The organism is Streptomyces sp. NRRL F-2580, from assembly GCF_000720115.1.
Lineage (GTDB): Bacteria > Actinomycetota > Actinomycetes > Streptomycetales > Streptomycetaceae > Streptomyces.
In genome coordinates this window covers 56597-113352 of sequence record NZ_JOIR01000037.1, presented here as the reverse complement: position 1 = coordinate 113352, position 56756 = coordinate 56597, and the positions used below count along the sequence as shown (strand labels likewise).

Annotated in this window: 51 protein-coding genes (2 of these 51 running past the window's edge); 25 read left to right on the top strand and 26 right to left on the bottom strand. The window is 73.4% G+C overall.

Translation table 11 applies throughout. The annotated features are described in order from the left end of the window. The 4 genes from IF88_RS0131805 to IF88_RS0131790 form a co-directional block, all read left to right on the top strand. A protein-coding gene (locus IF88_RS0131805) for an exo-beta-N-acetylmuramidase NamZ domain-containing protein (RefSeq protein ID WP_030720288.1) crosses the window boundary here: on the top strand, nt 1-381 show its final stretch. Its footprint begins 939 nt before the window's first position; the window shows 381 of its 1320 coding nt (coding positions 940-1320); the start codon falls outside the window, past its left edge; the stop codon is at nt 379-381. 83 nt (nt 382-464) lie between these two features. Further along, nucleotides 465-1946, top strand: coding sequence for a serine-threonine protein kinase (locus IF88_RS0131800; RefSeq protein ID WP_199808166.1), 1482 nt, complete (start codon nt 465-467; stop codon nt 1944-1946). A 95-nt stretch (nt 1947-2041) separates the two neighbouring features. Continuing rightward, nucleotides 2042-2623, top strand: coding sequence for a hypothetical protein (locus tag IF88_RS0131795; protein WP_030720283.1), 582 nt, complete (start codon nt 2042-2044; stop codon nt 2621-2623). Then, the gene (locus IF88_RS0131790) at nt 2620-3372 is read left to right on the top strand and encodes a 3-keto-5-aminohexanoate cleavage protein (protein WP_324617218.1); all 753 of its coding nucleotides are present in this window, start codon (nt 2620-2622) and stop codon (nt 3370-3372) included. The genes IF88_RS0131795 and IF88_RS0131790 overlap by 4 nt, the downstream gene beginning before the upstream one ends. Here the strand turns inward: IF88_RS0131790 and soxR are convergent. After that, nucleotides 3353-3796 (bottom strand): redox-sensitive transcriptional activator SoxR, encoded by a 444-nt coding sequence (gene soxR, locus IF88_RS0131785; protein WP_030720278.1) that lies wholly within the window; start codon nt 3794-3796, stop codon nt 3353-3355. The two genes, IF88_RS0131790 and soxR, sit on opposite strands and share 20 nt — an antisense overlap. A 180-nt stretch (nt 3797-3976) precedes the next feature. Here soxR and IF88_RS0131780 point away from each other — a divergent pair, with 180 nt between their 5' ends. Beyond that, complete coding sequence (locus tag IF88_RS0131780; RefSeq protein WP_030720275.1) at nt 3977-4438, top strand: MaoC family dehydratase; 462 nt, start codon at nt 3977-3979, stop codon at nt 4436-4438. Between the two features lie 50 nt (nt 4439-4488). Here IF88_RS0131780 and IF88_RS0131775 read toward each other — a convergent pair whose 3' ends face one another. From IF88_RS0131775 to IF88_RS0131765, 3 genes are all read right to left on the bottom strand, one after another. After that, a complete protein-coding gene (locus IF88_RS0131775; RefSeq protein WP_030720272.1) occupies nt 4489-5124 on the bottom strand; it encodes a TetR/AcrR family transcriptional regulator in 636 nt (211 codons plus the stop codon). A 77-nt stretch (nt 5125-5201) separates the two neighbouring features. After that, nucleotides 5202-5489, bottom strand: coding sequence for a YiaA/YiaB family inner membrane protein (locus IF88_RS0131770; RefSeq protein WP_030720269.1), 288 nt, complete (start codon nt 5487-5489; stop codon nt 5202-5204). A gap of 83 nt (nt 5490-5572) precedes the next feature. Next, on the bottom strand, nt 5573-6724 hold the full coding sequence (locus tag IF88_RS0131765) for an acyl-CoA dehydrogenase family protein (protein WP_030720267.1): 1152 nt from the start codon (nt 6722-6724) through the stop codon (nt 5573-5575). A gap of 79 nt (nt 6725-6803) precedes the next feature. Between IF88_RS0131765 and IF88_RS0131760 the strand changes: the two genes are divergently transcribed. Further along, the gene (locus tag IF88_RS0131760) at nt 6804-7445 is read left to right on the top strand and encodes a TetR/AcrR family transcriptional regulator (RefSeq protein WP_199808165.1); all 642 of its coding nucleotides are present in this window, start codon (nt 6804-6806) and stop codon (nt 7443-7445) included. A 33-nt stretch (nt 7446-7478) separates the two neighbouring features. On the opposite strand, the gene IF88_RS0131755 is transcribed toward IF88_RS0131760, so the two are convergent. The 8 genes from IF88_RS0131755 to IF88_RS0131720 all read right to left on the bottom strand — a co-directional run bounded on the left by IF88_RS0131755 (nt 7479) and on the right by IF88_RS0131720 (nt 19631). Beyond that, nucleotides 7479-8558 carry a Zn-dependent alcohol dehydrogenase gene (locus IF88_RS0131755; RefSeq protein ID WP_030720261.1) on the bottom strand — a complete coding sequence of 360 codons (1080 nt, stop codon included), beginning with the start codon at nt 8556-8558 and terminating at the stop codon, nt 7479-7481. A 79-nt stretch (nt 8559-8637) separates the two neighbouring features. Further along, nucleotides 8638-10050 carry an aldehyde dehydrogenase family protein gene (locus tag IF88_RS0131750; protein ID WP_030720258.1) on the bottom strand — a complete coding sequence of 471 codons (1413 nt, stop codon included), beginning with the start codon at nt 10048-10050 and terminating at the stop codon, nt 8638-8640. Between the two features lie 102 nt (nt 10051-10152). Then, nucleotides 10153-11664, bottom strand: coding sequence for a CitMHS family transporter (locus tag IF88_RS0131745; protein ID WP_030720254.1), 1512 nt, complete (start codon nt 11662-11664; stop codon nt 10153-10155). 73 nt (nt 11665-11737) lie between these two features. After that, nucleotides 11738-13969 carry a molybdopterin oxidoreductase family protein gene (locus IF88_RS0131740; protein WP_030720253.1) on the bottom strand — a complete coding sequence of 744 codons (2232 nt, stop codon included), beginning with the start codon at nt 13967-13969 and terminating at the stop codon, nt 11738-11740. Between the two features lie 222 nt (nt 13970-14191). Further along, on the bottom strand, nt 14192-14812 hold the full coding sequence (locus tag IF88_RS0131735; protein WP_030720251.1) for a TetR/AcrR family transcriptional regulator: 621 nt from the start codon (nt 14810-14812) through the stop codon (nt 14192-14194). Between the two features lie 35 nt (nt 14813-14847). After that, a complete protein-coding gene (locus IF88_RS0131730) occupies nt 14848-16149 on the bottom strand; it encodes a hypothetical protein (RefSeq protein ID WP_030720250.1) in 1302 nt (433 codons plus the stop codon). A gap of 169 nt (nt 16150-16318) precedes the next feature. Next, nucleotides 16319-17134: a hypothetical protein gene (locus IF88_RS0131725; RefSeq protein ID WP_030720248.1), complete on the bottom strand. Its 816-nt coding sequence runs from the start codon at nt 17132-17134 to the stop codon at nt 16319-16321. Nucleotides 17135-17276: 142 nt separating this feature from the next. Next, nucleotides 17277-19631, bottom strand: coding sequence for a right-handed parallel beta-helix repeat-containing protein (locus IF88_RS0131720; protein WP_078893269.1), 2355 nt, complete (start codon nt 19629-19631; stop codon nt 17277-17279). Nucleotides 19632-19860: 229 nt separating this feature from the next. Between IF88_RS0131720 and hmgA the strand changes: the two genes are divergently transcribed. Next, nucleotides 19861-21189 (top strand): homogentisate 1,2-dioxygenase, encoded by a 1329-nt coding sequence (gene hmgA / locus IF88_RS0131715; RefSeq protein ID WP_030720244.1) that lies wholly within the window; start codon nt 19861-19863, stop codon nt 21187-21189. A gap of 74 nt (nt 21190-21263) precedes the next feature. Then, on the top strand, nt 21264-22013 hold the full coding sequence (locus IF88_RS0131710; RefSeq protein WP_030720241.1) for a GntR family transcriptional regulator: 750 nt from the start codon (nt 21264-21266) through the stop codon (nt 22011-22013). On the opposite strand, the gene IF88_RS41160 is transcribed toward IF88_RS0131710, so the two are convergent. Then, nucleotides 21988-22197 carry a hypothetical protein gene (locus IF88_RS41160; protein ID WP_037807742.1) on the bottom strand — a complete coding sequence of 70 codons (210 nt, stop codon included), beginning with the start codon at nt 22195-22197 and terminating at the stop codon, nt 21988-21990. The genes IF88_RS0131710 and IF88_RS41160 overlap by 26 nt on opposite strands. A 165-nt stretch (nt 22198-22362) precedes the next feature. On the opposite strand from IF88_RS41160, the gene IF88_RS0131700 reads away from it, so the two are divergent. After that, nucleotides 22363-23487, top strand: a complete 1125-nt coding sequence (locus tag IF88_RS0131700; protein ID WP_158754698.1) for a type ISP restriction/modification enzyme — start codon at nt 22363-22365, stop codon at nt 23485-23487. Nucleotides 23488-23866: 379 nt separating this feature from the next. On the opposite strand, the gene IF88_RS0131695 is transcribed toward IF88_RS0131700, so the two are convergent. Further along, nucleotides 23867-24592, bottom strand: a complete 726-nt coding sequence (locus IF88_RS0131695; protein WP_030720235.1) for a TetR/AcrR family transcriptional regulator — start codon at nt 24590-24592, stop codon at nt 23867-23869. Nucleotides 24593-24670: 78 nt separating this feature from the next. On the opposite strand from IF88_RS0131695, the gene IF88_RS0131690 reads away from it, so the two are divergent. Genes IF88_RS0131690 through IF88_RS0131680 form a run of 3 tightly spaced genes read left to right on the top strand, consistent with a single transcriptional unit; the run spans nt 24671 to nt 27716 of the window. Next, on the top strand, nt 24671-25633 hold the full coding sequence (locus IF88_RS0131690) for a daunorubicin resistance protein DrrA family ABC transporter ATP-binding protein (RefSeq protein ID WP_030720232.1): 963 nt from the start codon (nt 24671-24673) through the stop codon (nt 25631-25633). Further along, nucleotides 25630-26427 (top strand): ABC transporter permease, encoded by a 798-nt coding sequence (locus tag IF88_RS0131685; RefSeq protein ID WP_030720229.1) that lies wholly within the window; start codon nt 25630-25632, stop codon nt 26425-26427. Before IF88_RS0131690 ends, IF88_RS0131685 begins: the two co-directional genes overlap by 4 nt. 56 nt (nt 26428-26483) lie before the next feature. Continuing rightward, nucleotides 26484-27716 (top strand): CaiB/BaiF CoA transferase family protein, encoded by a 1233-nt coding sequence (locus IF88_RS0131680; RefSeq protein WP_051837899.1) that lies wholly within the window; start codon nt 26484-26486, stop codon nt 27714-27716. Between the two features lie 49 nt (nt 27717-27765). Here IF88_RS0131680 and IF88_RS0131675 read toward each other — a convergent pair whose 3' ends face one another. Further along, nucleotides 27766-28035 (bottom strand): hypothetical protein, encoded by a 270-nt coding sequence (locus IF88_RS0131675; RefSeq protein ID WP_030720225.1) that lies wholly within the window; start codon nt 28033-28035, stop codon nt 27766-27768. A 280-nt stretch (nt 28036-28315) separates the two neighbouring features. On the opposite strand from IF88_RS0131675, the gene IF88_RS0131670 reads away from it, so the two are divergent. Then, nucleotides 28316-30034 carry a serine/threonine-protein kinase gene (locus IF88_RS0131670; RefSeq protein ID WP_051837897.1) on the top strand — a complete coding sequence of 573 codons (1719 nt, stop codon included), beginning with the start codon at nt 28316-28318 and terminating at the stop codon, nt 30032-30034. Here IF88_RS0131670 and IF88_RS0131665 read toward each other — a convergent pair. After that, nucleotides 30004-30804, bottom strand: coding sequence for an SGNH/GDSL hydrolase family protein (locus tag IF88_RS0131665; protein ID WP_030720221.1), 801 nt, complete (start codon nt 30802-30804; stop codon nt 30004-30006). The genes IF88_RS0131670 and IF88_RS0131665 overlap by 31 nt on opposite strands. A 206-nt stretch (nt 30805-31010) precedes the next feature. Between IF88_RS0131665 and IF88_RS0131660 the strand changes: the two genes are divergently transcribed. Beyond that, entirely contained in the window at nt 31011-32108 is a 1098-nt protein-coding gene (locus tag IF88_RS0131660; protein WP_030720219.1) for a DUF5925 domain-containing protein, read from the top strand. Between the two features lie 82 nt (nt 32109-32190). Here IF88_RS0131660 and IF88_RS0131655 read toward each other — a convergent pair whose 3' ends face one another. Then, entirely contained in the window at nt 32191-32580 is a 390-nt protein-coding gene (locus tag IF88_RS0131655; RefSeq protein ID WP_030720217.1) for a GntR family transcriptional regulator, read from the bottom strand. 147 nt (nt 32581-32727) lie between these two features. Between IF88_RS0131655 and IF88_RS0131650 the strand changes: the two genes are divergently transcribed. Next, complete coding sequence (locus IF88_RS0131650) at nt 32728-33210, top strand: DUF402 domain-containing protein (protein WP_030720213.1); 483 nt, start codon at nt 32728-32730, stop codon at nt 33208-33210. Nucleotides 33211-33283: 73 nt separating this feature from the next. On the opposite strand, the gene IF88_RS0131645 is transcribed toward IF88_RS0131650, so the two are convergent. Beyond that, a complete protein-coding gene (locus tag IF88_RS0131645; RefSeq protein ID WP_030720210.1) occupies nt 33284-33649 on the bottom strand; it encodes a hypothetical protein in 366 nt (121 codons plus the stop codon). Between the two features lie 258 nt (nt 33650-33907). On the opposite strand from IF88_RS0131645, the gene IF88_RS0131640 reads away from it, so the two are divergent. Further along, nucleotides 33908-34975 (top strand): lytic polysaccharide monooxygenase auxiliary activity family 9 protein, encoded by a 1068-nt coding sequence (locus IF88_RS0131640; protein ID WP_030720207.1) that lies wholly within the window; start codon nt 33908-33910, stop codon nt 34973-34975. A gap of 45 nt (nt 34976-35020) precedes the next feature. Here IF88_RS0131640 and IF88_RS0131635 read toward each other — a convergent pair whose 3' ends face one another. The 3 genes from IF88_RS0131635 to IF88_RS0131625 all read right to left on the bottom strand — a co-directional run bounded on the left by IF88_RS0131635 (nt 35021) and on the right by IF88_RS0131625 (nt 40772). After that, nucleotides 35021-35881, bottom strand: a complete 861-nt coding sequence (locus tag IF88_RS0131635; protein WP_030720204.1) for an esterase/lipase family protein — start codon at nt 35879-35881, stop codon at nt 35021-35023. A gap of 158 nt (nt 35882-36039) precedes the next feature. Beyond that, nucleotides 36040-37038, bottom strand: coding sequence for a DNA polymerase Y family protein (locus IF88_RS0131630; protein WP_030720201.1), 999 nt, complete (start codon nt 37036-37038; stop codon nt 36040-36042). Next, nucleotides 37035-40772 carry a DNA polymerase III subunit alpha gene (locus IF88_RS0131625; RefSeq protein ID WP_420711017.1) on the bottom strand — a complete coding sequence of 1246 codons (3738 nt, stop codon included), beginning with the start codon at nt 40770-40772 and terminating at the stop codon, nt 37035-37037. Before IF88_RS0131625 ends, IF88_RS0131630 begins: the two co-directional genes overlap by 4 nt. A gap of 114 nt (nt 40773-40886) precedes the next feature. On the opposite strand from IF88_RS0131625, the gene IF88_RS0131620 reads away from it, so the two are divergent. The 3 genes from IF88_RS0131620 (at nt 40887) to IF88_RS0131610 (ending at nt 44040) form a co-directional block, all read left to right on the top strand. Then, nucleotides 40887-41957 (top strand): membrane protein, encoded by a 1071-nt coding sequence (locus IF88_RS0131620; RefSeq protein ID WP_037807738.1) that lies wholly within the window; start codon nt 40887-40889, stop codon nt 41955-41957. A 673-nt stretch (nt 41958-42630) separates the two neighbouring features. Next, complete coding sequence (locus IF88_RS47435) at nt 42631-42900, top strand: hypothetical protein (protein WP_030720192.1); 270 nt, start codon at nt 42631-42633, stop codon at nt 42898-42900. Between the two features lie 237 nt (nt 42901-43137). Beyond that, complete coding sequence (locus IF88_RS0131610) at nt 43138-44040, top strand: alpha/beta fold hydrolase (protein ID WP_030720189.1); 903 nt, start codon at nt 43138-43140, stop codon at nt 44038-44040. Here the strand turns inward: IF88_RS0131610 and IF88_RS0131605 are convergent. After that, a complete protein-coding gene (locus IF88_RS0131605; RefSeq protein ID WP_051837895.1) occupies nt 44037-44624 on the bottom strand; it encodes an NADPH-dependent FMN reductase in 588 nt (195 codons plus the stop codon). The genes IF88_RS0131610 and IF88_RS0131605 overlap by 4 nt on opposite strands. A 326-nt stretch (nt 44625-44950) precedes the next feature. On the opposite strand from IF88_RS0131605, the gene fxsA reads away from it, so the two are divergent. The 6 genes from fxsA to IF88_RS0131575 all read left to right on the top strand — a co-directional run bounded on the left by fxsA (nt 44951) and on the right by IF88_RS0131575 (nt 54612). Continuing rightward, entirely contained in the window at nt 44951-45115 is a 165-nt protein-coding gene (gene fxsA / locus IF88_RS42920; RefSeq protein WP_063754863.1) for an FxSxx-COOH cyclophane-containing RiPP peptide, read from the top strand. Nucleotides 45116-45144: 29 nt separating this feature from the next. Beyond that, complete coding sequence (gene fxsBH / locus IF88_RS0131595) at nt 45145-47397, top strand: radical SAM/SPASM protein FxsBH, inactivated beta-hydroxylase extension form (RefSeq protein ID WP_030720184.1); 2253 nt, start codon at nt 45145-45147, stop codon at nt 47395-47397. Continuing rightward, entirely contained in the window at nt 47394-48194 is an 801-nt protein-coding gene (locus tag IF88_RS0131590; protein ID WP_037807736.1) for an AAC(3) family N-acetyltransferase, read from the top strand. Before fxsBH ends, IF88_RS0131590 begins: the two co-directional genes overlap by 4 nt. Before the next feature lie 77 nt (nt 48195-48271). After that, nucleotides 48272-49654: a TIR-like protein FxsC gene (locus tag IF88_RS0131585; RefSeq protein WP_234323765.1), complete on the top strand. Its 1383-nt coding sequence runs from the start codon at nt 48272-48274 to the stop codon at nt 49652-49654. Beyond that, on the top strand, nt 49638-53630 hold the full coding sequence (fxsT, locus tag IF88_RS0131580) for an FxSxx-COOH system tetratricopeptide repeat protein (RefSeq protein ID WP_030720175.1): 3993 nt from the start codon (nt 49638-49640) through the stop codon (nt 53628-53630). Before IF88_RS0131585 ends, fxsT begins: the two co-directional genes overlap by 17 nt. A gap of 85 nt (nt 53631-53715) precedes the next feature. Beyond that, on the top strand, nt 53716-54612 hold the full coding sequence (locus tag IF88_RS0131575) for a DUF4231 domain-containing protein (protein ID WP_030720172.1): 897 nt from the start codon (nt 53716-53718) through the stop codon (nt 54610-54612). A 33-nt stretch (nt 54613-54645) separates the two neighbouring features. Here IF88_RS0131575 and IF88_RS0131570 read toward each other — a convergent pair whose 3' ends face one another. From IF88_RS0131570 to IF88_RS48480, 4 genes are all read right to left on the bottom strand, one after another. Further along, a complete protein-coding gene (locus IF88_RS0131570) occupies nt 54646-55125 on the bottom strand; it encodes a hypothetical protein (RefSeq protein ID WP_030720169.1) in 480 nt (159 codons plus the stop codon). Nucleotides 55126-55219: 94 nt separating this feature from the next. After that, nucleotides 55220-56107, bottom strand: a complete 888-nt coding sequence (locus IF88_RS0131565) for a S1 family peptidase (protein WP_030720165.1) — start codon at nt 56105-56107, stop codon at nt 55220-55222. A gap of 135 nt (nt 56108-56242) precedes the next feature. Continuing rightward, nucleotides 56243-56632: a DUF1684 domain-containing protein gene (locus IF88_RS48485; protein ID WP_234323767.1), complete on the bottom strand. Its 390-nt coding sequence runs from the start codon at nt 56630-56632 to the stop codon at nt 56243-56245. After that, nucleotides 56544-56756, bottom strand: the final stretch of a protein-coding gene (locus IF88_RS48480; RefSeq protein ID WP_234323764.1) for a hypothetical protein. 297 nt of this gene lie beyond the right edge of the window; only the last 213 of its 510 coding nucleotides appear in the window; the start codon falls outside the window, past its right edge; its stop codon occupies nt 56544-56546. The genes IF88_RS48485 and IF88_RS48480 overlap by 89 nt, the downstream gene beginning before the upstream one ends.

Below are 56756 nucleotides of genomic sequence, written 5' to 3'. Positions count from 1 at the left end.
GTGGGCGCGGAGGGGATCGACCGGCGGTGGGCGGAGGCGGCGAACGCGCTGGATCTGCCCGGGGTGTGGTTCCGGGAGGCGTACTTCACGCCGACCTTCTCCAAGCACGTGGGGAAGGTGTGCGGCGGGGTCCGGCTGATCGTCCACGACCGGGAGGCCTTCGACCCGGTACGGGCGGGGATCGGGCTGCTGGTCACCGCGCGGCGGGCGTGGGGCGGCTTCGGCTGGCGGACGGACCACTGGATCGACCGGCTGACCGGCTCGGACCGGGTGCGGACGATGGTGGACGCGGGGGCCGGGGTGGAGGAGGTCGTGGGCGACTGGGCGGCGGGGCTGGCGCGGTTCGCGGCGACGCGCGGGGAGTACCTCCTCTACGAGTGAGCCGACCGCGCCGGGGGGCTGGCCGGGCGGGCGCGTCAGCAGGATGCTGACAGCACCGGAGGCACGGCGTGGAGGGGGACGTCATGACGGACATCGGCGGCGGGTTCGGCATCGGGTTCGGGACCGGGACCGGGATCACGGCGGCCGGGATCACGGCGGCCGGGACGGCGGCCGGGCTCACGGCGGGGAACCGGCTCGGGGTCACGGCCGGGATCGGCGTCGGGCCGTACGCGGAGCTGACCTTCGACTCCGAAGGGGACGTGGACCGGGCCACGCAGGGCACGGTGGCCCGGATGGAGGCCACGGACGTGCTGGTCTTCGCGCACGGCTGGAACAGCGACCGGTCCACCGCGACCCGGCTCTACGACCGGTTCTTCGCCCCCTTCCCGGGGCTGGTGGGGTCGGGGGTGCGGCTGGGGTACGTGGGCGTCGTATGGCCCTCCATGCGGTTCTCCGACGAGCCGATCCCCGACTTCGACGCACCCGGGGCACTCGGGGAACCCGGCTTCGGCACGGCGCTGGACCCCCTCACCCGGCGGGCGCTCGCGGAGTTCTGGCCGGGACGGCAGGCGGAGCTGGACCGGGTGGCGGAACTGCTGGAGGAGCGGCCGGAGTCGACGGCGGCGTTCATCGAGTTCGGTGCGCTCGTACGGGAGCTGGCGGGGGTGGACGCGGTGCCCACGGCGGCGGCTCCGGCGGTTCCCGCCCTCTTCACGGACGACGTGCTGGAGGTGTGCCGGGCCCTCTCCCTCGCCTTGGTCGCGGCGGGCGCGGCGGCCGGCGGCGGCGAGGGGGCCGCTTCGGCGGCCGGCGGGCCGGGCCTCGGGGTCGACGGGCCGGCCTTCGCGGTCGACGGGCCGGCCTTCGCGGTCGACGGGTCGGCCTTCGCGGTCGGCGGCGCCCTGCGAGGTCTGTGGGGCGGCGCCAAGGAGCTGCTGCGGCAGGCGACGTACTACAGGATGAAGAAGCGGGCGGGTGTGGTCGGCGAGCGCGGTCTCGGTCCGGTGCTGGCACAGCTGGCGGGCGAGCGCCCGGCCGTGCGGTTCCACCTGATCGGACACAGCTTCGGGGCGCGGGTGGTGTCCTTCGCGCTGCGCGCGGTGCCGGACGGCGCCCGGTACGTGAAGTCCGTGACCCTGCTCCAGGGGGCCTTCTCCCACTACGCGTTCGCCGACCGGCTGCCGCACGACAGGAGCAACGGCGGCGCCCTGCGCGGCCTCCAGCGCAGGGTCGACGGGCCGGTGGTGGCCTGCCACTCCCCGCACGACTCGGCCCTCGGCCTCTTCTACCCGCTGGCCTCCCGGATGGCAGGGGATTCGGCCGGAGTGCTCGGCTTCGACGAACGGTGGGGCGCCATCGGGCACGACGGGGTGCAGGCGGTGCCCGGCGCGCCGCGGCTGAGCCTCGCCACCGCCCTGCGCGAGGGGGTGCCGACGGCCGGTTGCGTCAGCGTGGACGCGGGCGCTGTGGTCCGCCGCGGCGGTGCCCCCTCGGGGGCGCACAGCGACATCTGCCACGAGGAACTGGCCCGGGTGGTGGTGGCCGCGGGGCGCATGGGGCGCTGAGTTCCGGCCATGTGCCACCCGCACGCCTCGACCGCCCCCGCATGCGCCCGGCCCGGGCAGGGCATGTTGGGCACATCGGCGGAGGTGATGGTGCGATGGCGGGATTCCGGAGTCTGGCCTACCAGGTGCGCGACGCGCGCAATGACCGGGCCTTGCGGCGCCATTCGCTGCGCCGTTGCCTGGAGCGGTTCGCGCCCTATGGGCACCGGGCCACGTGGTGGCACCTGTGCGACCGGCACGGGATCGCCCCCGAGGACCGGGGGGCGGATCCGCTGCGGCTGGTCGCCGCGCTGGAGGAGCTGGAGGACGCGCGGGCGGTCTGGCTGGAGTACGAGCGCCAGTTCGCGGAGCGGCGTCGGCGGGAGAAGCACGACGGGCTGCGCCGGCCGGAGTGGGCGTGGGGCGGGAGCGGGGACGCGGTGGTGCGGTGCGCGGATCCGGGCGTGCGGCCGGAGGGGGCGCTGGGCGAGGTGCTGCGGCGGCTGGTCCGGGCGCTGGAGTCGGAGCCCGGGACGGCGTGCCCGGTCTGCGGGGACACCGAACTGCGGTGGCCGGCCGTGACGCCGATGGGTCCGTGGGAAGGCGCCTGGGCCTGGGACGGGCCGGTGTGCGCGGGCTGCGGGATCGTCGTGCCGAGACCGGCGCTGGCGGAGACGCCCGCGGCGGGGGCGGCGTGAGGACCTTGCTGCTGGCGTCGGTGAACGGCGCCCGGAGCGCTGCCGACGGCCCGGCCGTGCCGGTGTCGCCGGCGGATCTGACGGAGTCGGCGCTGGCGGCGGTGGCCGCCGGTGCCGGGGAGGTGCTGGTGCACCCGCGGACCCCGTGCGGGCGGGAGAGCCTCTCGCCGCGGGTGGTGGGGCCGGTGCTGGCGGCGATGCGGGGCGCGGGGGTCCACGTACCGCTGTCGGTGCCCGCGGGCATCGGGGCCGAGCCCGATCCGGCGGGGCGACTGGAGCGGGTGCGTTCGTGGACGGTGCTGCCGGACCGGGCGGTGGTGCACTTCGGGGAGCCGGGGGCCGGGGAGCTGGGGCGGGCTCTGCTGGAGCGCGGGGTTTCGGTGGACGCGGTGGTGCCGGTGGGCGGACCGGCCGGCCCGGAGCCGATGGCACGGTTCATGGCCTGGCCGGTGCGCGATCCCGGACGGGTCCGGCTCGCGGTCGAGCTCGCGGCGGCCGATCCGGCGCTGGTGGCGGGGCTGCGCGGGCTGCCTCCGGCGGCGGTCCTGGTGTACGGGCGGGAGGCGGCCGCCTGGCCGGTGCTGCGGCTGGCCGCGCGCTGCGGAACGGTTGCGCGCACCGGCGTGGGCGACGTACTGCACCTGCCGGACGGGCGGCCGGCGCGGTCGACCGCCGAACTGGTGGCGGCGGCCCGGGAACTGACACCGCGGGGCGCGGCCGCCTCGGCGGCTACAGCCGCGAACCGGTGAGGCGTTCGCCGAAGACGTCGTCGGGGTTGGACAGGGCGCAGGTCTTCATCGAGAGACAGCCGCAGCCGATGCAGTCCGTGAGGTGGTCGCGCAGCCGGCCGAGCCGCATGATCCGCTCGTCGAGCTCGGCGCGCCAGGCCTCGGAGAGGCGGGCCCAGTCCTCGCGGGTGGGGGTGCGTTCCTCGGGGAGCTGGGCCAGGGCGTCGCGGATGCTGGCCAGCGGGATGCCGACGCGCTGGGCGGCGCGCACGAAGGCGACGCGGCGCAGCGCGTCACGGGTGTAGCGGCGCTGGTTGCCGGAGGTGCGGCGGCTGCTGATCAGGCCCTTGGCCTCGTAGAAGTGAAGTGCGGAGACGGCCGCGCCGCTACGGGCGGACAGCTGGCCGACGGTGAGCTCGTGGACTTTCTCGGGAATCTGCGGCACCCGGCCGAGGGTAGTCGGAGGTCCGTTGACATACACATGCGGTCCCAGCATGCTGAGCAAGCGCTTATTCGCCCGCTGCTGGTCCATCACTTGCCGGTCAGTCGTCCGTCATTCGTCCGTCATTCGTCCGTCAGTCGTTGTCAGTCGTCCGTCAGTCGCCGTGAGAGGCAGGAACAGGGCATGTCCGAGCCGAGGGTCTTCACGTCCGCCGAGGAACTGCGCGCCGGGATCGGCGCGCCACTCCGTCCCAGCGAGTGGCTGGAGGTGGACCAGAAGCGGATCGACCTCTTCGCGGACGCCACGGGCGATCATCAGTGGATCCACGTGGACCCGGAGCGGGCAGCGGGCGGACCCTTCGGTTCCACCATCGCGCACGGCTATCTGACGCTGTCCCTGCTGCCCGTCCTGGTGCCGCAGATCATGCGGGTCGAGGGTATGAAGATGGGTCTCAACTACGGGACGAACAAGGTCCGTTTCCCCGCGCCGGTGCCGGTCGGCTCGCGACTGCGCGCCACGGCCGCGATCACGGAGGTCACGGAGGCGGGCGGGGGCGTGCAGGTCACGGCCACCGTGACGGTCGAACGCGAGGGCGGCGACAAGCCGGTGTGCGTGGCCGAGTCGGTGTCCCGCTACTACTTCTGACGGACGGGCCGCTCCCGGCCGACTACTGCAGGGGGCCTGCTTCCGGCGGACTACTTCCGGGGGCGGGGCCGCGCGGCCACCATGCGGAGCACGAGGTCGGCGTAGAGCCCGCCGACCTCGTCGGGCGTGCGCTGCCCGGCCACGTTGAACCAGCGGGCCACGTCGATGCACAGCGACAGCACCGCGAGGGTGGTGCCCGGCACGTCCGGGACGTCGAACTCCCCCGCCGCGACCCCGTCGGCGAGGATCCGGCGGACGGCGGCATCGCTCTGCCGGCGCAGTGCCACGATCTCGGAGCGGTGCTCCGGAGCGAGAGCGTCGAGCTCGTACTGGACCACGCGCGCGGTGGTGTGGTGCGCCGCGTGCCACCGCACGAAGGACCGTACGGCGGCGTCGAGCCGCTCGGCGGCGCAGCCGGGGCCCTCGGCCGCGGTGGTCAGGATCTCCAGCGCCTTGTCGTGGCCGATCCGGCTGATCCGGTGGAGCAGCTCTTCCTTGGTCTTGTAGTGGATGTAGAGCGCGGCCGGGCTCATGCCGGCCCGGCCCGCGATGTCACGTGTGGTGGTGGCGTGGTACCCGCGCTCGGCGAAGGCCTCGACGGCGGCCACGAGCAGCCGCCGTGCGGCGTCGGGCGTGACCTCGGACCACGGCCGGTATCCGCCGACCGTCTCCTCCGCGCTGTCCATCGCTCGCTCACCTCTTCGCCGTGTGGAAGTGAACACCCTACCGGAGGGTGAGCAAGCGCTTAGTGCGGCCAGGCCGACTACTTCGGCGCGAAGGGGTCGTACTCGGCCATGATCTTCTCCATCCTGGCCTGATCCACCCTGCTGACGATCTGCGTGACCTCCTGGCGGTCGCGGATCACCTTGGCGAGGGTGAAGGCCGAGGTGGTGAGGTAGAGGACCGCGATGCCGAGGAAGGCACGGACCCAGCCGTTCGCCTCCAGGTTGTAGATCCCCACGGACACCGCGCCGATGGCGATGCCGAAGGAGGCGACGGCCTGGCCGTAGTACGCCCCCGTGCTCTGCTGCTTGACCGGTGTCTCGTTCATGGGTCGAGCATCGGGCGCGGCGGGCGCGGACACATCCGCACGCGTACTCATGCGGGTACTCATCCGGCCCGCCCGGCCGGGGCTCAGAAGGCGGAAACCCCGGTGCGGGCACGGCCGATGAGCAGCTTCTGGATCTGGCTGGTGCCCTCGTACAGGGTCATCACGCGCGCGTCGCGCAGCAGTTTGCCGGCCGGGTACTCGTCGATGTAGCCGTAGCCTCCGTGCACCTGGAGGGCGTTGCTCGCGGCGCGCACGGCGGCCTCGGAGGCGAAGAGCTTGGCGGTGGAGGACTCGGTGGCGAAGGGCTGACCGCGGTCGATGAGGTCCGCGACCCGCCAGGTCAGCAGCCGGGCCGCGTCCACGTCGACGGAGATGTCGGCGATCAGCTCCTGCACCAGCTGGTGGTGGGCGATCGGCTTGCCGAACTGCTCGCGCTGGGCGGCGTACGAGACGGCCGCGTCCAGGGCCGCCTGGGCGATGCCGACGCAGCCGGCGGCGACCGACATCCGGCCCTTGGCGAGGGCGGACATGGCGACCGAGAAGCCCTTGCCCTCGGGGCCGAGCATCGCGGAGGCGGGGACGCGGACGCCGTCGAGGGCGAGCTCGGCGGTGGCCTGGCCGCGCAGGCCCAGCTTGCCGTGGATCTCGCGGCGGGTCAGGCCGGGCGTGTCGGTGGGGACGAGGAAGGCGGATATCCCGCGGTGGCCGGGCTCGTCGCCGGTGCGGGCGAAGAGCAGCACCACATCGGCCCAGGTGCCGTTGGTGATGAACATCTTGCTGCCGCTGATGACGTACGCGTCGCCCTCGCGCACGGCGCGGGTGGTGAGGGCGCCCGCGTCGGAGCCGGTGCCGGGCTCGGTCAGGCCGAAGCAGCCGAGCGCCTCGCCGGAGCAGAGGCGGGGCAGCCAGGCGTGCTTCTGCTCCTCGGTCCCCCACGCGGCGAGGGTCTTGGCGACGAGGCCGAGGGAGACGGAGACGATCCCGCGCACGGCGGAGTCGCCGCGTCCGAGCTCCTCGGTGACGAGGACGTAGGCGAGGTGGTCGCCGCCGGAGCCGCCGTACTCCTCGGGAACGGTCAGGCCGAGGAAGCCGAGGTCGCCGAGTTTCTTGACGATGGACCGATCGACGCTCTCGGCGCGGTCCCACGCCGCCGCGTACGGGATGACCTCGCGCTCGGTGAACTCGCGGGCGAGCCGGCGTACGGCGCTCTGCTCCTCGCTCAGCTCCAGGTTCACCGGGCACCTCCGGGCGTCTCGTCCGGGGCGTTTAACTAGCACCGGTAGTTTATGGCGGCCAGGCCCTACTATGTGGCGCATGGCCAGACCGCGCAAGCCCCTCCTCAGCCGCGACCGCATCGTCGAGGCGGCCGGCGCGCTGGTGGACGCGGAGGGGCTGGAGGCGGTGTCGACGCGGCGGCTGGCGGCCGCGCTCGGCGTCAGCGGGCCCTCGCTCTACAACCACTTCCGCACCAAGGACGAGATCCTGGACGCGGTGGCGGACTCGGTGAGCGCACGGGTCGACTTGTCGATGTTCGACGGCGGCCGGGACTGGCGGGCCTCCCTGCACGCGTGGGCGCACTCGTACCGCGACGCCCTGGCGGACCATCCGAACATCGTGCCGGTGCTGGCCCGCGGGCCGGGCCGCCGCCCGGCCGGACTGCGGCTGGCGGACGCGGTGTTCGGCGCGATGACGGCGGCCGGCTGGCCGCCGGCGCAGGCGACCCGGATCGGCGCGCTGATGCGGTACTTCATCCTGGGCTCCGCCGTGGGCTCCTTCGCCCGGGGCTTCGTGGACGACCGCACCGCGTACGACCCGGCCGACTACCCCCACCTGGGCCAGGCCCACCTGCTGGCCGAGCGGCAGCGCGAGGTGGACGAGGGCGCCTTCGAGACGGGCCTGGCGGCACTGCTGGACGGCCTGGCCCTCCAGTACGAGGCGTTGGAGGAGACCGCGTAACACCTCAGCGCGGCGGCGCCGGCGGCGGTACGGCTAGAAGACGACCAGGGAGCGGCCGCCCTTGCCCGCCAGCATGGCGTCGAAGGCGGCCGGGATGCCGTCGAGGGTGATGCGGTCGGTGACCAGGGCGCCGAGGTCGAGGCGGCCCGCGCGGACGTGCTCGGCGATCACCGGCAGGTCGCGGGCGGGGTCGCTGTTGCCGTAGACGCAGCCCGTGAGGGTGCGGGCGAAGTGGAAGATCTCCAGGGCGTGGAAGGTGACCTGCTGGTCCTTGCCGCCGATGCCGACGACCGTGGTCCGGCCGCCGCGGCGGGTGGACTCCCAGGCTCCGCGGATGGTCTCGGCCCGGCCGACGCACTCGACGGCGACGTCCGCGCCCTGCCCGCCGGTGAGCGCGCGGATCTGCTGGGCGGTGGTGTCGGAGGCGAGCACGAACTCGGTGGCCCCGGCCGCGCGGGCCAGTTCCTCCTTGGCCGGGGACACGTCGACGGCGATGACCGGGCCCGCCTGCGCGATCCGGGCGGCCTGGAGGGCGGCCAGGCCGACCCCGCCGACACCGAAGACGGCCACCGACTCGCCGGGCCGGACCTGGGCACTGTGGTGGACGGCCCCGTAGCCGGTGAGGACGGCGCAGCCGAGCAGGGCGGCCTCGGCCAGCGGGATCCCGGCGGGCGCGGGCAGCACGCAGTTGGCCGCGACGACGGTCTCCTCGGCGAAGGCGGCCACGTTCAGCCCGGGGTGCAGCTCGGTGCCCTGCGCGTCGTGCGCGTAGACCGCCCCGACCCCGCTGAGCGCCTTGGCGCAGAGCCAGACCTCACCGATGGTGCAGTGGTGGCACTCCCCGCAGGACGGGGCCCAGTTGAGCACCACGCCGTCGCCGGGCGCGACGTGCGTGACGCCCTCGCCGACGGCGAGGACCGTGCCCGCGCCCTCGTGGCCGAGGACGGCGGGCATGGGGACCCGCATGGTGCCGTTGGTGAGGGAGAGGTCGGAGTGGCAGACCCCGGCTGCGGCGAGCCGTACGCGGACCTGCCCGGGACCGGGATCGGGCAGCACGATCTCCCGTATCTCCAGCGGGGCTCCGACGGCGGGCAGGATGGCGGCGCGGACCATGGTCGTCGTCTCGTCTTTCCGGTGCTGGGGAGGGTGGACGGGAGGGTGGAGGGGCGGAGAACTCTGCGGTGTCGCGGGATCAGAACTGCAGGGACTTGGTCTGGAGGTACTCCGCCAGGCCGTGGGGGCCCAGCTCGCGGCCGACGCCCGACTGCTTGTAGCCGCCGAAGGGTGCGAGGATGTTGTAGCGGCCGCCGTTGATGTCCACCTGTCCGGTGTCCATGCGGCGGGCGAAGGCCGCAGCTGTCTCCTCGTCCGCGGCCCAGACGGCGCCGCCGAGGCCGTAGACGGTGCCGTTGGCGATGCGCAGGGCCTCCTCCTCGTCCTCGTAGGCGAGGATCGACAGCACGGGGCCGAAGATCTCCTCCTGGGCGATGGTCATGTCGGGCGTGACGTCGGCGAACACGGTGGGGGCCACGAAGTAGCCCTGCTCGTGAGGCGCGTCCGGCCCGCCCGCGACGAGGCGCGCGCCTTCCTCCACGCCCTTGGCGATGAAGCCGCGGACGCGTTCGTGCTGCTTCGCGTTGACGACCGGGCCGATGCGGGTGCCGGCCTCGCGGGGATCGCCGGTGGGGTAGTCGGCGACGGCGGCGGCCGCGAGCGAGACGGCCTCCTCGTACTGGTCCCGGTGGACGAGCATCCGGGTGAGCGCGTTGCAGCTCTGGCCGGTGTTGTTCATGACGTGGCCGACGCCTGCCGCGACGGCCTTGGCCAGGTCGGCCCCGGGCAGGATGACATTGGCCGATTTGCCGCCGAGTTCGAGGGCGACGCGCTTGACGGCGGCGCCGGCCGTGGCGCCGATCTTCCTGCCGACGGCGGTCGAGCCGGTGAAGGAGACGAAGTCGACCCCCTCGTGCGCGGCCAGCGCCTGCCCGGCGACCGGACCGGTACCGGTCACCAGGTTGAAGACTCCGGCCGGGATCCCCGCGTCGTGCACGGCCTGGGCGAAGAGCTGTGCGGTCAGCGGGGTGTCCTCGGCCGGCTTGAGGACGAGGGTGCAGCCGGCGGCGAGAGCGGGCGCCACCTTTGCAACGACTTGGTACAGCGGATAGTTCCAAGGCGTGATGGCCCCGACGACACCGACCGGCTCCAGCAGGACGGTGGAGTTCCCAATGCGCTCCTCGAAGGCGTACGAGGCGGCCATCTCCGCGAAGGAGGCGGTGACGGCGATCGACCCTCCGACGTGGACCGCCTTCGCGAAGGGGAGCGGGGCGCCGAGTTCGGCGGTGACGGTCTCGGTCAACTCACCCTTGCGGGCCTGCAGTGCGTCGCGGAGCGCCCCGATCAGGGCGGCGCGCTCGACCGCAGGCGTGGCCGCCCAGCCGGGCAGGGCCGCACGGGCCGCGCGTACGGCCGCGTCCACGTCCTCGGCGGTGCCGGCCGGGACCTCGGCGATGACCTGGCCGTCGGCCGGATTGACGACCTCGATGCGGTCGGCTCCGACGGCGGGCCGCCACGCGCCGTCGATGTACATCCCGTCCTGGGCCTTCATGGCATTCCTCCCGAGTACGTACGCGTCTGCGCGTGGATCCGACCTCCCCGACACCCTACAAACTAGCGGCGGTAGTTTTGCTCGGCCAGGGGTGGCCCGGGGTCAGATGATGCCGAAAAGCATCCCCGCCGCGAGGACGACGAGAGAGGTCAGAGCCGCCCATTTCACGGTGAAACGGGTGTGGTCGCCGAACTCGACCTTGGCCATGCCGACGAGGACGTAGACGGCCGGAACCAGCGGGCTGGACATGTGCAGCGCCTGGCCGACGAGGGAGGCGCGGGCGATCTCCAGCGGGGAGACCCCGTGGGCGGCGCCGGCCTCGGCGAGGACGGGCAGGACGCCGAAGTAGAAGCCGTCGTTGGACATGAAGTAGGTGAGCGGCAGGCTGAGCAGCCCGGTGACCAGCGCCATGTGCGGGCCCATGCCCTCGGGGATGGCGCCGACGAGCCAGTCGGCCATGTGCTTGACCATGCCGGTGCCGGTCAGGACCCCGGTGAAGACGGCGGCGGCGAAGACCATGCCGGCGACGTTGAGGACGTTGTCGGCGTGGGCGGCGATGCGGGCCTTCTGATCGGGCATGTGCGGGAAGTTGACGGTGAGCGCGAGGGCGGCGCCGAGCAGGAACAGCACCGGGATGGGCAGCAACTCCGTGATCATCGCGGTGAGGAGCGCGACGGTGAGACCGGCGTTGAACCAGTAGAGGCCCGGGCGCAGGGTGGGGCGCTGCGGGTCGAGGCCCTGGAAGCCGTCGCCGTCGCCGTCACCGGGTGCGGCGGCGGACCCGGGAGCCTCCGCGGACTCGGCACCGGAAGCGGAACCGGGACCGGAAGCGGGACCGGCACCGGACTCCGGGCCTGAGCCGGCGGGGGCGGCGGCGCCGCCGGTGGTGCGGAGCCCCAAGCCGGCCGCGACGAGGGCTGCGGACTCCGGCTCCTCCCCGTGCCCTGACTCCTGCTGCGGCGTCGGCTCCGACTCCGCCGCCCCGCCGGGGAGGACCAGGAGGCCGACCCGGCGGCGTTCCTTCACGCCGAGGACGTACGCCAGGACGAACACGAAGAGCAGGCCCGCCGCGAGGGCCGGGATCATCGGGACGAAGATGTCGGCGGCGTCGAGCTTGAGGGCGGTGGCGGCGCGGGCCGTGGGGCCGCCCCAGGGCAGGGTGTTCATGACGCCGTTGGCCGTGGCCGCGACGCCCGTCATGACCACGAGGCTCAGGCCGAGCCGCTTGTACAGCGGGTACATGGCCGAGACGGTGATCATGAAGGTGGTCGATCCGTCGCCGTCGAGCGAGACGATCGCGGCGAGGACGGCCGTACCGACCACCACCCGCATCGGGTCCGCCTTGCAGAAGCGCAGGATGCCGCGCACGATCGGGTCGAAGAGGCCGACGTCGATCATCACGCCGAAGTAGACGATGGCGAACATCAGCATGGCGGCGGTCGGCGCGAGCTTGCCGACACCGTCGATGACGTAGTCGCCGAGGTGTGCGCCCTTGCCGGCGAACACGCAGAAGAGTGCGGGGATGAGGACGAGGGCCGCGATGGGCGACATTTTCTTCATCATGATCAGGACGAGGAAGGTCGCGATCATGGCGAAGCCGAGGAAGGTCAGCATGGGGGGAAGGTAGGTGCCGCCTCCTGGGGCCAACAAGACGTCTGCGCGTGAGCAATACGAGCAAAACCCCAGCTCAGGGCAGGGGTGTGAGCTCGACGGGGAAGCCGTTGAGCACGGCCGTGCCGGACAGCCTGTCGAGTCGGGTGCCGTTGAGCAGCTGGTTGACGTTGGCGCCGGGCACCGAGGCGGCCACGGCGAGGCGGGTGCCCGCGCGGTCGTGACCCCAGCCGTGCGGAAGGCTCACCACACCGGTGCGGACGGCGTCGGTGACCTCCACCGGCACCTCCAGGCTCCCTCCCTCGGCGGTGATCCGGGCCCGGCCGCCGTCGGTGAGGCCCAGCCGGCCGGCGTCCTGCGGGTGGATCTGGAGGGTGCAGCGGTTGGAACCTCCGGTGAGGGCCGGGACGTTGTGCAACCAGCTGTTGTTGGACCGCAGGTGGCGGCGGCCCACGAGCACCAGGGCGGCGGGGCGGTCGGCGAGCGCCGCGCGCAGCCTGGGGAGCTCGGCCGCGATCGGGTCCGGGAGCAGCTCGATCCTGCCGCTGCGGGTCCTCAGCACGCCCGGGAGCCGGGGCCGCAGCGGGCCCAGGTCGATGCCGTGCGGGTGCGCGAGCAGCCGCTCCAGGCTGAGCTGTCCCTCGGCCGCCGCGCCGAACCGGTCCCCGTACGGCCCGAGTCGGAGCATGAGGTCGAGCCGGCGCTCGGGGCCGCTCTCGCCGGTGAGGAGGCCGGCGAGGCGCGCCGGGTCCTGCCCGTGGAGGGGCGAGCCCGGGTCGGCGGTCTCCTTGGCCAGGGCGCCTTGGACTGCCAGTTCGTCGACGGCCTCCGGTCCGGCCGATCCGTGCATGCCGGAGACGGCCAGGACGAGGCGCGCGTGGATCTCGCACTCGTCGAGGCGGCCGGCTTCGAGCGGGACGGCGGCGCGCGTGTAGCGGACCTGATTGCGGACGGCGAAGCCGTTGAAGGCGAAATCGTGGTGGGCGCTCTGTGAGGGCGGCGGCGGGGGCAGGATGACGTGGGCGTGGCGTGAGGTCTCGTTCAGGTACGGGTCGACCGAGACCATGAAGTCGAGGCCGGCCAGTGCCCGGTCGAGCCGGTCGCCGTCGGGTGCGGACAGGACCGGATTCGCGGCGATGGCGATCAGGGCGCGGATCCGCCCCTCCCCCGGGGTCTCGATCTCCTCGGCCAGGGCGGCGGTGGGCAGTTCGCTCTTGACCTCGGGGTGACCGCTGACCCGGCTGTGCCAGCGGCCGATGACGAACCCCTTGCCGGGCCCGGCGGGGCGGGGCCGCGGGCCGGCGGCCGGGAGCGGGAAGAGCGCTCCGCCCGGCCTGTCGAGGTTGCCGGTGAGGATGTTCAGCACGTCGACCAGCCAGCTGGCCGGCGTGCCGTACTCGACGGTGCAGCTGCCGATCCGCCCGTAGACGGCGGCGGTCGGCGCGGCCGCGAGCTCGCGGGCGAGGGTGCGGATCTCGTCGGCCGGGAGGTCGCAGGCGGGGGCCACGGCCTCAGGAGTGAAACTCCCGAGGGCGGCCTCGAGTTCCCCGAGTCCCTCGGTCCATTCTTCGAGCGCGCCGGGGGCGGCGAGCTTCTCGGTGAGCAGGGTGTGCGCGAGGGCGGCGAGCAGCAGGGCGTCGCTGCCGGGGCGCGGCGCGAGGTGGCGGTCGGCGAGCGCGGCGGTCCGGGTACGGCGCGGGTCGACGACGACCAGGGTGCCGCCGCGGGCGCGCAGCGCCTTGAGCTTGCCGGGGAAGTCGGGGGCGGTGCACAGGGAGCCGTTGGACTCGATGGGATTGGCGCCCAGGAGCAGCAGGAAGTCGGTCCTGTCGAGGTCGGGGACCGGGATGGCGAAGGGGTCGCCGAAGAGCAGCCCGCTGGAGACGTGCTTGGGCATCTGGTCGAGCGTGCTGGCGGTGAACAGGTTGCGGGTGCCCAGGGCCTTGAGGAGCAGCGGCGGGTAGAGGGCGCCGGCCATGGTGTGGACGTTCGGGTTGCCGAGTACCACGCCGACCGACTGGGCACCGTACTCCCGCACGAGTGGGGGGACGGCGGCGGCGATGGCGTCGTAGGCCTCCTCCCAGGTGGCCTCCCGCAGTCGGCCGTCGCGCCGGACGAGCGGGGTGCGGAGCCGGTCCGGGTCGGCGTCGAGCTGTCCGAAGGCGGCGCCCTTGGGGCAGATGAAGCCCTTGCTGAACACGTCGTCGCGGTCACCGCGGGCGCCGGTGACGGCGGCGCCTTCGATGGTCAGGGTGAGGCCGCAGGTGGCTTCGCAGAGGGGGCAGATGCGCAGGGCGGTGCGGGGCATGGGCCCTCCATGGGCGGCAGGCTGCGGCACGGGCACGCGGGGAGCACCGAGCATACCGACCGGTAGGGAGGGAGGGGAGGGGAAGCGGGGCCCGGGAAGCGGGGCCCGGGAAGCGGGGCCCGGGAAGCGGGGCCCGGGAAGCGGGGCCCGGGAAGCGGGGCCCGGGAAGCGGGAAGCGGGAAGCGGGAAGCGGGCCCGGGAAGCGGGAAGCGGAGGGCGGGATCAGTCCAGTACGCGGGCGAGGTACGCCTGCATCATCGCGCGGGTCTCGGCGACGATGTCGGGATCACCGGCCGGGTCGGTCCGGAAGGCCAGTTGGATGAGGGCGTCGGTGGCCTCGACGGCGACGAGGACCGCCCGCTCCAGTGCGGCGTCGGGAGTCAGGCCGAGGTGCGTGGAGAGCAGTTCGGTCAGACGGGCGGCGACCTGGTGGTTGGGGTCGGCCTCCGGGCCCTCGGCCGGCGGCGCGGGGACGCCGAAGTCGACGAGCGCGAAGCCGGGAACGCTGCGCTTCATCGCCAGGTACTCGTCCAGTACGACGTCCACGACGGGCCGCCAGTCGGTGGCGGGGAGGCCGGCGAGCCGGTCCGCGATGCCGTCGGCGTAGCGGTCCAGGTTGCGGTGGGCGAGGGCGATCGCCATGGCCCGCTTGTTGCCGAAGAAGCGGTAGACGGAACCGATCGGCACTCCGGCGCGCAGGGCGACGGCGCGGGTGCTGAGGTTCTCGTACCCGGTCTCGTCCAGCAGCTCGGCGCAGGCGTCGAGGATCCGGGCGAGCCGGTCGGCGCTGCGCTGCTGGACGGGTGTACGGCGCAGTGAGTGGGCGGGAGGCACGGGGTCCATCATGCCGCTCCTCGCTTCCGGGGTCGGCAGGGGCCCTAGTTCAGCAGGAGGCTGAGACCTCCGACCGTATACGTGATCATCAGCGCCAGCAGCGGCAGCTGGCCGGCCACCGCCTTCGCGGGCGGGAAGAGGCGTACGGAGCGGTCGTGGGCGGCGACGACGCCGAGCACGTGACCGGTGACGACGGCGACGACCTGGAGGGCGGCGAGGGGGCCGGGACCCAGTGGTGGGGCGGGTTCGGGGGCGTTGTCAGTGCCCAGTGCCATGCTTACTGTGCGTGGTCCTTCGACTACCAGGAGGGAGAAGTAGTGGGCGATGAGATAACCGAGTGCGATCGGTACGAGTGAGTGCGCGAAGGCGGTGAGCGGGCCGGGGTGCGGACCGCTGACGAGGCGGGTGGCGGCCGCGCACAGGCAGTACAGGGTGGCGACGAGGGCGATGGAGGCGAGCAGTCCGAGCGTGGCCGCGGGGGTGCGGCCGAGGGGGGAGGTCTGTAGGGCGTTGATCCAGGAGGGGTTGTCGGAGAAGCCGTCATAGGCGGTGGAGCCGAGCAGGACGCAGACGGTGGCGACGAGTCCGGGCCGCTCGGGCGTCGCGTCGAGTCCGTGGAAGGGGTTGCGGAGAACGAGGCGGCCGTCGGCGCGACGGCCGAGGGGCGAGAACCGGGCGAGGAGGGCGGAGTACGCCTCGAAGGCGTCTCCGTCGTCGAACCAGCGCTCGCCGAAGCGGGCCGCGAGCAGCAGCTGGGCGGTGGCGTAGGTGGTGAGGGCGATCAGGAGGGTGGTGGTGGATGCGGGATCGGGAGCGACGAGTTCGAGCCAGGTGAAGCCGAACAGCCCGGCGGCGGCGGGCCATTGGCCCAGCCGGGCGGGGAGGGGGCGGTCGGGGCCGCAGCGGCGCAGGGCCCGGGAGAGCAGGCGGTGCAGGGTGCGGAGCGGGTTGAGCAGGCGCCAGACGGGGCCGAGGAGGAGGGAGGCGGGGACGAGTCCGACCCAGAGGAGGACGTAGACGGCGCCAGGAGCGGGGTTGTGCGCGGGGTCGTCGGGACCGAGGAGGAGGTGGAGCAGGACGGCGAGTGCGGCGGCGAGCCCCAGTCCGCGCAGGGTGATTCGGGTGGCCGGCGCGTCGGCCACCCGCTGGAGGCCGGCGGGCAGGGCGAGCCCCGAGCGCTCGCCGCGGAAGCGGGAGGTGGACCAGAGGAGGCCGAGCGCGAGGAAGGAGACGAACAGCGCGGCGAAGGCACCGGCGAAGGCGTAGAAGGCAGAGATCGGGAGATCGTGCTGGGAGCCGATCCCGTGGGCGAGCACGGCGAATGGATCGGTCGGGTGAAGGACCACGCCCTGACCGACGCCGCCACCGCCGATGCCGCCACCGTCGCCTATGCCCGACGCGTCGGCGCCCGGCCCTCCGATGCCGAAGCCGACGGGGCCGGACGCGCCGATGCTGGACCCGACGGGGCTCACCGCCGCCCCGCCGGGGTCTGCGACCCACCGCCGCCCGGTGGGGTCATCGGACGAGGAGTTGGGTCAGGACAAGGTGGGACTCGTGGGTCTCGACCTCGAAGAGGCCCGTGCGGTCTGCCGTCAGGTTCAGGGTGGCCTCCTGGCCTGCCGGCAGGGCGAGCTCCTTGTCGTATCCGTGGACGTGCAGGGTGTCCGCGCGGTCACTCGTGACGCGCAGGGCGACGCGCTCCCCGCGCCGCAGCTCGGTGCGGGCGGGGGCGGGGCTGACCTTGCCGTCCCGGACGGTGACGGTGACGGCCCGGTCGGCCTGCTGCGGGTCGGAGGGCTTCGTCGCGGCCTCGGTCTCCCCGTGGCTGTGGCCCGCGGAGGCGCCCGGGGCGGTGGCGGTGAGCTGGGCCGCGGCCTCCACCGGCTTGCCGGACACCGCCCAGGCGGTGTGGTCGTCCGCGTAGAGGCGGACGGTCAGGGTGTGCGCGCCCTCGGGGACCTGCGCGGCGGGCAGGTGGAACCACGGGCCGTACAGCCGGGCGACCTTGCGTCCGTCGAGCTCCAGGTGGGCGTGGCCGGCGCCCGGGAGGGCGGCGCCGCCGGTGCTGTCGGGGGTGAAGCGGTAGTTCTTCACCGTCACTTGGAGGTTCCAGCCGTCCTCGGAGTCCGGGCGGACCGTCAGCTGGACCTCCGGCGCGCCCTGGGCCGGGACCTCGCGGAGCCGGTGGCCGGCGCCGTCGTCCGTGGGGAGCAGGGTGCCCACGTTGCCGGAGGCCTGCTCGTGGCTGGTGCCGGGCTTGTGGTGGGTGGTGGCCCGCCCGCCGCAGCCCGTCGCCGCGCCGCACGCCAGGAGCAGGGCGAGCGCGAGCAGGGCCGCCCTGCGGGCGGCTCGGCGGGTCCTGCGGGCCGCGCGGGGCGGCGTACAGCGGGCGTCGCACCGGATCTCGTCGTCGGGGCGGCCGGTCACGGCTGGCCTCCTGTGGTCTGGGCGCTCGGGAAGGGTGCGGAGGCCATCACGGGGCCGGGTCCGGGCTGGTCGGGGGTTCGGGGGACGCCGCGGGGCGGGTCGGGGCGGGGCCAGCGGGACCTGCGGCGCCAGCGGGAACTGCGGGGCCAGCGGCGCCGGCGGGAGCTGCGGCGCCGGCGGGACCAGCAGAACCTGCGGCACCTGCGGCGGCAGCGGCGTCTGCCTCGCCGGCGGGACCTGCGACGCCCGCGGCGCCAGCGGGGCTAGCGGCGTCTGTGGGGCTAGCGGGGTCTGCGGGACCTGCGGCGCCAGCGGGACCGGCGGCGTCTGCGGGGACCGGGGTGCGGTCGGTTGCCGGGGCTTCGCCCGGGGTGGAGGGGTGGGCCGGGGTGCCGGCGCGGGCCGAGGCCACGACTGCCCACAGGACCCAGATGACGGCCACCAGTGCGCGGGCCCAGGCGGGGCTGAGGGGGGTCCAGGGGATCATCAGGACGGCTTTGTCGAAGGCGTCCAGCAGGGTGAGCGCGGCCAGCAGCAGGGTCAGGCGGGCCAACCAGGGGCGGCTGGGGCGCAGGGCCAGGCCGACGCCGGTCCACCACAGGCCGAGCAGGAGGAGGGCGAGGGCCGGGACGAAGGTGGCCGTCATCGCCGTGGTGGAGCCGGCCACGTCCAGGGCGAGGCCGGCCAGGCCCAGGAGGGTGGCCGCCGTGCCCAGCCGGGAGCCCCGCAGGCGGCGCCACCACAGGACCCCGCCGACCAGCAGCAGGGCCGCGGCCACGGCGAGCGCGAGCTGGGTCTCGACCCGCTCCAGGCCGCGCGCGCCGTACCAGTCGCAACCGGCCGGGAGTTTGCGCGCCTGGACGTTGTAGTCGGCGCAGAGGAGGAGTTGGACCAGCTTGACCGGTTCCCCGACCAGCCGGGCCGAAGCGCCGGAGACGGCGCCCCGGCGGTCACCGCACTGGGGGACCGTGCCGGGGGTGGAGCCGTCGGGTCCGTCCTGCCAGCAGTTGCCGCGGCCCTGCCCGTCCCACCACACGTCCATGCCGTTGGGGCGGGCGGCGCCGGACTTGTCCTTGCCCATGACGTTCCCGGCGTACCGGTTGTGGTGGGAGGTGTCGGTCTGCTTCGACCACTCCTCCTCGCCCCGGATGAAGGCGGGGACCGCGCTGAGGAAGAAGCCCGCGCGCCGGTGCCCGTACACCCAGTTGTCCTCGTACAGGTTCCAGTTGCCGCCCGCGGTGATGATGCCGGTGCCGGGCGGCATGGAGATCTGCGGGCAGACGACCCCGCGTTCGTAGCCGCGCTCGATCGGCGGTTTGGCGCAGGTGCCGTCGGCGACGTGGTGGTAGTAGTCCTGGTTGTTGTCGTGGATCAGGTTCCGCTCGAACTTGGCGTGGTTCTGCGGGAGTCCGGGGTGGCCGGGGAAGGCGCTGTCCATCGAGGCGCCGCCCATGTTCTGGTCGAACTCGTTGTCGTGCACCCAGACCGAGTCCCCCGCGGTGCCCGAGTAGCCGACCATGTTGTGGTGGCTGCGGCAGCCGGTGATCTCGATGGAGTGGCGCGGGACGTCGTAGCCGCGGCCGTCGTTGATGTTGGAGGCACTGCCGGGGTAGATGCCGGAGTCGCCGTTGCCGTACGACTCGCAGTTCTTGTAGAGCCCGTGGTCGCTGGCGAAGGTCAGGAAGCCGTACTCGTCGTTCCAGCGGGTCAGTACGTCGTCGATGACGAAGCCGTCGCCCGCGAGCACGTAGAGCGAGTTGAAGGTGGTGCGCTGGGCGGTGAAGTTGCGGAAGTAGATGCCGTTGGACTTGTCGGCGCGGATGGCGTTCAGCTTCTGGTACTTCGCGTCGACGACCACGTCCAGCCGTGACGCGCCCGTGCCCTCGATCTGGAGGTTCGTCTTGCCGAGGATCGCGACGAGGTTCTGGTTGTGCCGGCACTGCGCCTGCTGCTCGTACGACAGGATCTGGTAGCCGAGCGAGGACTCGGGGGCCTTCAGTGCGGCGCACTCCCCCGTCGGCTTCGGAAGCGAGGGCTCCTCCTCGTACAGGCCGGGGAGGATCGCGATGTTCATCCCGGGCCGGTCGACGGCGTCGACGGCTTCCTGGATGTGGCGGTAGCCGCTCTTCTCGCACCGCTCGTACAGGGCGAGGTTGCGCCGTCGGAGCTCTTCCGGGAAGGCGGATATCCGGCGTTCGAAGGCGGGCCGGTCGGTCTTGCAGACGACCAGGTCGGGCTCCGCCTCGCGGTACTCCGGTACGGATCCGGAGCCGTCGGGGAGGGTGACCGGGCGTTCCTCGTGCGCGCGGGCGGCGGGCGCGGCGGCGAAGAGGGTAAGGAGGGCGAAGAGGGCGGCGAGGAGCGCCGCCGGCACGGCAGGGAACCTGCGGGTCCACGACATGCGCGTGAGAGTAGAGCAATGTTCACCTTTTGGGATCCCCCTCTGCGCGAATCCGTCCCGGGCCTCCGGGGCCCGACTCACGGGACCACCCGGAACGCGACTCCCCGGACCGCCCGGAACACGACTCCCCGGGCCACCCGGAACACGACTCTCCGGGACCCCGTTGACGCACGGGCCGCGGAATCCTACTGTCAACCATAGGATTCCTTCGACGGAGCGGGAGCAGCACATGAGCGAGCAGGCCGGCAGCGAACAGGCCAGGAAGACGGCGGAGGCACTGGAGTACCTCACCGGCTTCGGCAACGAGCACAGCTCGGAGGCCGTCCCCGGCGCCCTGCCGCTCGGCCGGAACTCGCCCCAGCGCGCACCCCTCGGCCTCTACGCCGAGCAGCTCAGCGGCAGCGCCTTCACCGAGCCCCGCACCCACAACCGCCGCTCGTGGCTCTACCGGATCCGCCCCTCGGCCGCACACCCGCCCTTCACCCGGATCGACAACGGAGCCCTGCGCACCGCCCCCTTCACCGAGGCCCCGGCGGACCCGAACCGGCTGCGCTGGAACCCTCTGCCCGACCCGGCCCCCGGCACCGACTTCCTGTCCGGCCTGTGGACCCTCGGCGGCAACGGCGACGCGGCCCAGCGCGCCGGCATGGCCATCCACCTCTACGCCGCCAACGCGTCCATGACGGACCGGGTGTTCAGCGACTCCGACGGCGAGCTGCTGATCGTCCCCGAGCGCGGCGGCCTGCTCCTGCGCACCGAACTCGGCCTGCTCGCCGCCCGGCCGGGCGACATGGCCCTCATCCCGCGCGGGGTCCGTTTCCGCGTCGAGCTGCTGGACGCCGACGCCCGCGGCTACGTCTGCGAGAACTACGGCCAGCCCTTCGAACTGCCGAACCTGGGCCCGATCGGCGCCAACGGCCTCGCCGCCGCACGGGACTTCCAGGCCCCGGTGGCCGCGTACGAGGACGTGGAGCGCCCGACCGAGGTGATCAACAAGTTCTGCGGCAACCTCTGGTCGGCCACCTACGACCACTCCCCGCTCGACGTGGTCGCCTGGCACGGCAGCCACGTCCCGTACGTCTACGACCTGCACCGCTTCAACGTCCTGGGCTCGATCAGCTACGACCACCCCGACCCGTCGATCTTCACGGTCCTGACCTCGCCCTCCGACACCCCGGGCCTGGCGGGCGTGGACTTCGTGGTCTTCGCCCCGCGCTGGCTGGTCGGCGAGGACACCTTCCGCCCGCCCTACTTCCACCGCAACGTGATGAGCGAGTACATGGGCCTCATCGAGGGCGCCTACGACGCCAAGGCCGAGGGCTTCGTCCCCGGCGGCGGCTCGCTCCACAACATGATGTCCGCGCACGGCCCGGACCGGGAGACCTTCGACCGGGCGAGCGCCGCCGAGCTGAAGCCGCAGAAGATCGACGACGGCCTGGCCTTCATGTTCGAGACCCGCTGGCCGATCACCGCCACCGCCCAGGCGGCCGGCGCCGATCACCTCCAGCGCGGCTACGACGACGTGTGGCAGGGTCTGCAGCGCCACTTCCGCGCCTGACCTGCACTGCATACCCTGCATGCGCTGCACGTCACCCCTGTCCAGCCCCGTTCGGAGATCCACCCGTGACCCCCGTGACCGCCTTCGCCCCCGACTCGCTGGTACTGAACCGGAAGCTGCCGCTCTGGTATCAGGTGTCGCAGTCCCTGCGCGCCTCGATACTCGGGCGCACTCCGGACGCCTCGCTGCGCCTGCCCACCGAGGAGCAGCTCGCCGAGCACTACGGGGTGAGCGTGCTGACCATGCGGCAGGCGCTCAAGGAGCTGGAGGGCGAGGGGCTGATCAGCAGGCACCGGCGGCGCGGCACCTTCATCGAGCCGGGCGCGCTGCGCAGCACCCCGGTCCGGCTGCTGGGCTCGGTCGACGCGATCGTGGCCCAGCAGTCGGGTGATCGCACGACGATCCTCGGCCACGGGCGCACGCCCGTGGCCGGGGAGCTGCTGGAGCACTTCCCGGCCACGCCGGAGGTGGTCACGTACCGCCGGCTGCGCCACGACCGCGAGAGCGGAGAGCCGACCAACTGGGCGGAGAACGCGGTCCTGCCGGAGTTCGCCGAGGCCGTGGACCTCGCCGATCTGGAGCGCTGGCCGATGACCAAGGTGCTGCGGGACGTGGTGGGCGTGCGCATCAGCCGCATCACGGACACGGTGGAGGCCCGGCTCGCCGACCCGGAGACGGCGGAGCTGCTCCAGGTCCCGCTGCTCAGCCCGATCCTGCACTACACGGGCGTGACGTACGACGAGGACGGCCGGGTGGTGGACGTGGCGCGGATCCGCTACCGCGGCGACCGCTTCTCCTTCACCGTGACGGTCGACGCCCACTGACGGGGCCCGTCACGTCGGCGGCCTCCTTCTCGTCGGTCTCCGTGCTGCGCTCGCCCTCCGCCTGGGACGGCGTGGTCCGCATCGTCTGGGGGTGCCGCTCCTTGCGCTGCTTCTCGTCCATGTCCTCGTCGAGGCGCTCGCCCTCGGCCTGCGACGGAGTCGAGTATTCGTCGTACTGGCTCATGACCGTCTCCTCGGTCGATCCCGTACGTACGCCACGCACGCTTCACGTATGCGTACATTGCGCACATAAGGAGCGTAGCGCTTCGGCCTGGACGCAGCCCGGCCATCGGACCCCGTCGCTACCATCGGCGGCGTGAGCGAAGACGTACCGCTGCTGGACGATCTGATGCCCTGGGCCGTGGGCGGCCTGCGCCTGGGCCGGGACTGGGTGGCCGCACCCGATCCGGCGGCCCTGCGCGCCCGCTGGGCCACCCTGACCGGCTCCGAAGGGGCCGAGCGGGAGCGGCTGTTCCGCCCGAGCCGGGTGCGCACGCCCGCCGCCGGGGCGGCCGCCCTGCCGGGCCAGCGCTCGGCGGCCACGGCCCGTTTCGCCGACGCGCCCGGCCCCTGCCCCGACCCCGTACGGGTGCTGCGCGAGCCCTTCGACGAGCAGTGGCTCCTGCCCGACCAGCGGCTGATCGACACGGCCCGTCCGGAGCTCTGGCGGGTGCGGGACGAGCACCAGGTGTTCCTCGTCGAGGCCCCCGGCCCGCTGGTCACCGCGCACCTCCCGGCCGGCCGGCTCGGCCGGATCCGCCCGCTGCACCGGCGCCCCGGCGGCGCCGAGCCCAACATCGCCCCCGGCCTGCTGCCCCTGCTGGGCGAGCGCTACGGGGGCTGGATCACCGCCGAGGACTTCCTGTGCTGGGTGCTCGCCGCGGGCAGGCCGGGGCCGCGCGGCCACGAGGTCCCGCTCGCCGCCAATCCCGCGCACTGGCGGTCCGGGCTGGAGCTGGGGCACCGGCTGCTCACCGTCCAGCTGCGCGGGGCGCGCGGAGGTGAGCCGCCGCGGCTGCCGGGCGGCCGGCGCCCGTACGTCCGCTCGGCGGTCGGGGCGTGGCCGCACGGGCTCGCGTACGACGCCGGGAGCCAGACGCTGAGCCTCGGGAGCGGAACGGTCTCCCCCGTACCTGCCGGAGCCTGGGAGTACGAGGCGCAGGGCGTGCGGGTACTGGAGGCCTGGTTCGCCGCGCGCACCGCGCACCGCGGCCCGGACGCCGACGGGCTGGAGGCGCTGGGGCCCGCCGAGTGGCCGCAGAGCTGGACCTCGGAGCTGCTCGCCCTGGTGACCACTTTGGCACTGCTGGCCGATCTGGCGCCGGAGCGGGCCGCGTTCGAGCCGGGGCCGGGCCTGTCGGCGGAGGGGCTGCGCGCGGCCGGGGTGCTGCCGCCGCCGGGCTGGGCCCGGCGGCCGGCCTCGGTGCTGGATCACCACGAGGAGGGCCCGGGCGGGCAGTTCGCGCTGCTCTGAGCGTCCGCGCGGACGAACCCCGCACGGGCAGACCCGCGCGGACGAACCGGCGCGGACCAACCCGCGCCGGACCAACCCGCACGCGCGATGCCCGCGCGACGACGCCCGCAGGCGCACCCGCGCCGTGCGCCTCCGCGCCGGGCGAACTCGCGCCGGACCAACCCGCGCCGGACACCTCCGCACCGGACCGACCCGCACGCACGACGCCCGCGCGACGACGCCCGCAGGCGCCCCCGCGCCGGGCGAACCCGCACGGGCCGACCCGCGCCGGGCGAACCGGCATGGACCAACCCGCGCCGTGCGCACCCGCGCCGGGCGCCTCCGCGCCGGACCGATCCGCACGCACGACGCCCGCGCGACGACGTCCGCAGGCGCACCGCTACGGACCCCACGCCCCCAGCAGCCGCGACACCGAGCGGTCGAACACCGCGGCCATGTCCAGCCCCGCGCCCGGGACCGGGCCGCCACCCGTGAGGGCCGCCGCCAGCCGCGGATACTCCCCGGTGGCCAGCCGGGAGCCGAGCCAGGCCGTCCGTACGCCCTGCTCCTCCGCCTCGCTCCACGGCAGGGTCCGGGCCCGCTCGGCCAGCGCCAGCTCGCCCGCCACATAGGTCGCGACGGTGCCGTTGACCGCGGCGACGAGCTCCAGCTTCTCGGTGTCCGGCACGTCCAGCGGCACCAGGCAGTCCAGGCTGTACTCCAGGTAGCGCAGGGCGTTCGGGCCGAAGCCGTACACGGGGCTCAGCAGCCGCGGCAGCCAGGGGTGGCGGTGCATCAGCGCGCGCGTCTGCCGGGCCAGTGCCAGCTGGTCGGCCCGCCAATCGCCCGTCGGCGGGGTGAACTCGTACTCCCCGCTGACCGCGTCGACCATCAGCTCGTACAGGTCCTCCTTGCGCGGCACGTAGTTGTAGAGGGACATCGTCCCCGCTCCGATCCCGGCGGCCACGCGCCGCATCGAGACGGCCTCGATCCCCTCCGCGTCGGCGACGCGCACCGCCTCGGCCGCGATGGACTCGCGGCTGTGCGCGGGCCTGGGGCCGCGGCCGGCCCGCTGGGGCCGGGACCAGATCACTTCGGGTTCAGCGGGTCGCCCGCCGGCTGTCATCGCTCAGATCACCTCGCCTCGTCGTCTCGACCCCATCTTAGTTACGTACGTCGTACGTAGTGCGGTACGGTGTCGCACATGACTACTACGTACGCTGTACTTAGTGAGGGTCTGGAAAAGAGCTACGGGGAGGTCCACGCCCTGCGCGGCCTCGACCTCACCGTCCCCGAGGGCACGGTCTGCGGCCTCCTCGGCCCCAACGGCGCGGGCAAGACCACCGCCGTCCGGATCCTCACCACCCTCACGGCGCCCACCGCCGGCCGCGCCCTCGTCGCCGGCCACGACGTCTCCCGCGAGCCCGCGGCCGTCCGCCGCGCGATCGGGGTCACCGGCCAGTACGCCTCCGTCGACGGGGACCTGACGGGCCGCGAGAACCTCCGGCTCTTCGCCCGGCTCGCCGGACTGCGCGGCTCCACGGGCCGGGCCCGCGCCGACGAACTGCTGGAGCGGTTCGGGCTCGCCGAGGTCGCCGGCCGGGTGGCCGGCACCTGGTCCGGCGGTATGAAGCGGCGCCTGGACCTGGTCGCCGGGCTGGTGACCCGCCCCAGGGTGCTGTTCCTCGACGAGCCCACCACCGGCCTGGATCCGGCGGCCCGCGAGCAGATCTGGAGCGCGGTGCGCGAACTCGCGCAGGAGGGCACCACCGTGCTGCTCACCACCCAGTACCTGGAGGAGGCCGACCGGCTCGCCGACGACATCGTGGTCGTCGACCGCGGCCGGGTGGCCGCCACCGGCACCCCGGCCGCACTCAAGGCCCGCATCGGCGCCTACGCGGAGGTCACGGTCACCGACCGCATGGCGCTGTCCGGCGCCGCCTGCGTCCTCGACCAGCTCACCGGGGGCCGGCCCGTGCTCGACGAGGAGCGGCTGACCGTCGGCGCGACCGTCCTCGACAGCGGGCTCACCCTGCCCCGGATCATCCGGGAGCTCGACACCGCCGGTGTTCCGGTCATCGACGCCGGCCTGCGCCCGCCCACCCTCGACGAGGTGTTCCTGCGCCTCACCCAGGCCCGTCCCGCCGACCAGGAGTACGCCGCATGAGCACCCTGCTGTCCGACGGCGGAGCCGTCTTCACCCGCCAGCTCCAGAAGGCCCGCCACGCCCCCGCGCTGCTGATCCTCACCCAGACCATGCCGATCACCATGCTGTTGTTCTTCGGCTACGTCTTCGGCAGCGCCCTCGCCATGCCGGGCGCCGAGTACCGGGAGTTCCTGGTGCCCGGGCTGCTCGCGGCCACCGCCGCGAGCGGCCTGATGACCGGCATGTTCACGGCGGCGCAGGATGCCCACCGCGGCGTGATGGACCGTTTCCGCACCCTTCCGATGAGCCGCACCGCCGTCCCGCTCGGGCAGACGGCGGCCGATCTCCTCACTACAGGCGTGTCGATGGTGCCGCTGATGCTGGTGGGACTGGCGATGGGCTGGCGGATCGAGAACGGCCTGCCCGGCGCGCTGGGCGCCCTGGGCGTGCTCCTGCTGTTCCGCTTCGCCACCGCGTGGGTGGGCACGTACCTCGGCCTGCTCAGCAGGAGCGAGGAGGCGGCGGGCCAGCTCGGCAGCACCACCTTCGTCCTGCCGATGCTGTCCAGCGCGTACCTGCCGACCGCCGGACTGCCCGGGTGGCTGCGCGCGGTCGCCGAGTGGAACCCGATCAGCGCCGTCGCCACCGCCGTGCGCGCGCTGTGCGGGAACGCCGGGGCCGAGGCGTCGGCGGGCGCGGCCTGGCCCGCGGCGCATCCCGTGGCCGGGGCCCTGCTGTGGTCGGTGCTGCTCCTCGTGCTGTTCGTGCCCCTGGCCACGCGCAGGTTCGCCCGCGGGGAGGCGGCGCGCGGATGACGCATGTCACCACCGCGTGTGGTGACAGTTCCCGTCCGAGCCGGTAGGCAGGGCCCATGGCTACCGCAACGGCTCCCGAACCGTCCTCCGAACCGGCCCCCGAACCGCTCCCGCTGGAGGGCATCACCGTCGTCGCCGTCGAACAGGCCGTCTCGGCCCCCTTCGCCACCCGACAGCTCGCCGACCTCGGCGCGCGGGTGATCAAGGTCGAGCGTCCCGACGGCGGCGACTTCGCGCGCGCCTACGACACCGCCGCGCACGGCCTCGCCTCGCACTTCGTCTGGGCCAACCGGGGCAAGGAGTCGATCGCGCTCGACCTGAAGGACCCGCGCGGCCTGGAGGTCCTGCACGGCCTGCTGGCCGGAGCCGACGTGTTCGTGCAGAACCTCGCGCAGGGCGCCGCCGCCCGGCTCGGCCTCGACTCGGCCGCGCTGTGCGCGCGTTACCCGCGGCTGGTCGCCGTGGACGTCTCCGGCTACGGCCCCGGCGGCCCGTACGCCCACAAGCGCGCCTATGACATGCTCGTGCAGTGCGAGGCGGGGCTGGTCTCGGTGACCGGAACCCCGGAGCAGCCCGTCAAGGCGGGGATCCCGGCGGCGGACATCGCGGCGGCCATGTACGCCTTCTCGGGAGTCCTCGCCGCGCTGCTGCGCCGGGGGGTCACCGGGCGCGGGGGCAGGGTGGAGGTGTCCATGCTGGACGCGCTGGCCGAGTGGATGGGGCATCCGCTGCACCACACGATGCACGGCGGGGAGCAGCCCGTGCGCACCGGACTCGCGCACGCGGTGATCGCGCCGTACGACGCCTATCCGACGGCCGACGGGGACCGGGTGCTGCTGTCGGTGCAGAACGACCGGGAGTGGGCTCGGCTCGCCCGACAGGTGCTGGAGCGGCCGGAGTTGGCGGACGATCCGGCGTACGCGACCAACACGGCACGCACGTCGAACCGGGAGAAGACCGACGCGGTCGTGGCGGAGGCACTGGGCCGGCTGGGCGCCGACGAGGCGATCGGCCGGCTGGAGGCGGCGGGCATCGCCTGCGCGCGGCTGAACTCGGTGGCCCAGTTGGCCGGGCATCCGCAGCTGGCGGCCCGGGACCGCTGGCGGGAGGTGGGGTCACCGGCCGGTCCGCTGCGGGCCCTGCTGCCGCCGATCGGGCTGCCGGGCGGCGCGGCACCGCACATGGGTGCGGTGCCCGCGCTGGGCGAACACACCGAAGCCCTGCTGCGCGCCCTGGGGATGGCAGACGCGCAGATCTCGGAACTGCGCCGGGACGGTGTGATCGGGTAGGGCCGGGAGGCCGCGGGCCCGAGGGCGAGCGGCCGCGGTGCGGGGACGGTTACGAACGGCGGCTGCCGAAGAGCGTGCGACGCAGACGGCGCAGCGGCGCGAAGAGCGAGACGCGCGCGCTCCGGCTCCGCAGACGGTGCGTGTGGTCGCGGGAGGTGAGCTCGCGCATCAGCAGCGTCGCCTCCGCGGTCTCCCGGTGCGGGACGGCGGGTCCGCCCAGCACGGCGAGATGGCGGTCGAGGCGCGAGCTGGTCGCACCGCTGCCGCAGGTGATGGCAGGCACGCGAGGCGGCCTGCTGCGCATAGCTATCTGTTCCATGTTCTCTCCCCACCCGTACGAGGGCACCCGGCCCGGGCAGGTTAACCCTATCGCCCCCGCGTCGCCCCCGGGTATCCCGGTGGTGTGAATTACCCCTATGGGGACGGGGAGTTGACGGTTACTCAGCGGAGTCGACCGTCACTCTCCGCACAGAGGTGACGCTGCGGAAGGTCTCGCCGCGAGTCCCGTCACGACCGGGGTCACTCGGCACGCACTGCGCTAACTTGGAGTGATCGCCCGATGACACGCGGGCGCACGGCGACGCACTCGGGGGGCCCGTGTGAGTGAGGAAACGAACTCCGATCGCGTCGTGTCGGGACGCTACCGGCTGCTGGAACCGATCGGCCGCGGCGGGATGGGCATCGTGTGGCGGGGCCGCGACGAGGTGCTGGCCCGCGACGTGGCCGTCAAGGAGGTACGGGCGCCCGTCGGACTGGACCCCGCCGAACTGCAGCGCATGTACCGGCGACTGGAGCGGGAGGCCTGGGCCGCGGCCCGGATCTCGCACCGCGGGGTCGTCACCGTCTACGACGTGGCGTCCGAGGACGGGCGGCCCTGGATCGTGATGGAGCTGGTGCGCGGGCTCTCGCTGGCCGACGTACTGGAGGCCGAGGGGCCGATGACCCCGCAGCGCGCCGCGCACATCGGGGAACAGGTACTGGCCGCGCTGCGCTCCGCGCACGACGCGGGGGTGCTGCACCGGGACGTGAAGCCGGGCAACGTACTGATCGCCAATGACGGCCGGGTGGTGCTCAGCGACTTCGGGATCGCGAGCCTGGAGGGCTCCTCCGCGATCACCATGACGGGCGAGGTGGTCGGATCCCCCGAATTCCTGGCGCCCGAGCGGGCGTTGGGGCGCGATCCGGGACCCGCCTCGGACTTGTGGTCGCTCGGGGTCATGCTCTACGCGGCCGTCGAGGGGGTCACGCCGTTCCGGGAGGCCACCCCGCTGGACACCCTGCGGGCCGTGGTGGACGCGGAGTTGCCGCCGCCGCGCCGGGCCGGGCCGCTGGAGCCCGTACTGGAGGGCCTGCTGCGCAAGGACCCGGCCGAGCGGCTGCCTGCGGCGGAGGCGGCCCGGATGCTGCGGGTCGTGGGCGCCGGCGGGGCCGTACGGGCCTCCGGCGGGCCGGTGTCGGGCCCGGACTCGCCGACGGCCGTCGCGCACCACGGGCACGAGCCGTGGGGCGGTGGGCTACGGGCGGGCCAGGGGGCGTTCGGCACGCACGGCGCGCCGGCGGGACCGTACGGGCAGCCCACGCCACCGGTGCCCGGACCGGGACCGGTGCCCGGACCGGCGGAACGCGAGGGCCGGGCCGGGCTGGTGCTGGCCGCCGGGATCGCGGTGCTGGTGCTCGCCCTGGTCGCGCTGGGGTGGGTGCTGCTGAAGGACCGCGGGGACGCGGACGGCCGCGGTGGCGGCTCGGGCGCTCCGACGGGTGCGGCGACCACGGCCCGGACCGTCACCACGAGCCCCTCGGCCGCTCCCTCCGCCTCACCGGCGGCCTCGGCTTCCGCCTCGGCCACCGCGGGTCAGCACGTCTCGGTGTACGTCGTCGCCGTGCGCTCCGCCTACACGGGCAGCTGTCCGCCGCCCGAGGACCACGCGCCCGCCTTCACGGCCACCGTCGAGGTGGAGCAGGTCCCGGTGGTGCTGGAGTACCGCTGGGCCACGCGGAGCGGGCGGACCTCCGGCCCCGGCTGGCAGTCCGTCACGTACGAGGCGGGCGGGGCGCGCAGCCGGCAGCTGGAGCACTTCGAGCTCGCGCACGTCCCGGACGCGACCTTCGAGGACGCGGTCCGGCTGGAGGTGCGGGGGCCGGCGGAGGTGACCACCCAGTGGGTGGCCACCTCCGTGACGTGCAGGAAGGAGACCCCGACGGCCGGGGCCTCCTCCCCCGCGGCGAGTGCGTCACCGCCCTCGCCGACGCCGAGCGCGGCGGCGAGCCCCGCGGCCGTTGGGGCGGATCAGGCCGCGTTGGTGAAGACGGGCAGGTAGCCGCCGGACTGTCCGGCGGCGGTCGGGTGGTACGACTCGCCGATGTTGAGCCAGTTGACGCTGTGCAGCCACGCGTCGCCGGAGCAGATCTCGTGGCCCGTGAAGGCTCCGGCGACCGAGGCGAAGGTGAAGCCGTGGTCGGCGGCGCGTTTGGCGATGGCGGCGTTGAGGTGGTCGGCGGCGCCGTTGATGGCAGCGCGTTCGCCCTCGGTCAGGCCGGTGGTGCAGGTGCCGTTCAGCTTGTAGAAGCGGGGATAGCCGAGGACGACGACGCGGGCGGAGGGCGACCGGCTGTCGATGGCGTTGTAGACCTGGTCGAGCTGGCCGGGGAGGGTGGAGTCCACGTAGGCCTTGGCCTGGTTCACGCGGCTCACGCAGGTGGCTTCGGACTGGAGCACACAGGTCGTCATGACGTCGGAGAATCCGGCGTCGTTGCCGCCGATGGTGATGCTGACCAGGTCGGTGCCGGAGTTGAGCGGGGCGAGCTGGCCGGCGAGGACATCGCCCGTACGAGCGCCCGAGCAGGCGGTGAAGGAGAAGGTCTGGGGGGAATGGGCGGCGGCCCACAGGGCCGGGTAGGCGCGGGGGGTGCGCTTGCAGTTGCCGCTCGCGCTGTCGTAACTGCCGGCGCCGACGCCGGAGGAGTACGAGTCGCCCAGGGCGACGTAGCCGAAGTCGGCGGCGGCGGTGGCTTGGGGGGCGCCGAACAGGGCGGCGCCCGCGGCGAGTAACACGGAGGAGGTGAGGGCGGCGAAGCGCGACAGTCTCATGCTCATGTGTGCGGCTCCTTGTGGGGGTTACTCCTGAGTCCGTGGTACAAGCAGCCGCGCCTGGCTGGAAGTGTCCATGCCAAGAATGTTCGGGGCAGAGTTGCGGCCCGAATCTTCACTCCGGATGCGTTTGAAGAGGGAACTCGGGCACCCGATCCGGCGAAACACGGGTGCACGAGGGCACGGTGTGCCGGATCATGGGCGCCATGCCAGCCAACCCGCATGACGCGCTGCCGATCCGGCTCAACGTCGACGACAGCGACTCGCCGTCGGACGTCGTCGATGCGCTGTTCCTCGGCCGGTTCGCCTCCGGTGAGCAGCCGTACTCGCACAGCGTGTCGATCGAGCGGGTCAAGGCGGACGCGACCCTCCTGCCGCCGCAGGCCTCGGTGTTGCGCTCGGCGCGCGACAGCGACCGCAGCGCCATCCTCGCCGAGGGCGAGGGCTGGACCGTGCTCGTCTCCCGCTGGAGCCGCGGCGCGGACGTGACCGTGACGGCGGTCAGCGACCAGCTCGCGGAAAAGGTGCTCGGCGAGGCCACGGAGGGGGTGCAGGACGAACCCGAACCGCAGCCGGAGAACGTCACGATGGGCTTCTGGTACGTCTCCCCGCGCCGCGGACCGTACCGGACGACCCGCCAGATCGCGGCCGGGACCTGGGCGGAGGTGCGGCCGAACTACACCGCGCCGGTGGCCGGGGCGATGGACCGGCTGATGAAGGTGACCCCGGACGACATCGCGGGCCGGCTCCTCCTGCTGCACGGCCCGCCCGGCACGGGCAAGACCTCCGCCCTGCGCACGCTGGCCCGGTCCTGGCGGGACTGGTGCCAGGTGGACTGCGTACTGGACCCGGAGCGGCTGTTCAACGACGTGGGCTACCTGATGGACATCGCGATCGGCGAGGACGAGGGCACGTCGAAGGGCCGCTGGCGGCTGCTGCTGCTGGAGGACTGCGACGAGCTGATCCGCGGCGAGGCGCGGCACACCGCGGGGCAGGCGCTGTCACGGCTGCTGAACCTGACGGACGGGCTGCTGGGACAGGGCCGCAACGTACTGGTCGGCGTGACGACCAACGAGGACCTGGAACGGCTCCACCCGGCGGTGGTCCGGCCGGGGCGCTGCCTGGCCCGCATCGAGGTCGGCCGGCTGACCCACCGGGAGGCGGTGGACTGGCTGGGCACGGACGAGGGCGTCTCCCGCGAGGGCGCCAGCCTGGCGGAACTCTTCGCCCTGCGGCGCGGCTCGGGCCCGGCGGCGATCCTGCCGCCGCAGCCGCACAGCTCGGAGGCGGGCCTGTACCTGTAGCCGGCGCTGCGGTTCGGCCCCGCCGGCGTTCGAGGCGCGGGCGCGGGGGCGCCGTAGGGGGTCCGGGGCGGAGCCCCGGCAGTCAGCGGGCGGCGTACCGGGCCCGGAGGGCTTCGGTGGCGGCCGCGACCGCCTCCGCCTGGGTGAGGCCCAGCCGGTGGGCACGCTCCGCATAGGCCTGCGCGGCGGCCGCCGCCTCGCGGGCGGCCCCCTCGCCCGCCGCCGCGACGAAGGTCCCGTTCCGGCCCCGCGTCTCGATCACCCCGTCCGCCTCCAGCGCCCGGTACGCCTTCGCCACGGTGTTCGCGGCCAGCCCGAGCTCCTCCGCCAGCCCCCGTACCGTCGGCAGTTTGAAGCCCGCCGGCAGCTTCCCCGACCGGGCCCGGTCCGCGATCTGCGCGCGCAGCTGTTCGTACGGGGCGGCCGACCCGGCCGAGCCGTCAAGGGTGATCTTCAGGTTTGTCGAGGTCACGCGGGTGATTGTCCCCCATCGCCGGTTAATTGGGAGGCGCCCGGCGCGAAAGCGCCCGTAGCGTCTGCCGCAGGACCGCCGCGTCGATCCACGATCCACGATCCGCGACGACCCGCGACGACCCGCGACGAAGGAACTGGAGACAGCGTGACCGAGCAGCTGACCGTCGTCCTGACCAAGGCCGGGCGGACCAAGATCCGCTATCCGGCGACGCGGGTCGCCGACGACGGTGACCGGATCTCCGTACGCGCCCCCTGGGCGGCCGAGGGAGTGCGGGACTTCGGCTTCGTCCGCTTCGAGCCGGGCGACGTGTTCGTCGAGCACTTCTGGCGCACGCGCTGGTACGCGATCAAGGAAGTGTGGACCGCCGACGGCGTCCTGAAGGGCTGGTACTGCGACGTGACCCGCCCGGCCCTGGTGCGGCCCGGGGAGATCCTCGTGGAGGACCTGGACCTCGACCTGTGGGTCTCGGCGGACGTCACCTCCGTCCTGCGGCTGGACGAGGACGAGTTCGCCGAGAGCGGGCTCGTCACGAGCGACCCGGAGGCCGCCGCCCAGGCCGTGCGTGCCCTTGACGCCCTGGACGACCAGGCCCGCTCCGCGGCCGGCCTGCGCGCGCTCACCACGTAGGGGCGGCGGCCGGGCGCGGCAGGTACCCGTACCGCCGGGCCCGCCCGGCCCGCCCGGCCTGTCGGCGTGCCGGCTACTCGTCCTCGTCGAAGAACCCGGCCTCCACCTCCAGGGCGAGCCGCTGCAGGACCTCGATCGCGGACACGTCCGTCTGGCCGCTGTCGTGCTCGATGGCGAGGCTCGTGAAGGCCAGGCTGAACCCGGCGACCATGGTCTGCAGGGCGGGTCCGAGCGCCTGCGCGACCAGGCGGGCCACCTGTTCGGGGGACGAGTCGGCCGGCACGCTGATCGAGGGCAGCATCTCGTTCAGCAGGTTGGTGACCACGCGGCTGTCCGTTTCCGGGCCGTCGTCGTCCTCGCCCGCCTCCGCCGCCCGGCGGATCTCCTGGGCCTCCGTGAGGATGCCGATGACTCGTTTGAGAACCTCTGCTCGCCTCATCCCCGGAGCGTAGCCCCCACACCCGGGTGGCAACCCACCCGAAGCCCGCTTCCTGAGCCCGTCCTTACTCCTTCCTTAAGAGGACCCTAAGGATCCGCTCCAGGGGGTCGGAGCAGGCGAAAGGCGTGGTGCGGGGGGCTAGCTTGGCCGGGCCAGGACAGGAAGGGCCGCACGTGGCGCCGCCGGGGGGCGGCGCCACTGGGCCCGATTCCGATTCCGCTGGTGCGCCCCCGCCTTGTGCCCGAAGGAGATCCACCCATGCCCGCACGCCGCCGTACCGTGACGCTGGCCCGTATCGCCTCCGCAAGTTTCGCCCCGCTGGCGCTGGCCGTCTACGCCGCCGCTCCCGCGGTCGCGCACGGCTCGATGACGGACCCGGTCAGCCGGGTGGCGGCCTGCTACGCGGAGGGCCCGGAAGCGCCGAAGTCGGCGGCCTGCAAGGCGGCCGTGGCGTCCGGCGGGGCGCAGGCGTTCTACGACTGGAACGCGGTGAACATCGCCAACGCGGCCGCGAACCACCGGGCGTTGATCCCGAACGGCCAGCTGTGCTCCGCCGGCAACGACAAGTACCAGGGGCTCGACCTGGCCCGGGCCGACTGGCCGGCCAGCCCGATGACCGCCGGTGCGCACACCTTCCGCTACAAGGGCACGGCCCCGCACAAGGGTTCCTTCGAGCTGTACGTGACGAAGGACGGGTACGACCCGACGAAGCCGCTGAAGTGGTCCGACCTGGAGCCCGCGCCGTTCGCGAAGGCCACGGACCCCGGCATGCAGAACGGCGACTACGTCTTCTCGGGGACCGTCCCGAACAAGTCCGGCCGCCACCTGATCTACAGCATCTGGCAGCGCTCGGACAGCCCGGAGGCTTTCTACACCTGCTCGGACGTGGTCTTCGGCAAGGACAACGGGGGCGGCGGCGGCAACGGCGGCACCGGCACCACACCGAGCACCAAGCCCGGCACGGGGGCGTCGCCCAGTGCCAAGCCCGGCACCGGCACCGGCACCGGCGCCGGGTCCAGGCCGTCCGACAAGCCGTCCGACCAGCCCTCGGCCCCGACGGACCAGCAGATCGCCGAGGGCGCGGACAAGTCCACGGTGGAGCACAACGGCCACGGCGACAACGACCCGAAGACGAACGGGAGCACCGCCGCCGCCGTCCCGGTCCCCTCGCAGTCCGCGGCCGGCCGCCACCTCGCGGAGACGGGCGGCAACGGCGCCACCCCGGCGATCGCGATCGCCGGGGCCGGCGCCCTGGCCGTCGGCGCGGCCGTGCTGTTCGGGCTGGCCCGTCGCCGTGCGACGACGGCAGGCCGCCACGGCCGCTAGCTCACCCGTACACCGGTGAACGCCGCGGACCGCCCGCGCCGCCCGTCAGTCGAAGACGGAGGCGCAGGTGGTCCGTTCGGCGTGGGCCGGGTCGAGGGCGTTGAGCGCCTCGTGCCAGGCGATCCGGTCGGTGAGCCCGATGGCGACGTGCTCCGAGAGGTCCAGCACGCACAGGTCCTGGAGTACGACGTTCCGCACGTTGGGCCCGTTCAGGAACGCGCTCCGGTACGGCGTGACCACCTCGTCGTACTGGGTGGCGATCACCGTGTACTTCACCCCCGGCACGGTGTCCCCGCCCGCGTTCAGCTTCTGCTGGAAGGCGGATCCGGCGATCTGGTCGGCGAGGCCCGGGGTCGCGGTGCTGATCAGGTCCTCGGCCCCGGGAAAGTACGGGAGCAGCTTGGTGAAGCCCAGCAGGGTGGTGCCGTGGTTGTCGGGGGCGAGCCCGACCAGCGCGTTGACCTTCTCGGCGCCGCCGAGGAACTTCAGGTAGTAGCGCGGCATCATGCCGCCCTGCGAGTGGCCGATGATGTCGGTCTTGGCGGAGCCGGTGGCGGCGAGCACCTTGTCGACGAAGACGTCGAGCTGGCCGGCGGACTTGTCGAGGGGGCCGAGCCCGTTGAAGAAGGGCACGCCGGGCAGTTGCCCGTAGTCGAGGGAGTAGACGCAGTACCCGCGGTGCACGAGGTACGGCGCGAGTCCGAGCCAGTTGTCGACGGAGTTGCCGAAGGTGCCGTGCACGAGGACGACGGGGCGCGGGTGCGCGGCGGACGGCTTGCACGACCAGTTGTTCCAGCCGCTGCTGGGGGCGGACGCGGCCTGCGCTGCGCCGGTGGGGGCGACGAGTGCGGCGGCGGTGAGGGTGAGGACGGCCAGCGGGCGGAGCAGGCGTCTCCAGGGCAGCATCGTGTGATCTCCTTGCGGTTCGACTCAAGGGGATGGGGCGTGGGGGTTCATCCCGTGATCCGGATCACAAGGGGGCGCTGCTGCCGCCAAATTACGGGTGAGTAGCAACACAGGGAAGTTACGCGTCGGTAAAAACTCGCGTGTCGTCCGATCGACCGTCAGGCGGCCAGTGAGCCACGGGCGATGGCCTGCGGCCCGAAGCGGGCGCGGACCCGGTCCGTGACGGCTTCCAGCCGACGGGCCTTCTCGTCCTCGGGATCGAAACTGAGCTGCCGCACGGCCCGTTCGGCCGGGGTCAGGCCCTCGGCCCGCAGGGACAGCGCGCGGACCCGGGCCCGTTGCAGGCCGAGCCCCTCGTAGAGGGCGTAGGCCGTGGCGGTCAGGGTGGCCGAATGCGCGGTGGGTTCGGCCAGGGTGCGGGTGCGGGTGAGCGTGGTGCGGTCGGCGCAGCGGACGGTGAGCGAGAGGGCCCGGCAGACCTGCCCCCGGCCCGGTCCTTGTGTACGAAGCTTCGCGCCGAGCTCCTCCGTCAGCGAGAGCAGGGCCCGCCGGTGCCGTACGGGGTCCAGCTCGTCCCGGTCGAAGAGCCGCTCGGCGGCGATGGTGCGGGCGGCCGCGCCCGGACGGACGGGGGTGCGGTCGACGCCGAGGGCGCGTTCGTGCACCTCGCGGCCGAGCCGGGCGCCGAGGATCCGCCGCAGGGCGGCGGGCGGGGCCTCGGCGACCCGGCCGACGGAGTCGAGGCCGTAGGAGCACAGGGTACGGGCGGCCCTGGGGCCGACCCCGTCGAGGACGGTGACGGGCTTGCCCGCCAGGAACTCCCGTACGGCGGCGGGCTCGTCGGGGATCACCAGGGTGTCCCCGGGCCGGGCCTCGCGGGCCGCCGCCCGGGCCAGCATGGGGTTGCCGGCCACGCCGACGGCGGCGTCCACGCCGTACAGGGCGAGGGACCTGACCCGGACCACGGCGGCCAGCCGGCGGGCGTCGCAGCCGAAGTAGCGCAGCGCGCCCCGGACATCGGCGAGGGCGGTGTCGGGCGCCAGGGCCTGCACGGCCGGGGTGATCCCGCCGAGCAGCGCGAGCACCCCGGCGTACGCCTCGGCCCCGAGCGGTCCGCCGCCGGCGGGGCTCAGCCGCAGGCACATCACGGTGCTCATCCCGCGCTCCCCGGGCTGGAGTGCCACAGCTTGCGGCCGGTCGCGGGGCCGGTGCCCGGGGGCTGGAGGTCGGCCCACGGGTTCATCTCGTACCCCGTGGACATGCGGATCCGGCGCTCGGGGACCTGTTCCTGCTCCTCCGCCGCACCGTCACCGCCACGACCGTCGGCGCCGTCACCGCCACCACGACCGTCACCACCGTCACCGCCACGACCGTCACCGCCGGAGGCGGCCGGCTCGGCCGCCAGCCGGCCCGCCACCGCGTCCAGACCGCCCGCCGCCCGCAGTTCCACCAGCTCCGCCAGGTTCCACGCCGCCGCCCCGACCACGCTCAGGCTCTGCGGGCCCCGCCGCTGCACGACACCCCGTACCAGCAGCAGGAAGGAGTGGAAGACGGTGTGCGCGCACCGCTCGTGGCTGTCGTCGAAGAAGGCCAGGTCGACCAGGCCCGTGCCGTCGTCCAGGGTGGTGAAGATGACCCGCTTCCCGGACCGGATCGGCGGGGTCTGGGTGGCCGCCTTGGCCCCCGCGACCAGCACGGTCTGCCCGTGCGCGGTGTCCCGCAGCCGGTGCGCCGGGACCACTCCCAGCTCGGCCAGGAAGGCGTGGTGGTCCCCCATCAGGTGCCGCGAGGCGTCCATGCCGAGGACGCCCAGCTCGGCGCTGAGCCGTTCCGCCTCGGTGAGGTCGGGCAGCCCGACGGAGGCCGTGGACCGGCCGCCCTCCAGGGGGAGTTGGGGGCCGCGCACCCCGGCCGCCCGCTGGGCACCGTGCAGTTCGGTCAAGTGCAGGAGCAGGTCGCGCCGGTTGGCGCCGAAGGCGTCCAACGCCCCTACCTGTGCCAGTCGTTCGGCGACCGGGCGGCCCGGGTGCGCCCGGTCCCAGAAGTCGCGCAGGGAGGCGTACGGCTGTCCGTCCTCGATCCGGCCGGCCTCGGCCCCACTGATGCCGTGGACGTCGGACAGGCCCAGGCGCAGCCCCCACACCGCCCGGGCCGCGACATCGGACACCAGTTCGATGCGATGGGCGGCCGCCGACCGGTTCACGTCCAGCGGCAGCACCGGCACGCCCCGCCGCCGCGCGTCCGCCAGCAGCAGCCGCTTCGGGTACATCCCCGGATCGTGGGTCAGCAGCCCGGCGTAGAAGGCCGCCGGATGGTGCGCCTTCAGCCACGCCGACTGGTACGTGGGCACGGCGAAGGCCACCGCGTGCGCCTTGCAGAAGCCGTAACTGCCGAAGGCCTCCACGATCTCCCAGGTCCGCGCGATCACCTCCGCCGGATAGCCGCGCCCGCCCGCCTCCGCCGCGAACCAGACCTTGATGCGCGCCTGCGACTGCGGGTCGGACAGGCCGCGCCGCACGCGGTCGGCCTCGTCCCGCCCGCAGCCGGTCATGACGTGCACGATCTCGATGATCTGCTCGTGGAAGACCACCACCCCGTACGTCTCGCGCAGCGCGTCCGCCAGGTCCGGGTGCGGGAAGCGGACCGGCGCCCGTCCGTGCCGGGCCTCGATGAAGGGCCGCACCATGTCGGCGGCCACCGGCCCCGGCCGGAAGAGGGAGATGTCGACGACCAGGTCGTGGAAGGTCGACGGCTGCAGCCGCCCCACCAGGTCGCGCTGGCCCGGGGATTCGATCTGGAAGCAGCCCAGGGTCTCGGCCGAGCGGATCAGCTCGTACGTGGCCCGGTCCCCCGGCGGCACCTGCGCCGGGTCGTCCAGGTCGAGCTCCTCCCCCGTGCCGCGCCGGACCTCCGCGACGGCGTGCGCCATCGCGGACTGCATCCGTACGCCCAGCACGTCCAGCTTGAGCAGCCCGAGCTCCTCCACGTCGTCCTTGTCGAACTGGGACATGGGGAAGCCCTCGCCGCTGGTGGGCACCACGGGCGTACGGGCGAGCAGGGAGGCGTCGGAGAGCAGCACTCCGCACGGGTGCATGGCGATCCCGCGCGGCAGCGCGTCGAGCGATTCGACGAGCTCCCACAGCCGCCCGTACGACTCCCCCCGTACGTCACGCAGTTCGGGGAGTTCCGCCAGCGCGGCGCGGGCGTCGCGGGCCCGGATGTGCGGGAAGGACTTGGCGAGCCTGTCGATGACGGCCGGGTCCATGGACAGGGCGGCGCCGACGTCGCGGACGGCGTGCCGCACCCGGTAGGTCTCGGGCATGGAGACGGTGGCGACGCGCTCGGTGCCGAACCGGTCGATGATGCGGCGGTAGACCTCCAGCCTGCGGGCGGACTCCACGTCGATGTCGATGTCGGGCAGGACGCGCCGGCGCTTGGACAGGAAGCGTTCCATCAGCAGGCCGTGCGCGACGGGGTCGGCGTGCGCGATGCCGAGCAGGTGGTTGACGAGGGAGCCGGCTCCGGAGCCGCGGGCGGCCACCCGGATCCCCATCTCCCGTACGTCGTCCACCACTTGGGCGACCGTCAGGAAGTACGAGGCGAAACCGTGGTAGGCGATGATGTCGAGCTCGTGGTGCATCCGCTCCCAGTACGCGCGGTCGTCCGCGTACCCGCGCAGCACCATGCCCGCCGAGGCCCGGGAGGCGAGGACGCGCTGGGCGCTGCGGTGGGCGGCGCCGACGAGCCGGGCCTCGGGGAAGTGCACGGAGCCCATGCCGAGGTCGTCCTCGGGGTCCACGGCGCAGGCCCCGGCGGTACGGGCGGTCTCCGCGAGCAGGCGCCTGGCGTCGGCGGGGCGCAGCCCGGCCGCCTGGGCGATGCGGTCGGCGGCCTCGGCCATGGCGGCGGGGGCCTTGAGCCAGCGTTCGCCGGTGTCGAGGGGCCCGCGGGGGTCGATGGGGACCAGGCGGCGGGCCGCGTCGAGGATGTCGGCGACCGGGCCCTGGCCGGGGTCGGCGTAGCGGACGGCGTTCGTGAGCACGGCCGGGACGCCCTGTTCGGCGGCGAAGCCGACGGTACGGGCCGCCAGCCGCAGCGAGCCGGGCCCGGTGCCGGTGCGGCCGTGGTGGACGGCCTCCAGGCGCAGGGAGTCACCGTAGATCTCCCGCCAGGGCGCGAGCAGCCGGGCGGCCCGGTCGGGGCGGCCCGCGGCGAGCGCCCGCCCCACTTCGGAGCCGGGCCCGAGGAGGACGAAGACGCCCTCCCCGCGCAGGGCCGACCAGGGCAGCACCGGCTGCCCGCCGGCCACCCGCGGGGGCGCGGCGCCGTCGGATCCGGTCCGGCCAGGCTCACCGGCGTCGGTGTGGGCGGCGCCGGCGTGGGCGGCGGTGACCATCCGGCACAGCTCGGCCCATCCGGCGGCGCCGTCCCGGGCCAGGAAGACGGCCCGCGCGGCGGACTCGTCGACGAAGGCCCCGCCCTTGACGGGGGTGCGGCGGCGGTACGAGGCCTCGACGGAGCCCGCCCGGCCGCCGGATCCGGGACCGCGGAGGCCCGTACGCGCACTGCCCGCGCCGCCCGCGCCGCCCGCGACGGAGCCGGTCGAGCCCCCCGACCCGGCCGACCCCGCCGCGGACGACACGGCCAGGTCCACCCCGAACAACGGCCGGATGCCCGCCTCCGCGCACGCCTTCGCGAACCGCACCGCGCCCGCGAGGGTGTCGCGGTCGGTCAGGGCGAGGGCGTCCATGCCCCGCTCGGCGGCACGTTCCGCCAGCCGTTCGGGGTGCGAGCCTCCGTAGCGCATGGAGAACCCCGAAACGGTGTGCAGATGCGTAAAACCAGGCACCCGCGGCCTCCTGCTTCGCTCGTTGAACACCTCCTCCCCCATCCCCACCATAGAGCAATTCGAATATCCGTGCGAAACACTTGTTCGATCCTCTGGGGTCATCCATTCAGCCCTCCCCTGCTGCGCCCCGCCCCCGGTACGCCGAGCGTGTGGAACATGACCCAGCCCACCGAGAGCACCGACGCAGGCCCGTCCGCAGGCTTCCTCGCCGAGGTCAAGGACGCCGTGACCACCCGGGCAGCCCTGCTGGTCCTGGGGGTGCTGGTCCTCCAGCTCGCCTTCATCACCTCGTACATCGGGGCCTTCCACCATCCGAAGCCGAGCGAGATCCCGATCGCCGTGACCGCCCCCCTCGCGCCGGTGGCCGAACAGACGGCGAAACAGCTCGGCGCCCTGACCGGCGAACCGCTCGACCCCCGCGTGGTCAAGGACGAGGCCGCGGCCCTCGACCAGGTCAGGCACCGGGACGTCGACGCCGCGCTGATCGTCGACCCGGGCGGCAAGACCGACCGGCTGCTGGTCGCCTCCGGCGCCGGCGCCTCGCTGTCCCAGGCCGTGGAAGAGGTCGTCGGCTTCGTCGAGAAGACCCAGGGCCGGACCCTGCGGGTCACCGACGTGGCCCCGGCCGGCAAGGGCGACAGCCGCGGCCTGAGCTCCTTCTACCTGGTCATCGGCTGGTGCGTGGGCGGCTACCTGTGCGCCGCGATCCTCGCGATCAGCGCCGGCGCCCGGCCCGCCAACGGACACCGCGCCGTCATCCGGCTCGGCGCGCTGCTCTTGTACGCGATCGCCGCCGGGCTGCTCGGCACGGTCATCGCGGGCCCGATCCTGGGCGCGCTGCCCGGCAACATCATGGGCCTGTGGGGGCTGGGCACCCTGGTCGTCTTCGCGGTCGGCGCGATCACCCTCGCCTTCCAGGGGCTCGCGGGCGTGATCGGCATCGGCCTGGCGATCCTGCTGGTGGTGGTGCTCGGCAACCCGAGCGCCGGCGGCGCGTACCCGTACCCGCTGCTGCCGCCGTTCTGGAGCGCCATCGGGCCGGCCCTGCCGCCGGGTGCCGGTACGTACGCCGCGCGCTCCATCACGTATTTCCGGGGGAACGGCGCGGGCGGGCCGATGCTGGTGCTCGCCGCCTGGGCGGTGGCCGGCTCGGCGATCACCCTGGCCTGCGCGGTGCTCCGCAAGGGCCGCCCGGGCCCCGCGGCGGGCAGCGACCTCCCGAACTGACCGGGCCCCTTGCGGGTGCCCTGCGGGCGGCTCGGCGGGGTGGGGCGGCGCCCCGCGGGTTGCCCTGCGGGCGGCTCGGCGGTGTGGGGGCGGCGCCCCTCGGGGTGCCCTGCGGGCGGCTCGGCGGTGTGGGGCGGCGCCCCGCGGGTTGCCCTGCGGGCGGGCATGGCGGGCTTGTCGGCGGGGGTCGGTCCGCGGCGCGGTTGCCCTGCAGGCAGCCCGGGAAGCCGAGCCGGGTGGGGGCCGGTTGTGCCGGGGGCGGGCGCGCGCCGGGGCGTCTCCTCGGGCGCCGAACGTGACGAGGGGTCGGAGAGCTCGGCGGAAGTGCGTTCGACGCCCTGCGGGGATCACCCCGACACACACCCACCCCCGTCCCAACCGGCCGGGCTGGCCCGATCCCTCAGCACCGCCCCACCATCCAGCCTCGCCGCACAAATTCAGCCCCGCCGGCGTTTGAGGAGCGGGGTCCGGGGCGGAGCCCCGGCGCCGCACCTTCCAGCTGCGCCGCGCTATTCCGACCTCCGCCCACCATCCGGCCTCGCCGCACAAGTTCAGCCCCGCCGGCGTTTGAGGCGCGGGGTGCGGGGCGGAGCCCCGGGCTTTGAGCATGTCGGCCCTGGCCACTACCTCCCGAGGGCCCGCACGACCCGCGCTGGACCCTCTGGATCGAGCTGTGGGCCGTACCGCCTCCAACGAGCCGCTGAAGGCGGCGCAGGAGGAGATCGACGAGAGCTGGCAGCAGGACCTGGAGGCGCTCCTCACCAAGGGCGTGCAGCAGGGCCAGCGCGGCGCGGCGCGGACCGGGCCCGGGCCCTGCGACAGGCCGACGGCGGCGCCTGCTGATCCCTGCGCCCTAGCGGGCCCGACCCGTCCGACTCCTTCATTTCGCACCGGACCGGACCGCGAGCCGGCCTTTTCCCGGCGCTTCAGCCTGATGCCGTAATTCAACGCGCAAAATCGGAAGCATCCGTGCCGACAAAGCCCCCCGAAGGGTCGTTCACGCCCGTTCACACCCCTGAGGCCCCCTTCTCGACCTGGGCACACACCAGGGCACCTAAGGCCGCCGCGCCCTTGTGAAGACATTCACAATAATTTTCGCACGAAGTGCGCCCTACCGCGCTCCTCCCCCAGCGAGCACAATCTCGATGACGACTCGCACCGATCGTGAAGGAGGGAGCGCGTGCGCAATCAGGTGCGCACAGCGGACGGACGTTCTCTGACCGTGGAGCGCTGGGGCGATCCCGACGGCAAACCCGTCTTCCTGCTCCACGGAATGCCCGGCAGCCGCCTGGGCCCCGCCCCCCGGGGGATGGTCCTCTACCAACGCCGCATGCAGCTCATCGCCTACGACAGACCCGGCTACGGCGGCTCCGATAGGCATGTGGGCCGCACCGTCGCCGACGTGGCCCAGGACGTGGCCGCCGTCGCCGACGCCCTCGGCCTGGACACGTTCGCGGTGGCCGGCCGCTCCGGCGGCGCCGCCGGAGCCCTCGCCTGCGCCGCCCTGCTCCCGGACCGGGTCACCCGGACCGCGGCGATGGTCGGCCTGGCCCCCCGGGACGCGGAGGACCTGGACTGGTTCGCCGGGATGGCCGCGTCGAACGTCAAGGAGTACACCACCGCCACCACCGACCCCGAGGAGCTGGCGGCCCGGCTGATCCCCCGCGCCGACGGCATCCGCAAGGACCCCGGCCGGCTGCTGGACGAGTTGCGCCGGGAGCTCACCGACAACGACCGCATGATCGTCGCGGATGCGGGCCTGCGGTCGATGCTGCTGCGGAACTACCGTGAGGGGCTGCGCCATTCGGCGTACGGCTGGATCGACGACGTCCTCGCCTTCAGCCGCCCCTGGGGCTTCGACCCGGCCGACATCCGCTGTCCGGTGCTGATCTGGCACGGGGAGCTGGACGTGTTCTCCCCCGTGGGCCATTCCCGCTGGCTGGCCCGCCGCATCCCGGGGGCCACCACCGCCATCGAGCCGGCCGCCGCGCACTTCGCGGCCCTGCGCGCACTGCCCGACGTACTCAACTGGCTCCTGCGCGACCTGCCCATCCCGCCGCTCAGCGAACAGCAGCCCGCCTAGACCCCGTCGGAGCCGTCGGGGTGGTCCGGACCGTCGGGACCGTCCCAGCCGGCCAGTACGCCGAGCACCTCGCCGATGCGCGCCCGGACCTCCGGGTCGGCGACCGTCCCGTCCCCGCCGTACATCGCCCCGGAAACCGGGATCCGTACGCAGGCCTCCTCCACCACCGCCGCGCCGGTGTAGCCGAGGACCGTGCGCAGCGTGGCCTCCGCGCCCCCGCCGCGGCCCGGGGCGGCGGCGTTCACCCAGCCCACGGGCTTGTCGCCGATCTCGGTACCGCCGACCGTCCAGTCCAGGAGGTTCTTGAACGATCCCGGCAGGGTGCCCGCGTACTCCGGGGTGCAGACCAGAATCGCGTCCGCCCCGGCGATCGCCGCGCGCAGCCCGGCCACCGGGCCGGGCAACGGGTCAGCGTCGTCATCGGGGTTGAAGTGCGGCAGCGTCGCCAGGCCGTCGTACAGGACGGTGCGCAGGCGGGCGGGGGGCTCGGCGGCGACGGCCTGGGCGGTGCGCAGCACCGCTTCGTTGGAAGAACCGGCGCGCAGGCTTCCGGACAGCAGGAGGATCAGGGGCGGCGTGGTCATACGGCCAACCTACCGAGGCGGGTCCGCCCAGGCCGTCGCCGGGTGGCGGCGCTCGCGCAACCCCGGGCGGACCCGGGTGCGGCCCCGGACCGGATCCGGTCCGGATCCGGTCCGGGTCCGCCGGTGGAAGAAAAGGATCTTGCCGTCCGGCGAACGGCCGAATAAGCCACGTCGAGAAATACCCCGGGCTTGCCATAGAACGGTTGACCAGGCGTCATGTCTCGGTTGCCAATGGGGTGTGGCCGAGTAAAGTCCACGCTTGACGGCAGCGCGTCGCTGTTGTCATTCACATGCCCATTCCACATGGCTTCCCCAAGGACGGTGTCGTGAACACTTCCGCAACCCCCGCGACCAGCACGGTCAAGGCCCGCCGGCTCCCGCTCGGCAAGATCGACGTCCACACCGCGTCCGCGGCGGCGACGCTCGGTCGCGTACTGCCGGCTGAATCCGGTCGTCCGGTTCAGGCACCGATCTTCAACTCCGCGCTCTGACGCCGAAGTAAGCGCTCTAGACTGGTGGAATGACCGGCCTGATCGCATTTCGCGAGATCGTCCTGAAAGTTCACAGCAGATGCGATCTTGCTTGTGATCATTGCTATGTCTACGAACACGCAGATCAGAGCTGGCGAGCCCGGCCGAAAGTGATCTCCCCCGAGGTAATTTCGCATACTGCGTCGAGGCTCGCCGAACATGCCCGTGACCATGCACTCCCCTCCGTCACGGTGATCCTCCATGGAGGGGAACCCCTGTTGGCGGGCACGGCCCGGCTCCGCCTCGTGTGCGAGGAGTTCAGCCGGGCGCTCACCGGAACCGCCGACCTCGACCTGCGGATCCACACCAACGGACTCCAGCTCGGCACCCGATACCTCGACCTCTTCGACGAGTTCGGCGTCCGGGTGGGCATCTCCCTCGACGGGGACCGCGCCGCCAACGACCGCCACCGCCGCTTCGCGGACGGCCGTACGAGCCACCCGCTGGTCCTCGCGGCCGTCGCGCTGCTCCGCTCGGAGCCCTACCGCCACCTCTACCAGGGCCTGCTGTGCACCGTGGACGTGGCCAACGACCCCGTGGCCGTCCTGGACGCGCTCGTCGAACTCGAGCCGCCGCGCGTGGACTTCCTCCTTCCGCACGCCACCTGGGAGACCCCTCCGGTCCGCCCCGACGGCGCCCCCGACGCGTACGCCCGCTGGCTCCTGCGGGTCTTCGACCACTGGGAGCGCCTCGGCCGCCCGGTGCCCGTACGGCTCTTCGAGTCCCTGCTCTCCACCCTGCGCGGCGGCCCCAGCCTGACCGAGTCGCTCGGCCTCGCCCCCACGGACCTCGTCGTCGTCGAGACCGACGGGACCCTGGAGCAGGTGGACTCCCTCAAGAGCGCCTTCGAGGGGGCCGCCGCCACCGGATTCAACGTCTTCGACCATACGTTCGACCAGGTCGCGGCCCATCCCGGGGTCCGTGCCCGGCAGCTGGGCCTCGCGGGCGTCAGCGACTCGTGCCGCCGGTGCCCCGTCGTACGTTCGTGCGGCGGCGGGCTGTACACCCACCGCTACCGCGACCGGAACGGCTTCGACAACCCCTCCGTCTACTGCACCGACCTGCGCGAGCTCGTGGACGGGGTCGAGGGCCGCACGGCCCTGCGCGAGACCGCTCCGCAGCTCTCCGATCCGGCCGAACTCGCCCGTTCCCAGGAGGAGCTGACCCGGATCCTGCTGGCCCGGCTCCACGCGGACCTCGGAGCCGAGCCCGGCTGGGCGCGCGCCTGGGAGCTGCTGGCCGCCGTGGAGCAGGCCGGGGAGGCGGGCGCGGACGCGTTGGACGCCGTACTGGACCACCCCTTCACCCGGACCTGGGTGCTGGCGGCCCTGGACGCCGCCCGGGAGGGCCGGCAGGACGGGCCGGAGGCGGCGCGCAGGCTGACCGCGCTGGCCGTCGCGGCCGTCCTGCGCGGCGGGCTGGACCTGCCGGCCGAGGTGGCCTACCGGGACGGGGAGGTGTACCTGCCGACACTGGGGCTGCTGCGGCTCGGGGAGCCCGGCACGGAGGGCCGGGCCGCGCTGCACGTCACCGACGAGGGTTACGCCGTACGGGACGGGCGTACCGAGCACCGCTTCGGGCCCGCCGCGGGGGACGCGCGCTGGCAGCCCGTACGCACCTGGTCGCCCGGGCCGGACGCGGCCCCGGTGGCGCTGGAGGACCTCGACCCGTACCGCAACTGCTTCCCCCGGCCGCCCCGGCTCCGGCTCGGCACGGGCGAGGCCGAGGAGTGGCGGGGCAGGCTGGACCGGGCGTGGGCGCTGCTGCACAAGGCGGTGCCCGGGTTCGCCCGGGCGGCGGCGGCCGGGCTGACCACCCTGACCCCGCTGGCGGGCGGTCCGCGGGCCGGCGGCTGGGGCGAGGCGGGCCGGCACGGTCCGGGGGCGCTCGGGGTGCCGTACGCGGCGGGGGTGCGGGAGACCGCGCTCGCGCTGCTGACCGGGCGGCGGCGGACCCGGCTGCGGGCCTTGACCGAGGTGGCCGACCTGTACGCGCTGGACGGGGAGTGGCAGCACCCCTCGCCGTGGCGGGAGCGGCCGGTCCCGGTGTCGCGGCTGCTGGCCGACGTGCACGAGCGGGTGGCGGTGGAGGCGTACCGGCGGGCCACCGCGGCCCCCGAGCCGGGTGGCTCGGACCGCATCCACCGGGCCCTGGACCGCCTCTCGGAGGCGGCCGAGCTGACCGTCACCGGCAAGCGCCTCGTCGCGGAGCTCCGCTACGAACTGAAGGCGGTCGACGCGTGAGCGCCGGCACCGGCACGCTCCAGCTGGCCGTGCAGTTGCGGCTGCTCGGGGTCCGCCCCGGGATGCGGCTCTTGGTGCACGCCGGCCTCGGCGGGACCGGGCTGCGCGCCGAGCAGCTGCGCGACGCCCTGACGGGGGTGCTCGGTCCGCGCGGCACCCTGGTGGTCCCCGCGTTCACTCCGGCGAACTCCAAGACCTCCAGTGCCCATCTGGAGCGGATCGCCGGTCTGGACGAGTCCGGGGTGCGGGCCTTCCGCGAGCGGATGGCCCCCTTCGATCCGGCGGGCACCCCGAGCCAGGGGATGGGCTCGCTCGCCGAGGCCGTGCGCACCGCGCCGGGCGCAGCGCGCAGCGCCCACCCGCAGACCTCTTTCGCCGCCCTCGGCGCGGACGCGGAGCGGCTCTGTTCCGGGCACCGCATCGAAAGCCACCTGGGTGAGGAGTCACCGCTGGGAAAGTTGTGCTGGGAGGGCGGTCAGGTACTCATGATCAATGTGGGGTTTTCGGTCTGCACGGCTTTCCATCTCGCGGAGTACCGAATTCCGAAGCCCCCCTTGCGCATGTACGAGTGTGTGGTGAAGGTGAACCTTCCGGAGCGGCGAGGGAGTGGGCAGGAGGGGGCGTGGGCCGCCTACGAGGACGTCGCGCTCGACGACGGGGATTTCGCGGAGATCGGCCGGACGTTCCCGGATTCCCGGGTCCGCAGGGGGCGGGTCGCAGGGGCGGCGACCATGCTCTTCTCCGTCCCGGACGCCGTTGACCACGCCCTTGACTGGATGACCGAAAACAGACGCTGATTGACTGGACGATGAGGGGATGTGGCGAAGCAGCTCCGGAATGATGTTTCTTCGCTCGCAGCTTCGGGACGGGGGGCGTGTTGCCCGCATCAGTGCATCCGTATTTTTTTCTCAGTTATGCGCACACACCGAGATTCGGGGCCGGGGGGCCCGACCCCGACATGTGGGTGGAGCGCCTCTTCCGCGATCTCTGCGGCCACGTCATGGCGCTGACGGACCTGCCCGCCGGCGCCGAGGCCGGTTTCATGGACCGGGAGATACGCAGCGGCGAGGGCTGGTCGGAACGGCTCGGCGCGGCGCTCGCCACCTGCCGGGTCTTCGTCCCCCTGTTCTCGCCGCGGTACTTCGCCAGTGAGATGTGCGGGAAGGAATGGTTCGCCTTCGCGCACCGCGCGATCCAGCACGGCGCGGCGAGCAACGAGCGCGCCGAGGCCATCGTGCCCGCGTTGTGGGTACCGGTGGCGCCCTCCCAACTGCCCGGCCCCGCAGAGCGGTTGCAGTTCAACCACAACACCTTCGGCGAGCGCTACGTCACCGACGGGCTGTACGGGCTGATCAAACTGCGCGGATACGCCGAGCAGTACGAGCGGGCCGTCTACGAACTGGCCCGGCGCATCGTCCGGGTCGCCGAGACCGTCCGTCTCGATCCCGTCCGCCCGATGGACTACCGCGTGGTGCCCAGCGCCTTCGGCCCCTCCGGCAGCACCGGCGGCGCCGGCGGCGGCCCCGCCCGCACCCTCCACGTGACCGTGGCGGCCGGCTCCCGGCACGATCTGCCGGACGGCCGGAGCCCGGAGTACTACGGGGAGAGCGCCCTGGACTGGAATCCGTACCATCCGGTGTCCCAGCGGCCGATCGCGTACGTCGCCGAGGACGTGATCAAGAACCTCAACTACCAGACCACCATGTCCTCCTTCGACGACGAGGCCGGTCACTTCGACAGCAAGCAGCCGCCGACCCGGCCGGAGATCCTGATCGTCGACCGCTGGGTGGTGGAGGACGAGCACCGCCGCCGGCGCCTGGCCGCCTTCGACCAGGAGTCCCGCCCGTGGATCAACGTGGTCGTGCCGTGGAACCGCTACGACCACCAGAGCCGGGCGAAAGAGGCGGAGCTGGCCCGGCGGCTGGAGGAGACCCTGCCCGTCAAGATGAGCCAGGGCCGGGCCGCCTGCCGGGCCGCCGCCAACGGCGTGGCCAACATGGAGACCCTCGGACAGATCCTGCCCCAGGTGGTCGAGGCCGCCGCCCAGCAGTTCCTCAGACACGCCCAGGTCTACCTGCCGGCCGGCAACACCCACACCGAACGCCCTCGGCTGATCGGGCCGATGGGGATGAGCGAGCCGCCCGCACCGCCGCCGGCTCCCTTCCCGAACGTCGCCCACGACGCGTACGACACCCACATCGACGGCAACGACAGCAACGACACCGACCGGGGGGACGCGGATGACAGCGAGTCATGACAGCAGGGACACCCGTGACGGACGCATCGTCACCTTCTACTCGTACAAGGGCGGCACGGGCCGCACCATGGCGCTCGCCAACACCGCCTGGATCCTCGCGGCCAACGGCAAGCGGGTCCTCGCCGTGGACTGGGACCTGGAGGCCCCGGGCCTGCACCGCTTCTTCCACCCCTTCCTGGACCCCTCCACGCTCGGGGCCACCACCGGGGTCATCGACCTGATCAGCGAATACGCCTGGGCCGCGACCAGCCCGGTGCAGCGCGCCGACGACTGGCACAAGGACTACGCGCGGATACAGCCGCACGCCGTCTCGCTCACCCCGGAGACCCTCGGCTGGGAGTTCCCGGAAGGCGGCACCCTGGACTTCGTCTCCGCGGGCCGGCAGAACCGCGAGTACTCGGCGACCGTCTCCACCTTCGACTGGGACAACTTCTACGACCGCCTCGGCGGCGGCCTCTTCTTCGACGCGTTACGCGCCGACATGAAGGAGAACTACGACTACGTCCTGATCGACAGCCGCACCGGGCTGTCCGACATCGCGGACATCTGCACGGTGCACCTCCCGGACGTCCTCGTCGACTGCTTCACCCTCTCCGACCAGTCCATCGACGGCGCCGCGTCCGTGGCCCGCCAGATCGACGAGCGGTTCAACGACCGCGGCATCAAGATCTACCCCGTCCCGATGCGCATCGACGAGGGCGAGAAGGAGAAGGCCGACGCGGGCCGGGCGCTGGCCCGGATCAAGTTCGACCGCTTCCCGGGCGGTCTCGTCGGGGACGAGCTCACCTCCTACTGGGGCGCGGTGGAGATCCCGTACCGGCCCTACTACGCCTACGAGGAGACCCTGGCCACCTTCGGCGACGAGGCCGGGCTCACCAACTCCCTGCTCTCCGCCTTCGAGCGGCTCACCACCGTGGTCACCGAGGGCGAGATCACCTCCATGCCGGTCATCGGCGAGGAGGTCCGCCTGCGGATCAGGGACGCCTTCACCCGGCGCCGGCCGGCGCTGCCCGCCGACCTGTTCCTCTCCTACGTCGCCGAGAACCGGATGTGGGCCGACTGGATCGAGTCGGTCCTCACCCGGGCCGGCTTCCGGGTCGTGCCCAAGGACGTCTCCGCGGAGCGGGCCCCGGTGACCGCCGGCTCGGGGGACACCCTCGGCGGCGGGACGGGCATCAGCATCGACACCGCCGCCCGGACCGTGGTGCTGCTCTCCACGGCCTACCTGAAGTCCGCCCGGGCCGTGGACGTGTGGGAGCGGGCGGCCGCCGAGGACCCGACCGGGGGCCGGCGCCAGCTCGTCCCGCTGAGGGTGGGCGACGTACGGCTCTCCACGCCCTACATCGACCGCAATCCGGTGGACCTCTTCCGGCTCGACGAGGTGCACGCCACCACCGCCCTGCTGCGCGCGGTGGAACGGCCCATGGCCCTGCCCGACAGCGTCCACAGCGCCTCCCAGCCGGGCCCCCGCTTCCCGGGGACCGTCCCGAAGATCTGGAACGCGCCGCCCCGCAACCCCGGTTTCACCGGGCGCAGCATCGTGCTGGAGCGGATGCGCGACCAGCTCGGCGGCGGCATGGCCGTGGTGCTGCCGCAGCCGCAAACCCTGTTCGGGCTCGGCGGCGTCGGCAAGACCCAGGTGGCGCTGGAGTACGTGCACCGGTTCATGGCCGACTACGACCTGGTGTGGTGGATCTCCTCGGAGCAGACCGACGACGTGGTCGCGGCCCTCGCCGAGCTGGCCGTACGCCTCGGTGCGCAGACCGGCGAGGACATGGCGGCCGCCTCCCAGGAGGCGATCGACCTGCTGCGGCGCGGGGTGCCCTCCTCGCGCTGGCTGCTCGTCTTCGACAACGCCGACGATCCCGAGACGCTCAAGCGGTTCTTCCCGCCGGGCGGCCCGGGCCACGTGCTGGTGACTTCCCGCAACCAGTCCTGGTCGCAGTACGGCGACGCGCTCCCGGTGGACGTGTTCCTGCGCGAGGAGTCCATCGAGCACCTCCAGCGCCGGGCCCCGGGGCTCAGCAAGGACGACGCCGAGCAGGTGGCGGTGGCGGTGGGCGACCTGCCGCTGGCGGTCGAGCAGGCGGGGGCCTGGATCGCGGAGACCGCGACCCCGGTGGCGGCGTACATCGAGCAGCTGGCCCAGCAGGCCGCGAGCGTGCTGGCCCTGAACCAGCCGCCCGGCTATCCGGAGCCGGTGGCCGCCACCTGGAACATCTCCATAGAGCGGCTGCAGTCCCGCTCCCCGGCGGCGGTCCGGCTGCTCCAGCTGTGCGCGTTCCTGGCGCCCGAGCCGATCTCCGCGAACCTGCTCTACAGCAAGGAGATGATCGACGCCCTCAAGCCCTACGACTCCTCGCTCCAGGAGAAGCTGGTGCTCGGCCGGGTGATCCGGGAGATCGGCCGGTTCGCGCTGGCCAAGGTCGACCAGGTCAGCAACAGCATCCAGGTGCACCGGCTGGTGCAGGCGGTGATCCGGGCGCAGCTGACGGAGGAGGAGCAGCGGGAGGCCCGGCACGCCGTCCACCGGATCCTGGCCGGCGCCCGGCCGGACGACGACGAGCCGATCGACAACCCGGAGACCTGGCCGCGGTTCAACACCATCTGGTCGCACCTGACCCCGTCCGAGGCCCGGTACTGCAAGGAGCCGGAGACCCGCAGGCTGCTGATCGACCGCGTCCGCTACCTGTGGAAGCGCGGCGACTTCAAGGCCGCCTACCAGCTCGGCGAGGAACTGCGGGAAGCCTGGAAGGAGATGCTGGGCAACGACGACCTGCAGTACCTGTACCTGCGCTTCCACCTGTCGAACATCCTGCGTTCGCAGGGGCGGTTCGTGGAGGCGAAGGAGCTGGACGAGGTCACCCTGGAGCGCCAGCGGGCGGTGCTGGGCCCCTCGCACCCGCACACGTACATGACCATGAGCGGTCTCGCCAACACCCTGGGCGCGCTCGGCGACTACGGGCAGGCGATGGAGCTGGCGACCGACGCCCACGAGGGCTTCAGCCAGATCTTCCACGAGGCGCACCCGCGCACGCTGGCCGCCGCGAACAACCTGGCGCTGAACCTGCGGCTGGTGGGCCAGTACACCAGGGCCCGCGAGATCGACCAGGAGGTGCACGACCTGCGCACGGAGGTGCTCGGACCGGAGCACCCGTACACCCTGTCCTCCGCGCAGAACCTCGCCCGCGACCTGCGCGAGGTGGGCCGGTACGAGGACTCGGTGCAGCTGCTCAGCCGGACCTACGAGACCTACAAGCGGACGCTGGGGCGGGCCTTCCCCGGCACCCTGTCGGCCGCGAAGAACCTGGCGGTGTCGCTGCGCCGGGCGGGCCGGCTGGAGGACGCGCTCCGGCTGACCACGGCCACCCGGGCCCGCTACCGGGCCAAGTACACCTCGGTCAACCCGGACCTGCTGTCCTGCGAGCTGAACCTGGCCTCGGACCTCTTCGCGACCGGGGACCCGGGCGGGGCGCGGGACCTGGCGCAGGAGGTGGTGGACGAGTACATGAAGGTGCCGGGCGAGCGGCATCCGTACACCCTGGCGGCCGTGAACAACCTGGCGGTCTTCCACTGGGGCACGGGCGCGGCGGAGACGGCGGAGACGATGCTGCGGCAGACGATCCGGCTGATGCGGGACGTCCTCGGCGACCATCACCCGCACACCGTCTTCGCCCACCTCAACCTGGCCAACACCCGGGCCGATCTGGGCGATCCGGAGGGCGCCCTGGAGCTGGAGCGGCTCGCGGTGGTGCGGCTGCGCGAGGCGCTCGGCGGGCACCATCCCGAGACCCTGGCGGCCGGCTCCAACATGGCGGTCAGCCTGGACTCGCTGGGCCGCAAGGAGGAGGCGGCCCGGTTGCGGGCGGAGGCGGTGGCCGAGCTGAGCCGGCTCCTCGGCGAGGACCACAGCCTGACCCGGTACGCCCGTGACGAGCGGCGGATCCACCGCGATCTGGAGCCTCTCGCCGTGTGATTCCACGGAGGGCGGCGGGGGCCCCGCGACCGCGGGCCTCCCGCCTCCCGCCACCCGACAGCAGGGGGGCGCTGTGACCGACAGCATGACTTTCCGAAACGAGGACCTGCCGGCCCTCTTCCACCACACCGACCAGGCGGCGATCTCCCGGCAGCGGGAGTCCACCCAGGCCACGCGCGCCCAGCTGATGCTGCTCGTGGCCGCCGCGGGGGCCGCGGCCCTGCCCTCGGGGCCGAAGCTGGGCTCGCTGCACCTCTTCGGGCTGCTGAGCGTGCTCGCGTACGCGGGGGTGCTGGGCGTGGGCATGCGGGCGACCCGGCGCCGGGCCCGCCCGCAGTGGCAGCTCAACCGGAGCGCGGCGGAGTTCATCAAGTCCCTGGCCTGGCGTTACGCCGTGCACGGGGCGCCGTTCGGCAGCGAGGTCGCCGCTCCCGAGGCGACGTACCGGACCCGGCTGGAGGCGGGCCTGGCCGAGCTGCGGAAGATGGGCTGGGACGATCCGCGGACCGCCGGGACCGTACCGGAGGGCGGGGAGATCACCGGCGCGATGCAGCGGCTGCGCGGCATGGACTATCAGGTGCGGCGGGAGACGTACGTCCGGGACCGGCTGATCGAGCAGCGCAACTGGTACCGGCGGCGGACGGAGGTGTCCCGGCGGGCGACGAACCTGTGGTCGTGGACGATCGTGCTGCTGACCTGTCTGGCCCTGCTGTTCGCGCTGCTGGGGTCGTTCGGGTCGGGGCCGGGGCCGAAGCTGACCGCGCTGCTGAGCGCGGCGGCGGCGGCCGGCATCGCCTGGAACGAGGTGCGCCGCCATCATCCGCTGATCGAGGCGCACACCCTGATCGAGCAGGACCTGGCGGCGATGATGGTCGTGATGCAGACGACCATCACCGAGTCCCAGTGGCCTTCGTCGGTGTACGAGACCGAGCGGTACGTCTCCCCGCAGCACACCGACTGGCTTGCCCGGCACAGCAGTTGAGTCCGGTGGGGGGCGTGCCGGCGGGGGCGTGGGTCAGTCCCTGGACACGCCCTCGCACCAGATGACGGTGACCGGTTTGCCGAGCGCCCGCGCGTAGGCGACGATCTCGCCGGTGCCGCCGTGCCCGCGGGCGGGCTGCCCGTCCCAGACGGCGACGAGGCGGTCGCAGGAGTCGGCGATGTAGGTGCCGGCGGCGTAGTAGGCCTCGTCCGTGGAGCGGGCGAAGTCCATCCGGATCTCCTGTGTGGCACGGCGCTTGAGCCGCCGGTAGCGGGCCAGGGCCTCGGCGCCTTCGAAGCCGTCCTCGTAGTCCCCGCTGGGGATCACCACGGTCAGTCCCGCGCCGCATTCGAGCGCGATGGCGGCGAACATCTGGTCCGCCCCCTCGGCGAGGCTGGAGAGCGCTTCCAACGGCCCTTCGTGGCCGCCCAGTACGGCGCGCAGCCCGTTCTCCACATGGCCGAGCAGCGCATCCGGAATGGACCGGTGCCCGGTCACGCCGATACGTTTCATGCAGAAACCTGCCTCCCCCGCGGACACGCACGCCTGGACATCCTCCCAGAAGGCGGGAGGACGTCCAGGGGTGCGACTGGCGCGTGAGGCATCGTCAGTAGACGCTGACCCCGTAGGCGTTGAGGGCCTCGATCACGGGCTGGAAGAAGGTCGTACCGCCCGAGGAGCAGTTGCCGCTGCCGCCGGAGGTGAGGCCGACGGCGCGGGTGCCCGAGTAGAGCGGGCCGCCGCTGTCGCCGGGCTCGGCGCAGACGTTGGTGCGGATCATGCCGTAGACGATGTCGCCGTTGCCGTAGTTCACGGTGGCGTTGAGGCCGGTGACCTGGCCGCTGTGGATGCCGGTGGTGGAGCCGCGCCGGGTCACGGACATGTTGACCGTGGCGTTCACGGCGCTGGTGATGTCCTGGCTGCCGACGGTCCCCGGGGGCACTGGCGTGTTGCTCGCGTACTTGATGAGGCCGTAGTCGTTGGTGGGGAAGCTGGAACCGGAGGTGGTGCCGAGCACGGTGGTGTGGGCCGAGTTGGTCCACCACGTGCCCGCGCCGTCGGTGCAGTGCCCGGCGGTCAGGGCGTAGTAGTTACTGCCACTGCGCACGTTGAAGCCGAGGGAGCAGCGCCAGCTGTTGGCGTAGATCGCGTCGCCGCCGGAGACCAGCTTGGTGAGCTTGCCGGGGGTGCGCTCGATGCGCAGCGCCCCCGCGTCCGCTCCGGCCTCGCGCTTGATTCTGTCGATGGCGGCGGCGGAGACGGTGGAGTCGGCGGTGACCACGAGCGTTCCGGTGGCGGGGTCGGTGTGCCAGGCGGTGCCTCCGACGTTGGCGCGCAGTACGGATGCGCCGGCCGACGCGAGCCGGTCGGCGCTGAAGCCGCCGCCGTCCTGGGGGTCCGCGGTCGCCGCCGTGGGGACGGCGAACGCTGCGGCGGCGGCCAGGCCGGTGGCCGCCGCGAGCAGCCTGGTACGGGTCATGCGCTTGATCCTCACTTCTCGTCCTCCTGGAGAGGGTCGGGGGCCCGGCGGACGTGGGGGTGCCTGAGCCCGTGAGGCGCAGCCGGGGACACGGCGGACGCATGAGTTTTGGCCGTGTCCCTGACAAGCACTGTCGGGAGTGTCCTGTCGTCAGTCACCTGTCGCAAGGGCGGCTTTCAGCCTCCGCTCGCCCGCCGCCACCTCGACGGGCAGCGTGTTCCCGGGCGGCGGGAAGGGACAGATGAAGTGGTCCGCGAAGGCGCAGGGGGGCAGCAGAGGTCGGTTAAATCCACGCTGATCGCCCCGCCCGCGTCCGGTATGCCGGGCCGGAGGAAGGAAGCGGTAGCTGGAGCGCCCGCCGGTGGCATCGCCGAAGACGGCCCAGAGGCTGCCGTCGTCGTCGACGGCGACCTGGAGGGTGTGCTCGGCACCGTGAATGGGGAAGGTGAGCTCACCGCCGAGGCCGAGTCCGCGGGCCCGTCCGTCGGCGTTCTCCACCTGGACGCTCCGGTCCTCGGTGTACGGCCTGAAGCGCCCCAGCGGCGCGAAAGCGGGGGCGTACGGGGGTGGCCACGACGCCGGTGAAGGCCCGGCGGGCCTGGGAGGCGGGGTCGAAGACGCGTACCGCCCAATCCCCTTCGCGGCGGATCACCACGATCCGCAC

Coding starts and splice junctions, on each gene's coding strand:
- IF88_RS0131800 (WP_199808166.1), top strand. CDS start 465: ATGACGGACATCGGCGGCGGGTTCGGCATCGGGTTCGGGACCGGGACC.
- IF88_RS0131795 (WP_030720283.1), top strand. CDS start 2,042: ATGGCGGGATTCCGGAGTCTGGCCTACCAGGTGCGCGACGCGCGCAAT.
- IF88_RS0131780 (WP_030720275.1), top strand. CDS start 3,977: ATGTCCGAGCCGAGGGTCTTCACGTCCGCCGAGGAACTGCGCGCCGGG.
- IF88_RS0131775 (WP_030720272.1), bottom strand. CDS start 5,124: ATGGACAGCGCGGAGGAGACGGTCGGCGGATACCGGCCGTGGTCCGAG.
- IF88_RS0131770 (WP_030720269.1), bottom strand. CDS start 5,489: ATGAACGAGACACCGGTCAAGCAGCAGAGCACGGGGGCGTACTACGGC.
- IF88_RS0131760 (WP_199808165.1), top strand. CDS start 6,804: ATGGCCAGACCGCGCAAGCCCCTCCTCAGCCGCGACCGCATCGTCGAG.
- IF88_RS0131755 (WP_030720261.1), bottom strand. CDS start 8,558: ATGGTCCGCGCCGCCATCCTGCCCGCCGTCGGAGCCCCGCTGGAGATA.
- IF88_RS0131750 (WP_030720258.1), bottom strand. CDS start 10,050: ATGAAGGCCCAGGACGGGATGTACATCGACGGCGCGTGGCGGCCCGCC.
- IF88_RS0131745 (WP_030720254.1), bottom strand. CDS start 11,664: ATGCTGACCTTCCTCGGCTTCGCCATGATCGCGACCTTCCTCGTCCTG.
- IF88_RS0131740 (WP_030720253.1), bottom strand. CDS start 13,969: ATGCCCCGCACCGCCCTGCGCATCTGCCCCCTCTGCGAAGCCACCTGC.
- IF88_RS0131735 (WP_030720251.1), bottom strand. CDS start 14,812: ATGGACCCCGTGCCTCCCGCCCACTCACTGCGCCGTACACCCGTCCAG.
- IF88_RS0131720 (WP_078893269.1), bottom strand. CDS start 19,631: ATGTCGTGGACCCGCAGGTTCCCTGCCGTGCCGGCGGCGCTCCTCGCC.
- hmgA (WP_030720244.1), top strand. CDS start 19,861: ATGAGCGAGCAGGCCGGCAGCGAACAGGCCAGGAAGACGGCGGAGGCA.
- IF88_RS41160 (WP_037807742.1), bottom strand. CDS start 22,197: ATGAGCCAGTACGACGAATACTCGACTCCGTCGCAGGCCGAGGGCGAG.
- IF88_RS0131700 (WP_158754698.1), top strand. CDS start 22,363: ATGCCCTGGGCCGTGGGCGGCCTGCGCCTGGGCCGGGACTGGGTGGCC.
- IF88_RS0131695 (WP_030720235.1), bottom strand. CDS start 24,592: ATGACAGCCGGCGGGCGACCCGCTGAACCCGAAGTGATCTGGTCCCGG.
- IF88_RS0131690 (WP_030720232.1), top strand. CDS start 24,671: ATGACTACTACGTACGCTGTACTTAGTGAGGGTCTGGAAAAGAGCTAC.
- IF88_RS0131685 (WP_030720229.1), top strand. CDS start 25,630: ATGAGCACCCTGCTGTCCGACGGCGGAGCCGTCTTCACCCGCCAGCTC.
- IF88_RS0131680 (WP_051837899.1), top strand. CDS start 26,484: ATGGCTACCGCAACGGCTCCCGAACCGTCCTCCGAACCGGCCCCCGAA.
- IF88_RS0131675 (WP_030720225.1), bottom strand. CDS start 28,035: ATGGAACAGATAGCTATGCGCAGCAGGCCGCCTCGCGTGCCTGCCATC.
- IF88_RS0131665 (WP_030720221.1), bottom strand. CDS start 30,804: ATGAGACTGTCGCGCTTCGCCGCCCTCACCTCCTCCGTGTTACTCGCC.
- IF88_RS0131660 (WP_030720219.1), top strand. CDS start 31,011: ATGCCAGCCAACCCGCATGACGCGCTGCCGATCCGGCTCAACGTCGAC.
- IF88_RS0131645 (WP_030720210.1), bottom strand. CDS start 33,649: ATGAGGCGAGCAGAGGTTCTCAAACGAGTCATCGGCATCCTCACGGAG.
- IF88_RS0131640 (WP_030720207.1), top strand. CDS start 33,908: ATGCCCGCACGCCGCCGTACCGTGACGCTGGCCCGTATCGCCTCCGCA.
- IF88_RS0131635 (WP_030720204.1), bottom strand. CDS start 35,881: ATGCTGCCCTGGAGACGCCTGCTCCGCCCGCTGGCCGTCCTCACCCTC.
- IF88_RS0131630 (WP_030720201.1), bottom strand. CDS start 37,038: ATGAGCACCGTGATGTGCCTGCGGCTGAGCCCCGCCGGCGGCGGACCG.
- IF88_RS0131625 (WP_420711017.1), bottom strand. CDS start 40,772: ATGGGGGAGGAGGTGTTCAACGAGCGAAGCAGGAGGCCGCGGGTGCCT.
- IF88_RS0131620 (WP_037807738.1), top strand. CDS start 40,887: ATGACCCAGCCCACCGAGAGCACCGACGCAGGCCCGTCCGCAGGCTTC.
- IF88_RS0131605 (WP_051837895.1), bottom strand. CDS start 44,624: ATGACCACGCCGCCCCTGATCCTCCTGCTGTCCGGAAGCCTGCGCGCC.
- fxsBH (WP_030720184.1), top strand. CDS start 45,145: ATGACCGGCCTGATCGCATTTCGCGAGATCGTCCTGAAAGTTCACAGC.
- fxsT (WP_030720175.1), top strand. CDS start 49,638: ATGACAGCGAGTCATGACAGCAGGGACACCCGTGACGGACGCATCGTC.
- IF88_RS0131575 (WP_030720172.1), top strand. CDS start 53,716: ATGACTTTCCGAAACGAGGACCTGCCGGCCCTCTTCCACCACACCGAC.
- IF88_RS0131570 (WP_030720169.1), bottom strand. CDS start 55,125: ATGAAACGTATCGGCGTGACCGGGCACCGGTCCATTCCGGATGCGCTG.